This is a genomic window from Oceanidesulfovibrio marinus (assembly GCF_013085545.1).
GTDB lineage: Bacteria > Desulfobacterota > Desulfovibrionia > Desulfovibrionales > Desulfovibrionaceae > Oceanidesulfovibrio > Oceanidesulfovibrio marinus.
This window is the reverse complement of record NZ_CP039543.1, coordinates 173,015-230,685: the sequence shown is the minus strand read 5'-3', so window position 1 is coordinate 230,685 and position 57,671 is coordinate 173,015. Positions and strand designations below refer to the sequence as shown.

Here is a 57,671-nt window from a genome sequence, read left to right as displayed (position 1 = left end):
CTTTTTCTTCCTGTGCTTCCTGCCCCTGGGCAAGCATTTCCACGTGGTGACGTCCTTCTTCAACGTTTTCTTCATGCGGTTGCGCAAGGGGGACGTCAAACCCGTGCGCTACGGCGTGTCCGACGAGGAGCTCACCGAGCTCGATTCCTTCGGCGTCAAGATGCTCGAAGATTTCACCTGGAAGCACATTCTGGACTTCTACAGCTGCGCCGACTGCGGCCGCTGCTCCGACAACTGCCCGGCCAACGCCGTGGGCCGCCCGCTTTCGCCCCGCTTCATCACCATCAAGGCCCGCGACCTGATCTTCAGGCGCTACCCGGTGTTCCAGCACAACAAGGAGCAGCCCGAAGAGGGGCCCCTCATCGGCGGCATCTATTCCGAGGACGAGATTTGGTCCTGCACCACCTGCGGGGCCTGCGAGGAGGAGTGCCCCCTGGGCATCGAGTACATCAACAAGATGGTGGACCTCCGCCGGGGCATGATCGACGAGGGCAACGTGCCCCCGAGCCTGCAAAAGCCGCTGAAGGCGCTGGAGAAACGGGGCAACCCCTGGGGCAAGATGGAGAAGAAGCGCGGCGCCTGGGCCAGGGACAAAGCCTTCGCCGCCGAGCTTGCGGTCAAGTCTGTAGAGGACGGCGACTCCGCCGACACCCTCTACTTCGTGGACAGCATCACCTCCTACGACGACCGCATGCAGCGCATCGCCCAGGCCACGGCCCGGGTGCTCGCGGCAGCCGGCGTGGACTTCGCCATCCTGGGCAAAGAGGAAAAGGACTGCGGGCACGAGGTGCGCCGCTTCGGCGAGGAGCTGCTTTTCCAGGACCTGCGGGACCACAACACCGAGATGATCCGGAAATCCGGGGCCCGGCGCATCATCACGGCCGACCCGCACACCTACAACGCGCTGCTCAAGGACTACGAGGGCCTGCCGCCGGTGGAGCACATCAGCCAGCTCATCGCCCGCAAAGTTCATGAAGGCGACCTGCGGCTGAAGCCCGTCGAGAACCCTGGCAAGGTCTACGTCTACCACGACCCCTGCTACCTGGGACGCCACAACGGGCTGTACGACGATCCGCGGGCCGCGCTGGACGCCGTGCCGGGCCTGCGCCGGGTGGAGATGGCCCGCAACCGCGACCGGAGCTTCTGCTGCGGGGGCGGCGGACTGATGCTGTTCTACGAACCGGAAGAAGAGCAGCGCATGGGCGTGCTGCGGGTGCAGATGGCGGCCGAGGCCGGGGCCAACGTTATCGTGACCGCCTGCCCGTTCTGCCTGGTGAACATCGAGGATGCGATCAAGGTGGCCGGGCTTGAAGACACGATGGAGGCCATGGACCTGGCCGAGCTGATTGACGGACGCCTGGCCGATCGGCCCGGCGCGGCGACCTTCTCCGAGGCGCCCGACACGGGCAAAGACACACAAACGAGCATGGGAGACTGATTATGGACATCCTGGTTTGCGTCAAACGGGTCCCCGACACCTCGACCAACGAGATCGAGGTGAATGACGCGGGAACCGACATCGAACGTGACGATCTGGTCTACTCGATCAATGAATGGGACAACTACGCCGTGGAGGAAGCGCTGCAGATAGTGGACCGGGTCGGCGGCTCCGTCACCGTGGCCGCCGTGGGCGACGACGAGTCAGATGAAGTACTGCGCCGGGCCATGGCCATGGGTGTGGAAAACGCCATGCTCCTTTCCGGCGACGCCTTTGCCGGGCTCGACGGCCGCGGTGTGGCCACGGTCCTCCAGGCCGCCGCCAAAACCAAGGGCATCGACCTGATACTCACCGGCGCCCAGGCCGATGACGGCTGCGCCCAGGTTGGCGGCATGCTGGCAGCCATGCTCGACCAGCCTTTCGCCTCGCTGGTCAACATGATCGAGGTCGAGAGCGACAAGACACTGAAGATCGGCCGCGAGGTCGAAGGCGGCGAGCAGGAGATCAGCCGCATCGAGCTGCCCTGTGTGCTGTCCATTCAGACTGGCATCAACGAGCCCCGTTATGTAGGCGTCCGCGGCATCCGCAAGGTGGCCTCGGTGGAAATTCCCACCATGGACGCGGCCGCTCTGGGGCTCACCGCTGAAGCCCTGGCCCCCCAGGTGGAGCGCCTGGACTACTTTACGCCGGAGGTGGGCGCAGGGGCCGAGATGCTCGAAGGCTCCACCGAAGAAATGGTCGCCAAGCTGATCGAGATGCTCCAGGCCAAAGGAGGGATGAAGTAATGACGCAGATCTTCGCATATATCGCCCACAAGGACGGCGTGGCCGATGACACGGCCCTGGAGCTGCTCACCGCGGCCGCGGCCATCGCCCCCAACGCACCGGTGACGGCCATCGTCGCCGGCAACGCCCCACAACTGGACGCTGTGGCCGAAGCCTTGGCCCAGGGCTTTGCCGAGGTCTGGAAGTTCAGCAGCGACAGCCTGGCCCAGCCCAACGCAGAAATCATCCGGCCTGTCCTGGCGTCCGCCCTGCCCGCCGGCTCCATCGTGCTCATGGGCCACGACACGTTCGCCATGGACATGGCGCCCGGCCTGTCCATCAAGCGGGACGTGCCCTTTGTCTCCGACGTGGTGGGCGTAGACGGCCTGGCCGGGGACGTTCTCACGCTCGTCCGCCAGGAGTATGGCGGCCAGGTGAGCGCGCATGTGCAGACGAACGTGGCCGGCGGCGCCGTGCTGACGCTCAGGGCCGGCAGCTTTGCCCCGGCCGAAGGCGCAGGCTCCGGCCAGATTGTGGACAAGTCCGGCGAGATCGGCGAGCCGGCCATGCGACGGGTCTTCCTGGAGATGGCCGCCGCCGAGGTGGACGACGTGGACATCTCCAAGGAGGACGTCCTGGTGTCCATCGGCCGTGGCATCGGCGACGAGGAGAACATCGAGATCGCGCAAGAGCTGGCCGAGGCCATGGGCGGCGTGGTGGCCTGCTCCCGACCCATCGTCGACGCCAGATGGATGAACAGGTCCCGCCAGGTGGGCACCTCCGGGCAGACCGTCAAGCCCAAGGTCTACCTGGCCTGCGGCATCAGCGGCTCATTCCAGCACCTGGGCGGGATCAAAGGCTCGCCCTTCATCGTGGCGATCAACACGAACCCCAAGGCCCCCATCTTCCAGGCGGCCGACGTGGGAATCGTGGCCGACATCCTGGATTTTCTCCCGGAATTGACCGAGGCGATCAACGGCGAATAGCTGTAGGAATCCCTCTGAATGAACGACGCCGAGCTCCCTGGAGGGGCCCGGCGTCACTTTTTTATATCACGTCACCCGCCGCGTGCACTGATCCGGAGGGCTGGACTTTGCCAAGGCGGAGATCCCTGCCGCCTTCAGCCTGTCAGATATTGTCGAGCATTTCGTTGAGGACGCGGGAGATGTGTTCGGCCAACTGCTTTTTGGCTTCCTCGAACCGCCCTTCCTGCATGCACTCCACGACGATCTTGTGGTCCTCAATGGAGCGTTTGCTCAAGATACTTAAATATATCAGTTGATAACGGCTCAGTGTGGAGGCAATACTCTGGTAACAGTGAGTCAGCCAGCGGTTGCCCGCATCCTTGACCAGATCCCAGTGGAACCCTGCGATCTCGCCGTAATAATCGGCAAGGTCTGTGGTGTCCGAGTTCCTGGGCATGGCGAAATGCTCCAGGTTCTCGACAGACTCGCTCAACTTGGTGAAATCCCGATTGCCGCTTTTGGCGAGCAGATCCACGGCCGCGCATTCCAGCGTACGCCGCGTGAAGTAGACCTCCCTGCAATCGTCAAAGGAAAGCTCGGTCACGAACGTTCCCCTTCTGGGAATGTTGTTGACCAGCTTTTCATACTCCAGCTTCCGAAAGGCCTCGCGGAGAGGCGGCCGACTGACGCCGTATCTGTTGGCCAGCTCCACCTCGTTGAGTTTCGATCCGGGAGGTATTTTGCCTGTAATGATTTCGTGCCGCAAAAAACACGCTGTACTGTCAGCAACGCCCAATATTTTCATCAACACAGTCACCTTTTATTCCGGTTGTACAACCTTTCGCGCCGCCAGTTCGACGGCGTGTCTATCATGATCACTCTCTGTAAGCGCCATGCCGTACGCAGGGCTCCTGCGCCCGCCAGGCTGCTCAAAAGGCAAAGCCCTTTACGATCGATTCTTCTCCTCGCATCATCGGCCAAAGAATATACTTTTACACCTTGATGCACAACACCATAACACAGCCATTGCCGGTCCGAGCGGCGCCAGGCTCAAAACGCAATTCATCACGAGGGCGCCTGCTCCACGGCCCGGGGCGCTCGAAACATTGGTCGCTCAAGCTACTGAAATTGCTTGCATAGGTCCGTAATAAAGCTGAGCCGTCGCGGCGGGCGTCCGAGCCCGAAGAGGCTTTGTCCGCTGCTTTAGGGAAAAGACGGGAATCTTATCGGCCTTTGGGCAATGCGTGTCTAAACACGTCCTCGGTGTGCAGGCGCCTGCCCGGAAAATGGGGGACTGCCTCCCCCAAAGCGCCACCAAAAGGCCGCTCCACTCTCCCTCCGCAATGTACAATTAGGCAGCTTCCGGATTTTTTCAATATAAAAATAGACAAAAAAATTGTATACTTTTCAACAAAATCTTATGAGCCCATTTCGCACAAACCATGCATGTGCATGAATAGTCAAACAGTTAGCGACCGCAGACAAGTTTTCGAGAACGAGGCGGACTGCTGAGCCCGGCCACGGCCACTGCGGCGTCAGCTCCGCCGCTCAACGGCCGCTGCCTGGAGCTGCAGGCATGTATGGACGAGCAGCGCTGCTCCCCATCCCCGCTGTTGCCCGCCGTACACGTCCTGTAGTCCGACGAAATCAACCTGTTCGAAGACGTTTACAACCGGATACGCATCCTTACCTGATTTCGTTCCACAAGCGGTCCATGATCGTGCGTTTGAGCAAGGAAAACTCGGGGCTCGTTGTGGTGGTATGGTCGCGGGGGCGCGGAATGTCCACTTCGATGCGTTCGATGATGCGGCCCGGGCGCTTGGACATGATGCGGATCGTGTCGCCCAGGAGGATCGCCTCATCGATATCGTGGGTAATGAACAGGATGGTCGTGCGTTCACTGGCCCAGATTTCGAGCAACAGATCCTGGAGCAGAAGCCGCGTCTGGGCGTCCAGCGCGCCGAACGGTTCGTCCATGAGCAGCATGCGCGGCGAGTTGGCCAGCACCCGCGCAATGGCCACGCGCTGCTTCATCCCCCCCGAGAGCTCCTTGGGCAGAGCCTTGGAGAAGCCCGCAAGCCCGACCAGCTCCAGGTAGTGCATGGCGCGGTCCGCGCGCTCTGCAGCCGGCATGCCCTTGATGCGCAGTCCGAATTCCACATTCTTTTGCACGTTCAGCCAGGGGAAGAGCGTATACCCCTGGAAGACCATGCCGCGTTCTGCGCCAGGGGCGGTGATCTCGCTGCCGTCCATGACCACACGGCCCGACGTCGGCGCTTCGAGCCCGGCCACGATGTTCAAAAGCGTGGACTTGCCGCAGCCCGACGGCCCGGCCACCACGGCGAGCTCGCCCTCCTCGACCATCATTTCCACATCCTGCATGGCCACAACGTCGCCGGCCTTTGACGGAAACACCTTTGAAAGCTGTGAGACTTCGAGCATAGCCATCTAGCCGCCCACCTTATCGCTCCAGGGAACGACGATTTTCGTCAGCCACTTGAAGAGCGCATCGGTGGCGAGCCCGAGAAGTCCGATAATGATGAGCCCGGCAAAGATACGGTCGATGGCGAGGAATCGCTGGGCGCGCAGGATCAGGTAGCCCAGGCCCGAGTTGGCGGCCACCAGCTCGGCCACCACGAGATAGGTCCAGGCCCAGCCGATGGTGATCCGCAGGTCGTCCATGATCCCAGGCAGCGAGCCCGGCAGAAGCACCAGCGTGTATGCCTGGCGACGGCCTGCGCCCAGGGTTCGTGCGGCCCGCAAAAGATCGCGATCGACCCTGGAGACCGTGTCGGCCACCATGAGTACGAGCTGAAAGAATGTCCCCAGGAAGATGACCGCGAACTTCTGCACGTCGCCGATGCCGAAATACAAGAGCGTGAGCGGCACCATGGCCACCACGGGCAGATAGCGCGCAAAATCCACGATGGGCTCGCAGAGGGCCTCGAAGCGCTTCGACGTGGCGATGATCATGCCGAACGGCAGCGACACCACCACGGCCAGCGCCCAGCCCACCAGGACGCGGTAGGTGGAATCCCAGGTGTAGGACAGCAGAATGCCCTCCTCCCACATCTCCTTGAAGGCCATGAGAACGGCGTGGGGCTTGGGCAGAAAGAGATCCTTGACGAAGCCGCCGTACGCAGCCACGCACCAGATCGCGATGATCGCGGCAAAGGAGCCGGCCGACAACACCGAACGCGCCGCCAGCCGGCTTCCTGTTTCCTTGTCTGATGCCATCTTCAGCTATTGGGTGGCTTCTTTCACGTATTGATCGGTAATGAGCGCATCGATATCCGTGCCTGCGTCGATGATGCCCTTCTCCTCCCAGAACTTTGCAGCGCGCGCGGCAACTTCGTAGATGTTGCCGGCCTTGGACTTATCAAAAAAGTCCTGGTTGTCGGAGCCGCCGATGAACCGCACGCCTGAGGCCATATCGGCCATTTCGGAGGCATCCAGCCCCATGGCTTTACCCATGATCTCGTTGCCCTCGTCAGGGTGCTCGTTGTACCAGGCCACGGCCTCGTTCCAGGCTTTGGTCAACGCCAGCGGGGCGCCAGGGTTCTTCTCGATAAAGTCGTTGCGCAGCACAAGCACGTCGACAATGGTCTTGGGGAAGTCCTTGGACGAAACCAGGACGTGGCCGCCTTCACGCTGATTCGCGTTGGTCAGCCAGGGCTCCCAGGTCACGGCGGCGTCGACCCTGCCGGCAACGAATGCAGCGCCGGCGTCGGATGCGCCCATCTCCGTAATATTGATATTCTTCTCGTCCAGGCCCGCGGACTCGATGGCCGTGAGGAAGAAGAAGTAGGATGTGGACGACTTGTCCAGAGCAACGGTCTTGCCCTCGAGGTCGGCGAGGCTCTTGATCTCGGCGGACGCCACGATGCCATCCCCACCGGCGGACTCGTCCATGCCAAGGATGACGGTCTCGGGCGTGCCTTTGGCGTAGTGGATGATCTCGCGGTCGAGGACGTTGCCCAGGCCGTCTATGTTGCCGGAAGCAAGAGCGGCGGCGTATTGCGATTCGTCTTCGATGATTATGAGCTCAACATCCAGGCCGAGCTTCTCGAAGTAGCCGTTTTCGCTGGCGATGTAGAGCGGTCCGTACCCAACCCATGTTGCATGGGCGATTTTCATCGAGGTCTCAGCCTTTGCGGTCGCGGCGAAAGCGGACACCGCGGCGAACACGCAGAACAGAAGTATTGTCAGGCGTTTCACTCTCTCTCCCTCCATGTTGTGATTTTTTTCCCAAGCGCTGCTCAATACCCGGAGTCCGGAGAGTTGGCAAGATCCGTGTCGTTCACCGGGCCCGGGCAACGCTCAATCCACGCAACCCCAGAAGGCATGCCCAAACGTACTGTAGCTCAGGTCAATCGAGACGCCACCCCACTGCGCTGTCGGGAATGGCATGTATGTACGTCATACAAATCAGGAGCGGTCTCTTCAAGAGCTGTCTGATTACGCTCTGCAAGGGCTGCAGCGGGCGTTCAGGAATGTATGCCCCGGCTTCCGCGCCGGTTCCCGGCTCTCCACCAAATAGCCTCACAATACTCCCCCTGTCTGGCGGAAGGTCTTTTCCCATTAGAAAAGCCGGACCTGGATACCATCCAGACCCGGCTTCATTTCCTTTCCTTCTTCGCTCACTCAGTCGTAGTCGCGATCCAGGCGGGTGCCTCGACTGGCCTGGTACAGCTCCTCAAGCTGCTTCAGCGTCTCGTCCACGTCGCCCTGGCCGCGCAGGGTCGCGTTGACCAGGTTGCCGGCCTTGTCCATGAAGCCGAGGAAGCCGTCGTACCGGGGCCGCAGCCAGCAGGTGTCCATGGTTTTGCGGGTATTCCGGAAAAAGTCCAGGCTCAGCCTGTTGGTGCGGTCGCTCTCCCAGGCGTCCAGGTGGCCGGGCTGGCCCTGGGCGTCAAAGTAGAAGCCGCTCTGGGCTTCCCCGCTCATGATGAAAAAGGCGAAGTCCAGGGCCACGTCGCGGCGCTCACAGCTCGATGAGACGGCAATGCCCGCGCCGCCGATCATGGAGCCGCAGGGCCCGTTGTCGCCGAGCGCCGGAATGTCGTTGAACGCGATGCGGGCGTTGGGCACGTCCTCCCGGCTGTAGCTGTTGTAGCCATACAGCAGCGGGCAGTAGGCGAACTGGGTGGTACGGGACATGCGCTCCAGCACCTCGATGGGATTGTTCGAAAAGCACTGCTCTTCCATGTGCCGGGCCACGGCCAGCAGCGCCTCAAAGACCTCGCGGCCGGCGTCCATGTCCAGCAGGCGTCCCTCGTCCCTGGCCACGGGATGGCCAATGTTGGCGGACAGGGTGCAGAAGCTGGCCATTGCGTCGATAGGCTTGAGCGGCATGGTCACCTGCCCTTTCTCGGCCAGGGCCACGACCTCGTCCCAGGTCCGGGGCGGCGCGTCCAGAAGATCCGGCCGCCAGCAGGCCACCTGGGCAGCCGCGTCCACAGGCAGGGCCCACACCGAGCCGTGGTAATCGTAGCTCGCATAGGAGGGGCCCACCGTGCGCCTGGAGAACTCCTCCAGCATGTCGTCGTAGCCCTGGCCGTTGAGCGGCAGCAGTGACTGATCCCGCTCGGCCTCGCCCACATGGGGGTGGTCGATGATGAGCAGGTCGTACTCCTTGGTCATGAGGGACAAAGGCCGGTCCGCAAAGGCCTGCAACGAACGCCTGGTCCAGGAGATCTCCACCTCGGGATGCCGCTCGCGGTACAGCTCGGACGCCTTCTCCAGCGGCGCGTACCCGCGGGGATGGTCCCAGGTCATACCCTTCAACGTGATCATTGTCGCATACTCCATCGTGAAACATCTCAGCCAATAGAATTGGCTGAAATGATTATGTTTGCAGAGACAAACAATGCCTCCGGCGGCCAGGGGGAACACTGTTCCCCCAGACCCCCAGATCGGGGTCAAGGGGCCAGTGGCCCCTTGCGGGGAGTTCGAGGGGCGGAGCCCCTTGAATTCCAGCCAATGCCACGAGCTGTTACTTCTCGCGGCATTCCACGAAGTGGACGTGGTCGCAGACCAGCACGGTTTCGTCGTTCTGGTTCTTGAGCTCCACGCGTTCGGTGACGAGGCCGTAGCCCGGTTTGCGCGGGTGGGGCTTCTTCTCGGTAATGCTGAAGACGCCGTGGACCGTGTCGCCGATGAACACAGGCCGGGGGAAGCGCAGCCGCTCGTAGCCGTAGGTCATGCTTTTGTTGTTGATGTCCCCTGCGCCCAGGCCGGCGGCGATGGCGAAGGTGAGCGTGCCGTGGGCCATGCGCTGGCCAAAGGGCTGGGTCTTGCACCACTCCGCATCCATGTGGTGGGGGTAGAAATCACCGGTCTGGCCCGCGTGGATGACGATGTCGGACTCGGTGATGGTACGGCCGTAGCTCTCGCGGCTCTCGCCGATCTCGTACTCTTCGTAATACTTGTCGATGAACATGGTGTCGCTCCTCGCGCCACTTATGTGAGGTTGTACGTGGTGTTGATCTCGTCCGTGTGCTCGCCGGGCCTGGGAGCGGCCTGGCCGGAGTAGATCTTGTCGCAGTTGATCCGGATGGGGCAGCGGGTCGTGTCCATCTCAGCCCCGCTCTCTCTGGTGAGGGTCTGCACGAACTCCAGCGCCTGGAAGCCGGCTTCGTCGCGCAGCTCGCTCCAGCTCAGGACCGGCGCGCACCAGTAGTCCATGGGTACGAGGCGATCCAGCCAGTACTGGGTGGTCTGGGAGGTGAGGTGTTTGGCGAGCACGGCCTTGATCTCGTCGCGCTTCACGAACCACTGCTTGTTGTCGGTGTATTGGGCCAGCTTGGGACACTCCACGATCTCGCCGAGCTTGGGAATGTCGCCCATGGACAGGGCCAAGTGCCCGTCCGCGGTCTGGTACACGCCGTAGGGAGCGCCCAGATAGGCGTTGGCGTTGTTCACGGCCGAGCGCTGCGGCTGCTTGCCGCCGTCGTTGAGGTGGCAGGTGAGGAGCTCGAACTGCATGTCCAGGGTAGACTCCAGCAGGTTGACCTCCACGCGGCCGCCCTCGCCTGTGACGCCACGGCGGACGAGGCAGGCGAGGATGCCCTGCACCAGGTGGGCGCCGGTGATGATGTCGGAGACGGACAGACCGATGGGCACAGGGCCCTGCTCGGCTTCTCCGCTGAGCCAGGCCAGGCCGGAGCGCGCCTGGATGAGCAGGTCCTGGCCGGGCAGGTTCTTCCAGGGGCCCTCGGTGCCGTAGCCGGTGACCGTGCCGTACACGAGCCCGGGGTTGAGCTCCCTGACCGAGTCGTAGTCCAGACCGAAGCGCTGCATGACGCCGGGCCGGAAGTTTTCGATGAGCACGTCGGCCCTGGTCACCAGCTTCCTGACCCGGGTCAGGTCTTCGGGGTCCTTGAGGTTGGCGGCGTAGCTCTTCTTGTTGCGGTTGATGGTATGGAAGAGCGCACTCTCCCCGTCGAACTCCTGATCGGAAATATACAGACTTCTGCCCAACTCGCCTGTTCCAGGACGCTCGACCTTGACCACCGTGGCGCCAAGGTCGGCCAAGCGCAACGCAGCGGAGGGTCCGGCCAGAAACTGACTGAAATCAAGAACAAGCAGTCCTTGCAAAGGCAATGTGGCCATTATCGTTTCACCTGATGGTTAAGTGTTTACAACCGTGGGGGCGGCTGTCTTGCACCGCTCCGGCAAATTCATCAAGGTGCGCCCCGCATGCGAAGCGCACCTGTCGTATCAACAACCCGTCACTCGCAGTCTGGCGGGATCAGAATCTCTCACAAAACCGGTCGTCGCGCCGAGCACGAGCGGGTCGGATTCGGGCAAGGAAACCGGAACAGACGTAGTGGGCCCTACGTCGATGCAGGTTGACGAAGCCGGAATCCGGGCAAGCCGTGCACACGCAGACAAGGTTTTGTCAGCGGCTCTAGTCCAGATGATAGACCTCTTCCATGGAGGCCCAGAGCTCGCCTTCCTTACGCGTCTCCAGCGGGGTGAGGCAGGGAACGCACTCGGCCCACCACTCCTGGGTCTTGGGGTCGGCGGCCATTTTGGCCATATCGGCCTCGAAGTCGTCGCCCGTGTACTCGAAATAGGAGAAGAGGTAATCGTCCTTGAAATAGATCGAGTAGTTCTGGATGTTGCACTGCTTGATCATGTCGTTGATCTCGGGCCACGGGGCGGCGTGCAGCTGCTTGTAGTAGTCGATCTTATCGGGCTTGGCCTTGATGACTCCACCTATGCGCATGACGTTGGACATATGCGTATCCTCCTGCGTCAGGTTATCGTTGCAGTTGATAGATCCGGGCAGCGTTGCCGGAGAAGAGTTTTTCCTGGAAGGACTCGGACCGCGCCGCCGTGATGGACAGCAGGGCCTCGACCCAGGGCCGGGCTCCGAGAGAGAGCTGGCAGACCGGGTAGTTGGAGGCGAACATGATCCTGTCCTCACCGAACACATCGAAGCAATGCTCCAGAGCCGGGGCCAGGGTTTCGCTGCTCCAGTCGCCGAACACGTTGAGGCCCGAGATCTTGCAGCTCACGTTGGACAGCGCACCCAGGGCCTCGATGTCCCTCTTCCACTGATCGGCATAGGTGGCCTGCCCAGGGGGCGGGTTCTTCGCGGCAATGCTCACGGGGTCCACGTTGCCCATGTGGTCCAGCACAACGGACGTGTCCGGGCACTGCTTTGCCAGCTGGACAAGGTCCGACAGCTCGGAAGTGCGCAGGCAGCCCTCGAAGAGCATGCCCTGCTCTCCCAGTATGCGGACGTTGCGCACAAAGGTCGTGTCCAGGCAGGCTCCCTTGAGACTCGAATCCACGTGCAGCACATGGCGCACGCCGCGGATGCACGGATGGTCGCGATACGCGCCGAGCCGCCGGGCCGCCTCGGGCAAGGCCAGGTCCGCCGAGATAACCGCCGCCTCGAAGGCCGATTCTTGGTCCCGGCAGACCCGGGCGATGTACTCGGCCTCCTGCTCCCGCTGCTCCGGAGCCACATCCACTTCCACATAAACGGCCTTCTCGATTCGCCAGCCAGGTCCCTGCCCCATATCCCGCATGTAGTCATCCTCGCTGATGCTCTTCTTCAGCGCGGGAACGTCGTCCAGCCAGGGCAGAGAGAACCTGGACAGATCCCAGACGTGTACGTGTACGTCGGTGATATGTCTCATCGTATCAAGCTCTTATGGTTACGTGGCAATAGCCGGGCTACGCGGTGTAATCGACCGGCGTCGCGCCGGAGGCCGAAGACTCGTAGCAGGCTTCCACCACGCACATGGTCTTCCAGGCGTCTTCCACGCTATTGGTGTAGTTGAAGGAGGGGTCCTCCAGCTTTTTCTGCAGGCCGCCCATGGGGCCCATGAAGGCCTCGGGGAACCAGGAGCCCTCGATCTCCATGGTGCGCCAGCCCTTGCCGTCGTCCAGCACGTACAGGAACTGGTCCACCGAACCCTTGGGATAGTTGAGGATGACGCCGATCTGGATCTTGACCGCACCCTTGGTCCCCTCGATCTTGAAGAAGCACTCCTGCTGATCCGGGGCATAGTCGTGGCCGTGGTTGGTGGAGATATTCGCCCTGACCACATCCCCGTAGTCCATGATTATGGACGAGCGGGTCTGCGCCAGCTCCATCATCTTGGGGTGCTTCATGGTCTTGCACCACACGCCCGAGGGATCGCCCAGGATGTTGCGCACGGCGTCTATGTAATGGATGCTGTGGTAGTTGATCTCCATGCGCTCCTTCTCGAAGAGGAAGCTCCAGAGGTTCCACGGCGTTTGGCAGACAACGCGCATCTCCACATCATGCACCTCGCCGAGCAGCCCTTTCTCCGCCATCTGTTTGGCCGCCACCATGAACGGGGCCTGGCGGAGCTGGAAGTTGATACCGGCCACGAGCTTGCGTTCCCGGCAGGTCATGAGGATTTCCCGGGCCTCCTCGATGCTCTCCCCCATGGGCTTCTGGATGAGCACGCCGGCGCCCTCGGGCAGGTGTGTCAGGATGCCCATGATCTCCGAGGCGGGCACGGCTATGTCGAACACGGCCCCTTCCTTTTCGCCTGCCTTCACAAGGTCATCGAGGTCCTCATATACGCTGGGGATGCCCCACTTCTCTGCAGTGCTGCGGGCCTTGTCGGCATTGACGTCGTACATGGCCAGGACAGGGAAACCGGCTTTTTTCCAGGCAGGCAGATGCGCATCGTTCACGATTCCACCGCCGCCGATGCTGACCACGGGGCGCGGCTTTTCGGGCATGGGAGGCAAGGTGCTGACGCCTACATCTGCAGGATGAGTATGCATTTCCTTTCTCCTTATATGGCGCTTTTAGGCGAGGCTGTTGGCGTAACCGACTATGATGACGGATATAAGCAGGATGGCGTTGCCGATGTTCATCACCCGCAACGGCTTCTTGAAGCCCTTCCACTCGCCGGTCTTGATGCCCCAGAAGTTGCTGATGACCAGGGCCAGGGACAGGAACACGATCCAGCCGATGACCGTTCCGAGATCGCCGAGCAACGCGGCGGACTTGCCGTAGAGCCCAAGGGCGGCGAACCAGAGGGCACCGGTCAGAATCGCCTTGAAGTAGGCGAACCCGGCGCCCTTTTTGGTGAAATCATCGTACGACTTGTTCTTGAAAAGGATGTAGAGGGCATAGATCACGTTGGCCAGGAAGCCGCCCGAGGCAAAAACGATGACGTAGGCGATGAGGCTGGCGCTCACGGGATTGACCCCGGCGGCCACGGCCAGGTCGCTCGCCGTGTGCGCATAGGAATATCCCACGTTGATGGCAGCCGTTCCAAAGCCCGAGATCAGGGCGAAGAGCAGACCCACCATGAACTTCTCGTTCAGGGTCACGCTGGCGTCGGTCTTGCCCTGCTTGTCCTTGAGCAGACCGGCCTTGGTGATCACGCCCACACCCACGAGCATGACGGCCATGCCGAGCAGGAGGATGACCATCGAGTTCGTTGACGGCAGGTCGTTGAGGATGAACAGGGGGATGAGCGCGCCCAGAGAGCAGCCCACGCCCGTGTTGATGCCCACGGTGAGCGAGAGGCCGATGTAATCGATGGACTTGCCGTACCAGATGGCGCTGACGCCCCACAGGAAACCGCATGCCGCGGCGACCCAGAGCACGCTGGAAGGCGTCGCCCAGATGTATGTGGCGAAGTGGGGCACCTCAAGGGATGTCCACAGGATGGGAAAGCACAAGATACCGATCACGGAAAATACGACCCAGAACGCTTCCCAGGAAAATGGCCTGTAGTTTTTCATGCCCAAGCCAAAGCTTCCCTGGAAGCCACTTGCGACTAAGAGTACGAAGAAACCTGAAATCATCTTGATCGCCTCCTCTTGGAGATTACGATGCCCAATCTCTTGTCTACGTCTGGCCTTTTTTCTTTGCCGGGAACGACGTTCGTTCCCGGCAAAGAAGTCACTCGATATACGCTTTCCACGGGCGCGCATGGCCGTGACAGGTGGTGCACCACCTCACGAGCACGCGCACTGGTTGGCGCACGTATCCTCATCCACGTCGAAGTACTTGTAGGGTAGATCGAACTCGCGATGGCCCAGGGCCTCGGGCTTGGAAGGCTTCCCTCCAGCCACGGCAACCACCCGCTCGAATATCTCGTTTCCCACCTCCTGGAGTGTGCCGCGTCCCTCCAGCACGCGTCCGGCGTCGACATCCATGTCATTCGACAAGTTTCGGTATGTCAGTGGGTTGGCGCAGACCTTGATGGTGGGGATGATGGCGCTGCCGGCTACCGAGCCGCGCCCCGTGGTGTACAGCATCAGGTGGCAGCCGCAGGCGGCCATCTCCAGTATTTCCGTAACGTCGTTGAGGTTCGGGAACCCGAAGCGGGGCTCGCCGTCCGGCACCACGTCCAGCAGGTACAGCCCTTTGCCGGCAGGTATCTGGCCGGGCTTGATGATGCCGCTGATGGCGCAGGAACCACTCTTGGCGTACGCCCCCATGGACTTCTCCTCCTGGGTGGTCAGGCCGCCTTCGGCGTTGCCCGGGGCGAAGCTGCCATGGCCCATGATGGTGTAGTACCGGGCGGCCTTGTGCACCGACTCGACAACCGCCTCGCCCAGCGCCGGAGTTACACTGCGCTGGCGCATGGTCTCCTCACAGCCGATGAGCTCGCCGGTTTCCTCGAAGACGCCCGTGCCGCCTTCGGCGATGAAGCGGTCGAAGAACAGCCCCACAGCCGGGTTGGCCGTGACGCCGCTGGTGGCGTCGGAGCCGCCGCAGACCGTGCCCACCACCAGCTCGTCCAGATGCATGGGCGCCCTGGGAGTCTGCCGGATCTCTTCAAGCATGGCCGAGAGCGCGGCGCGCCCCTTGGCGACGCTGCTGGCAGTGCCGCCGGATTCCTGAACCACGATCATCTCCACCGGCCGGCCGGAGCTCTTGACGGCTGCGTAAAGGGAGTCCCGCGGGAAGCTCTCGCATCCCAGGGAAACGATGATCACCCCACCCACGTTGGGGTGGGTGCAGAGTTGACGCATCATGCGATTGGCGTGCTCGTTCGGGTAGCAGCCGTTGAAGCTGATCTCGTGGACGTCGTCCCCGGCGTCTTTGGCGATCTCATGCGCTATGTGGGACGAGCACTTCACCAGGTTGGCGACAACGACACGATTGCGAATTCCCTTTCTGCCATCCTTGCGGACAAACCCGTTACCTATGATCATGCTCTTCCACCTCGCACGGGGTCGCGTCGAATCCATTCGTGCTTCTGAGATACGTCGGGATATAGCTGCTCTTCATGTTGTGAAGATGCACATGGGCGCCTGGCTCTATGTCCTGGGTGCTTCTGCCGATCGGTACGCCATATCTGATGATCTCTTCGTTCGCGCCAATTCTGCGGAGCGCCATCTTGTGAAACGGTGCGATATCATCGCGCACTTCAATTTCACTCCCGCCCATCTCGACACGCTTTCCAGGGCTCAGATGCTGCGTCGCTATGGCGATGTTGTCGTCCTCATGTATCTTGAGACAAAGCATTGTCGTCTTCCTGTCTTGGTCTTGTTGCATTTGTTTTTCCGGCACTAGTTCATCATGTTCGGCAGCAGCAGCGTTATCTGCGGAAAGAACGACAGCAGCAGAAGGCATACGATGAGTGCGATGTAAAAAGGCAGCGCCGTCTTGAAGAACTCCAGCACACTGGTGCCGCTGAGACCGGTTACAAGAAGCATTACTGTTCCGACTGGGGGTGTAAGCGTGCCGATAGACAGGTTCAGAATGATCACCAGGCCGAAGTGGATCAGGTCGATACCCAGCGCCTCCACCGTGGGCTTCAGCAAGGGCACCAACACGATGAGGATGGCGTTGCCCTCCAGGAACATGCCCATGACCAGGAAGATGGCGTTGATCATCAGCAGGAAGAGGACCGGGCTCGTGGTCACATGGGTAATGGCCGTGGCCATGTTCTGGGCCACCTGCTCCCACGAGAAGATCCAGGCCAGCGCCGAGCAGGCCATGATGATGATCATGACCGACGCCGTGGAGCGGGTCGTCTCCATGAGCGCTTCGAGGATGTGCCGCGGCCGCATCTCCTTGTAGACGAACAGGCCGATGCCGATGACGTAGGCCACGGCCACGGCGCCGGCCTCCGTGGGCGTGAACACGCCGAACCGGATACCGCCGATGATCACCACCACCAGGGTCAGCGCGGGCACGGCGTTCTTCAGGGTCGTGAAGAACTCCTGGGACGTGACGCGCTCGCACCGGGACGGGGCGTATCCTTTCTTTACGGACACGAGGTACGCGGTGAACATCAGAGCAATGGCGCACAGCAGCCCGGGCAGGATGCCGGCCATGAACATCTTGCCGATGGAGACATCCGCGAGAAAGCCGTAAATGATGAGCGCGATGCCCGGAGGAATAATAGGCGTGATGAGCGAGCCCGACGCTGTGACTGCAGCAGCGAACGACCGGCTGTAGCCGCAGCGCTCCATCTCTGGCAGCAGCATCTTGGTGAGCATGGCGCAGTCTGCGAGGTTGGACGCGGAAAGACCGCCCATCATGGTGCTCAGCAGGATGTTGGCCTGGGCAAGACCGCCGCGGTACCGGCCCACCAGCATCTCTGCCAGCCCCAGCAGCCGCCTTGTAATGCCGGTGTGGTTCATCACGGTGCCGAGCATGATGAAGAACGGCACGGCGAGCAGGGACAGGTTTTGCGACGAGCCGACGAGACGTTGCACGGCGATCGTTGGCGGCGCGCCGTTGTTCGTCAGGAAGTACAGAAATACGGCGCCGATGACGGCGACAAAGATGGGGAGGTCGATGGCGAAGCCCAACAGCATGGCTGCGCAGATGATACCAATCGTCATTGGGCCAGCTCCTTGTTCTCTATGTCACCGTGCTTCATGATGCTGTAGATGTTCATGATGGAGAAAAGCGCCACGCCTGCGGCTCCCACGGGAATGGCGTAGTCGTAGTACGCGAAGGAAAAGCCGAGAACGTTGGTGATCTTGAACTTCACCTGGAGGGCGAGCTGCGCGCCGTACCAGCTCAGCAGGGCCATGACGGCGATGGTCATTAGCTCCAGGAAGATCTGCAGAATGCTTCTGGCTCGGCCCGAAAGATGCGAAGAGAGTATGTTGATGGTCAGATGGGAGTTCGTCCGCTTTGCCGATGCGCAGCCCAGCATGATCGACCAGAGGAAGAGTATGCCGTTTACTTCCTCCGCCCATTGTATGGGGCTGGACATGATGTAGCGCTGAAACACGGCAGCCACGGTCAAGATCATTATGGCTCCCAACAGCGTGGCCGAGACGACATCGAATATCTTGAGAAGATCAGTACGCCGCATGCGTCTTTTCCTCGTGCGCCAAAAGGTTATGTGGGGCCGGCCCGAAGGCCGGCCCTGTCAAGCCTCACGCTGACTATTGTTCCAGGAGTTTCTGAACCTTGTCGTACAGACCAGGCGTCCATTCAGGGAACTCGTCGTAGACGGACTTGGTGGCTTCCCGGAACGGTGTGGTGTCAACCTCGACCACGGTGACGCCCTCGTTTTTCATCTTCTCGATGATCGCCATGTCCTCCTTACCGTCAGCAGCCAGCAGCTGCTTGCTGATGTCGCCGGCCTCGTCGCCGGTCTCGTGCAGGAGCTGCACCGTCTCAGGAGGAAGGGTGTCGAAGAAGGCCTGGCCGCCGACCCACTGCGCCGTCATGGTCATGTACCCGACGAGATCGAGATAACGGGCAGGCTCGAAGAACTTCTGCCCGTAGATGACAGGCAATGTATTCTCCGCGCCGTCGATGACGCCCTGCGTCAGGCCCGGGTAGACCTCGCTCAGGGGCATGGGAGTCGGCGTTGCGCCCATGGCCTTGAGGGTGGCGATCTGCATCCTGTTGTTGGGCACGCGAATCTTCAAGCCGTGCAGATCTTCAGGCTTTTCCACGGGTTTCGTGGTCAGCAGATGGCGAACGCCGAACATCCAGTTGGGCGTGACGATGTGCAGGCCCTTCTGCTGCAGTTGTTCGTCGAGGCCCTTGAACCAATCTGTCTTGAAGAGCTTGAAGATGTCCTTCGCGTCCTTGGCCAGGTAGGGGCCGACGAGGATGCCGAAGTCCGGGACGTAATCCGCGAGAAAGCCGGCGTCGGTGATGGTGATGACGTTGACCCCCATCATGGCCATCTCCAGCACGTCCTTTTTGCTGCCGAGCTGGGAGCTGGGGTAGAGTTCGAGCTCGACCTCGCCGTTGCTGCGCTCCTTCACCAGGTCCGCCCATTTGTGGGCGACAACGTCGAAGGGCTCGCCCGGGTTGTTTTCGTATGCCAGCTTGACCACGGTTTTCGCCATGGCGGCGCCGCTGAAGCAGAGACAACAGACGGCCAGTGAGAGGAGAGAGACGACGGCAGACTTCCGAAGAGACATTGCAAACCTCCATTGCAAGAATGTTTGGACAACCCTCTAATCGCGCACACCCGAAGCCATCCGCTCACGCGTGCCTTGTTCCGTGGCTGGAAAGGCGCGCTCCGCGCGGAGGGGGTATTATCCGGCCGCCAGACGGGACGAACCTGACGAGGCCACGGGAAATACGGGCATGTGCGCGACGGCTTCTAGCTCCATACGTCCTCCGAGGTGCCCAGGGCCCTCGAAATGTTTCGCGCAGTTTCCACCACGCGTTGGCGCAGCAGTTCGACGCGGTCGTCACCGATTTTCTGGACCACGCTCGAAACGCTCAGCGAGTAGCGAACCGAGCCGTCCGGGACAAAAATGGGCGCGGCCAGACAGCGAATCCCGATGATGTCTTCCTCATCATCCATGGCCCATTGCTGATGCTTGACGTCGGCCAGGTGGTTCCGGAACTGGTCCTTGTCCACAAAGGACTTGGGCGTGATCGGCAGGAATTCGAGGGACTCGATGAGCTCGTCCTGACGCTCCCGTGGCAGCCAGGCCAGGAGAACCTTGCCCATGGCCGAACGGTTCAGGGTCAGGCGCTTGCCTTCCCAGGAGTTGATAAGGATGTCGTCATGCGGATCGACCTTGAGCAGATACACGGCCTCGTTGCCGTCCAGGGCGCCGAGATGGCAGGTTACCTTTTCCTGCTGCGAGAGCTGCTGCAGACGTGAGATCGCCTGATCGCGAATGGAGACCTTGGACACGGTGATGGTGCCCAGCTCGAAAAGCCGGAACCCAAGCGTGAACTTCTGCCCGCCGGGCAGGCGCCTTACAAAGCCGATCTCTTCAAGTGTCAGCAGCAGCGAGTACACCGTACTCTTGGGCAGACCCAACGCGGACATGATCTCGGCCATATCCGCTTCGTGCTTGCTGAGATAGTCCAGTATCTTGTTGGCGCGAATGAGCGCCGGCACCTGGTATTTGTTTTCTGCCATGACGAGCCCCCCGAATTTGCGGTTTAAGCCGAAACGCCCTCGAAGCGTTTCAGGGCCTTCTCCATCAGCGGCTTGAGCTCCTGCTTCACAGACTCAAGCTTTTCCTCGTCCGTTGTGCCCAGAGGCAGCAGCGGCGGGCCCATCTCGAAGCCGCGAAGTTCGAGCGCAAGCTTGAATCCCACGGGGAAAGGAGCTGCAAACATGGTGCGCACGAGGATGAGAATCTCCCGCTGCAGCGCCTTGGCTTCCTCGACGTTTCCGTCCATCCAGGCGTCGTAGGCGCCGACCATGATCTCGGGGAAAATGCCCGACGATGCGGTGATGCAGCCCTTGGCTCCCATGAGAAGGCTTGGGATGAGGTTTTCTTCCCGGCCCGTGAGCATCTGCACTTCGCCGCCGGCGCGCTGGATGGCGTCCGTGAAGTGCAGGAAGTCAACCATGCTACCGCTGGAGTCCTTCATCCCCACCACGTAGTCCTTGGTGCTCAGGCTGGCGGCGGTTGCGTAGTCCAGCGGCTGGGTGAACAGCGGAATGTTGTAGAGAATCAAAGGAATACCGCTCTCCTCGCCAATGGTTTCGAAGAACCGCTGAACCATGGAAGGCGAGGGCTTGAAGTAATATGGCGGCGTGACCACCACAGCTGCGCAGCCGAGGGATGCGGCGTGCTTGGCAAGACGAATGCACTCCTGCGGGTACGAGCCCACCACACCGGGCGTTACCGGAATGCGCCCTGCGACCTGGTCGACCACGATGTCCATGCAGCGGCATTTTTCATCGTGATCCATATGCAGCCCTTCGCCCACGGAACTGACCGGAAAAATTCCGTGCACGCCCTTCCCGATGCAGAACTCCACGAGTTTTCGCAGCTCGGCCTCGTTCACGCGAAGGTCGGCGGAAAACGGCGTCAACAGAGCCGGATAAACGCCTTCTGGTCGAAACATAACGATATTTTCTCCTTGATGATGTGTTCACATCCAAGCGCCCATGGCAGGCACGTTTTGAAGTGATTTATGGCGAAGATACTCTGATCCGCCCCTTGGTCAATATACAGAATCAAAGTTTATTATACTGAACAGTGGCTAGGCGCGACAACCAATCCTCGCAAATAATTCTTTAATTACAGGATACTATCAAGACAGAAGAAGAACTCCTCTCCTCCGGATGCAGCCGCTAGCGTGGCTTCGTTCACAACCGCAGGAGGCAAGACGCAGGGCCAGGAAGTGCATCCAGAACGTCGAAGGGGGCAAAATACGAAGCCCCGGAAAAGACATCCGGGACATCGCTTGATGGTCAACTGAGGGTGCTAAAATTGAGGCAGGAGCGTGGAGCGAAAATGCAGCCAGGCTACTGGGATGGGAGCGAATACTGAGGCAAAAAGAAAAGGCATTCCTAAGGAATTACCTTAGCGAATGCCTGTCAGACTCTCCTCTGACCCAAGAAGAGCGCGCTACCTGGGAACAATACCGCGCCGTACTGCGGGTATAACGGCGCTTGATAGCTTCCCAAGAGAAGGACCGGAGCCCTGTGGCTTGCGCGGCCCGTGTGAGTATTCAGGGCCGTTGTCGCAACGAATCACTTGCGGTGCAGCACACAATCTGCTGTCTGCGGTGAAAAAAAATCACACGCGGGCACCTCCTGGGAAAAGACGCCCGCGTGGCGGCAATATTCCGTATTACAAGACGCTTTTACCATGTTGTTCGCGCATTTCGGCAACGGCAGCAGTAAGAGCGTCACCATCCAGAACCATTTCCATCATGCTGATCTGATCTTCCCAGATCTGCGGATCGGCTTCAGCTTTCAGAAGCGGGTCCAGAATGTGGTACACTGGGAGTCCCAACGAGACTCCAGCCAAGGGACCTGCAAACGTAGGGTCACCAGCGGTGACGGTTTCCGCATAAATGCTTGCACCTTCCGCATCGGATGCGCCAATGATGACAATCAGATTGTCAACGCCGAACTTTTCGGCGGCGTCCTTGATGCGTTGCTGGTTTTGCAGATCCATGGCGCCTGCCGCCGTTCAGACGAAGCATTCGGTGGCGGAAAAGGCCACCTCGGCTCCACTGCCGGCGAAAACGCTCTCCATGGCTGGGCTGGGAACTCCATCCCGTTCGCCCATAAGGATCAGTTTCTTACCGGTCAATTTACTCACAATTCTTACCTCGCGATGTTATTGGTTATCGTCGGACCCACCATGATCTTTCATCATCCTGTTCCGTCAGGTCCGCAAAAAGCAGGGGATTGCATGCGGACATCTTGCCAAAGCGACCACAGCGTTTCTTGCATATGGACAACAATCATCAACGGGCGTGCACACCTCCTGTACAATTTCTGATTGTCCTGCTTTTGTGTCTCTATGATCCAGCACTTTGGGCGTAACGTTCTATGACAGCCTCCTAGAGCATCGTATCTGCATTTTCCTTGATGGATTCAATAGAGACGTCGTCGCCAACAAGACGTTGCACGCACTCTCCGCCCTTGTAGAAAAGAAAGGTGGGAACGCTTATGACCTTAAGTGAAATGCACAGACGCCGGTTGCCCGCCACGTTCACCTTGCAGAACTTGATCTTGCCATCATACCCTTCCGCCAGCTTTTCCACGTCCGGCATAAGCGCCAGGCAGGGTCCACACTGCGGGCCCCAGAAATCAAGCACTGTTGGACGATCACTTTGCGTCACTTCCGCCTCAAAATTGTCCTTATCTAGCTCCAGCATTTGTACTCTCCTTGACTATAAGAGGATTACCCGACTCAATGCTTGCCGCCGGAATGGAACAACGTCTGCGTCCTACAGATACCCAGCCTTCTTCAGAACGCCGATGGCAGCATCCTTGACCGCGCGTTGAATGCGAACCACAGGGCCAGTGCAGCCCATGGCCGTTTCCGCATAGATTTTTTCCTTCCATAACGAGTACATGGCGGCTTCCATGTCCAGGACATCAACGCCGGCGATTTCCTCATCGACTGGGACCACTGGTGGTTTTTCCGGAATCTGCTCCGCAGCGGCGGCCTTTGGCTTCAAGGCTTCCTGCTCTTCATCAAATCCAGCGGCTCGCGCAGCCTTGAGCTCCGCAGCCACGACATCCGGAAGCCCGCCCTTGGCGGCTCTGGCGGTGAGGGCGAGCGCGCCGGCGATGACAGGCGCACCAGAAGCACGGGAGACAATGGAAACGATCTTGTTCCAGCCCTCTCCAACGGAGGGGCCATACCCCCACCCTGTGGTCTCGTATTGGCCGGCAGTGGTGAAGGTGGAAAAGACCTTGGACAGCACGTTTCCGGTAAGCGTGTCGCAAACCAGCACATCCACGCTCCCTGCAACCAGGTCGTTACCGCGCAGCAGCGATCCCCCGTCACCGCGTCCGCTCGTCCCGAAGGACACGGCATAGCCCCTGTCCTTCATGCGGGAAAACGCACGCAGCACCGGTCCCGCGCCGTCTATGTTCAGAAAGGCCAGCGAGGGTTCCGCAACGCCGCAGGCCTTGGCAACGGCTATGCCGTACACCGCGTTGCGCAGCAGGCTCTCTCCCCGCGAGTGCGCAGTGGTGCCGGTGCAAGAGGCGATAAACATGGGCTTGCCTCTGCCGGGCGTCATTGAGCGTCCGATGGTAGCGACACCAATGGGAAAGGGAAAATGCATGGCGACCAGGCCGGAGACTGCGCCATCGCTCAATGCTTTTTCCACACCGGCATTGAGCTCCGCCTCGCTGTCCGGGGTTTCAATCCATTCGAGATCGTCGAACCCGGGCATGCGTGGACCGATAGCCACGACGCGCAGACCGGCGTTGTCTTCTTGCGCCATGCGGCCGCCGCGCAGGATTTCCTCCTGCCCAAGCTCGCTCCCCGTCGCCATAAGACCGATTTTGACAACCGGACCGCCATGCCGCGCCTTATCCACGACGGAGGCAAGCGCCTCGGCTATGAGATGTCTTTGGGATGCATTCATGGCCTTACTCCTTGAGTTTGACCGCGAGTTCGCCCAAGACGTCGAGGAGAACGCTTTCAACCTCTTCTCGAGAAACAGAAGCCACGCCTGCCTTCTTGCCCGTAGGCTTTTCCACCATAAAGGAAGCGCCATCCGCCAGATTGGTCATGCGGCCGAGAAACAGGCTTCCCTTGCCAATGATCATGGCCCGGTTCAACGTACCGGCCTTAATCGCATCAACGGCGTGGCCCAGAAAAGGCACCCCGGATGGTATATGCCCCTGCGTGGGTGCAAATCCGATCAGCCCGTGCTTTTTCACAAAGGTCGGGATTTCGGCCTTTTCGTACTGGCCTTTCATCACCGCCAGCGCCGCGATCATCTTGTAGTTGGCCTCCGGGACATTGCCCGCCCCGGCGGGAACCGTTACTTCCGGGTCGTGCAGTTCCGGGGCGTACTTATCCACATCCGTAAACGTCAGACCTGCGGCCTGCAGCGGATTCCACACCAGGGCCATGGTTACGGCCTGCGGGGAAGCGCCGGCTCCCACCGTGTGCTTGCCGAGCGCATCCAGCCGGATAACAGGGGTCTGACCGTCATCCTCGGTAAGCAGCAACGCGAAACACCCCATGACGTTTTCCATGGGAGGGACTTTCTTTTTCACGTGCTCGCGCGCGTTCATGTAGAGCTTCGGGATGGAACCGCCGCTGACAACGGCCACATTCTTACGGGCGCCTGCCGCGACCATGCTCCCGGCGGCGATAATGGCGGCCACCGGAGCCGCACAGAACGCGCGCAGGTCGAATCCGCTGGCATTCACGCATCCGGCGCTTTCCGCAATGGCCTTGGCAATGTTGCCGCCGCCGCGCTGATTGATGTCGCCGGCGGCCTCTTCGGAACAATCCACCACAAAATCTATATCCGAAGGCTGCAGGCCCGCGTTTCGGATCAGGTGCATGAGCGAAAGCGTGGCGCCGGCCTTGGATGCGATGTTTTCGAGCAGCACATGTGCGGTAAGATTCTCGTCGACATCATGCCCCTTGCGACAGCAGCCGATGACATTCCCGTTGAAATACAACGGCAGCGCCCCATTCTCCGATACTTCCTTTTCGACTTCCGCCGGATCATGGCCTTGCTCCAGTCGCTTCAGCTGGACCTCGTTCATCAGGGGATGGGCTTCCAGCTTCGCGCGTACGGACGCGGCAAAGCTCTGCTCCAGCCAGATCAAATCGAAGACGTCGCAGATATCCAGGAGACCGAGAAATTCGTCTTCCGGCATGATCTCGCCGTACTTGCCGAAACGGACGGGTTCTGTTTCCAGATTCTCAAGACACGGCTTGGCGTGGACCGCCAACTCCTCCGTGCTCAACACCCCGATATACGTCAGGTTCGGCGCGTAGCTGCAGACCATGTCGTACGGCACGATTGCTTCTTCCAGACCAGCGAGAAAGGGAGAATCCGGGGTCGCATGCCGTTCCTGGTACGGCGTGGACCCATAACGCAGTCCGATCTCCTGGGCGTAATTAAGGCAATAGGCAGTAGCTTTGACGGCCACAGTTGCCATGGTGTTCTCCTTGATTAATAGGCCGTTGGCAGGCGAATTCATGGTCTCCCCCGGAGGGAACGGGATCTGCGTTCATGTCTATAACCTCGCGAGCCCACACCCTTCCGGGCATCCTCAATGCAAAACCAGAGCTCGCCCTTGCCTGACAAAGGGTAGAGTCAATGCAACAGGTCAACATTGACCGGCAGTTATCCAATGGTATGCGGACATGGCGGCTATGGCTCCATCGGACACGGCGGTGATCACCTGGCGCAATGGTGTTACGCGCACATCCCCGGCAGCGAAGAGACCGGGAATGGATGTCTGCATTTTTGCATCCGTTTTGACCCATCCGCCCTCCTCCCGTTCGCACAGCTCTCCCAGGCATTTGGTGATGGGAAGAACCCCGACAAACACGAAGACACCTTCGACTTCGATATCTTTCAGCTCGCCGCTTTTTACGTTTTTCACGGTGATGCTTTCCACGAGCTCGGAGCCATTGATGCTTTCCAGCACGGAGTTCCAGACCGGCTCGACCTTGTCGTTGCAGGCCGCACGCTCACAGGCCATCTTGTCTGCGCGGAACTCGTCGCGGCGATGCACGATGTAGACCTTTGACGCGAACTGAGTCAGGTAGCAGGCCTCTTCAACCGCCGTGTTGCCGCCCCCGATAACCGCTATGACGCTGTCCTGGTAAAACGCGCCATCGCAGACCGCGCAGTAGCTTACGCCAGCGCCTGTAAACTCCTTTTCACCCTTCACGCCGAGACGGCGAAAGGCCGCGCCAGTGGCCACGATAACGGCCTTGGCCGCGATTTCACCTTCGGACGAGACAACCGTGAATGCGCCGTCCCGGGGAACAATCGCCTTCACCGTGCTCTTACGGAATTCCGCGTTGAAATACTCTGCATGCTCGCGAAATGACTTTGCCAACTCCGGTCCGCTGATGTGTTTCTGGCCGATATAGTTTTCGATCTCACTGGTAATCAGGATTTGCCCTCCGCAAATTCCCTTTTCCAGGACCACGAGATCCAATCCGGCGCGCTTGCCATACACAGCAGCAGCCATTCCAGCTGGCCCTCCGCCGATTATTACAAGTTCACGTTCTTCCATAACATTTCTCAGAGTGTTTATTGCCTATAGTTAAAAACAATTTTTCAACGAACGCAGCACACCCAACAGTTCCGGACGTCGCGTCAGCCAGCAATCCTCAGCATAAATTCGCCACTATATCTCCATGCAATAGCGCTATACAGATCACTACAATGCGGAACACACATTTTGCGCACATGCTTCCAGAGTTACGCATCACGCTGTATGCCAGCCGGCTGATCATCTACAGTGGCGTAAAACAAGAACATGTGAAATTTAGAGCAAATGCCATGCCATTGAGGAGCTCCCTCTAAACGCCCCAAAAACCTATCTCTACAAGGAAATGTATCGATATACATAATGGCTTCGATCGACAAACGGCATACTTCATATTGGAAAAAACAAATATTTTGACGAATTTCATAATTTTTTTATAAATACAAAAAAGACAAGTGGGGGGCCCTGCGCCATGGATATTTCTCGACGCAAACACCCCACGCAAAACCATCTGGAGCTCCTGGTGCTTGGGAAAATATTAGATAACTGCAGTGATCTGTCCCAGTTGCTGGATGTTTTCCACATGCTTTTCGACGCCAACCAGGTGGGTATCACCATCATTCGGACCGATGGGACGATCATCTACTATAATGATGCCCAGGCACGTCTCGACGGGCTCTCGCCCAAGGACACCCTGGGCAAGGCCATTTGCGATGTTTACAATTTTACGCCCGGACACAGCCCCACCATGCGGGCGACGACTACCGGAGAACCCGTCTTTGACAGCGTTCATTACTACCGCACCAGACACGGCAGGCTGGTAAACTCAGCCAACTCCATCTACCCGCTGTGGTCGAACGGCGTTCTTCTGGGCGCCATCTGCTTTATTCAAAGCTACAGCGTCATTGGGAGGCACGTAGGGTTCCTGCAGGAGTCGGACGAATCCACCCCTCCGGAGACCTCGCTCCTCCAGCAGCAGACCTCCGAGAGATCGCATTACATGTTTTCTTCGCTGATCGGAGAGAGCCCCCTGCTGCTGGAGGCTGCAAAGCTGGCCCAAAAAGTCTGCCAGTCGTCGTCTTCTGTCATGCTGGTAGGCGAGACAGGCGTGGGCAAGGAGATATTCGCCCAGGCCATTCATTACGAAGGGTACCGGCGTTCCAAGCCCTATACGGCGATAAACTGCTCCGCCTTGCCGGAAACACTGCTGGAGGGCATTTTATTCGGTACGACCAAAGGGGCATTCACCGGAGCCGTGAACAGGCAGGGTCTTTTCGAGGCCACCAATGGAGGCACACTCTATTTGGACGAAATAGACTCCATGCCTATTTCCCTGCAGAACAAACTGCTTCGGGTCCTCCAGGAAAGGAAGGTACGACGGGTCGGAGAGGGAAAGGAGCGCTCCATAGATGTGCGTATCATCAGCTCCGTGGGCACAAACCCTGTGACCCTTGTAGAGGACGGGTTGCTGCGCCGGGATTTTTATTACCGGCTTGGTGTGGTTAAAATCCAGATTCCTCCGCTTCGTTCCAGACCGGAGGACATCCACTTACTAGTGCAGCATTTTGTCAAACTGCACAGTGAAAGGCTCGGCATCCCCATCCCCCTCATCACTCCGGAAGCCATGGCGATTTTCTACTCCCACACCTGGCCTGGAAATGTGCGCGAGCTGGAACATGCCATCGAGGCCAGCCTGTCTATTGTTGAAGCGGGCGATCACCTGGAACCTTCTCATCTCTACCGTGCCGTCCCGGACTTCAACCCCATCAACCATCCGGATGAAGCCACAACACCTTGGCTCGCGTTTCAAGACTCTCACATGGTGAATCAATCGCCCGATGCTTCGGAAAGCCAGGCGCAGGAGGCGCCGTATCCGCCCCTGGCGACCTTTGACGAGGCTGCGCCCCTGGCTGCTGCCGAGACCAATGTCCCCGCGCCCGCTCAGGCCACGAATGAAACAGGGGGCATCTTCACTCTTTCCGAACAAACGCGAGCCGTTGAAGCCTCTTCCATTGAAAAAGCGCTTCGAACTTCGGCGGGCAATGTGGCCATGGCAGCCAGGCTGCTCGGCATCTCACCCCAACTCATGCATTATAAAATGAAAAAGTACGGCATTGCCAAAAACGCATTCATACCCGGCAGCCTTTAGCCGGCACCCCTTCTACAGCGGGTGAAAAGAAGCGGACACGAGCTGCACACCACGCCGCTTCTGCCAGTTCTCGACCTCTCTCACGCCTCTGTCCTCTATTCGTAGATTAAAAAATTTTTTCCTTTCGTATATATTTTTTGTATTTCTACAAAAAATTGTGCCGCGGACGCTTGCCCGGTTACCATCTGTTCTGAGGACAACTCTCTAAGCTACTCAGATAACGCATCAAAAATAAACCAGCCGCACAATAGAAGGCAAAGATTCTTCATGGCATGTGCCTTGCTATTTTATTCACAAATAGCAACTGCCAAGGAAAGCCATGAAGACCTATTCCCATCCATACAGTCTGCCACTTCTGCGGGCAGCTTCTGCAAGGGCCGCAGAAAACAGGCTGCTCGCTCTATATTACAGGGAATGGGCTACTTTTCTGGAAGGCCTATTTTCTTGACTCAATGATCACGAGCACCTGTCAGGTGCACTCCATACCGAAATAGACGACATCCAGCGTAAACTCGCCATTGCAAGAGACTCCGGTGACGTTTGTGGGAAGCTTTCCCGCAACACCGGAGTCTCTTTGCGTTTGGCGACGACATACGAGGAGGGAAAGACACCATTTAGAACATTGTAAGTGACTATTCGTAATTCCAATCACTATTATTGGAGGTGTTATATGAAACTCGAATTGCACAAAGCTGCAGTCAAGGATGCACAATGGGGAGACAGAACCCATGTCGACGGCGGAGTGCTCTACATCAACAAGGAAGAGGCTGTCGCCATTATCATGAATGACAGCCGCTTCAAAACGGCGGATCTGGTGATCGCGAGACCTGGAGAAAGCATCCGCATCATTCCTGTGAAGGATGCGATTGAACCGCGCATCAAGATGGACGGCAGCGGCTATTTCCCGGGTTTTTGCGCCCCCATGTCCAGAGCCGGGGAAGGTGCGACGTTCGTACTGGACGGCGCGGCCGTCGTTACATGCGGCCCGATCGTCGCGTTCCAGGAAGGCTTCATCGACATGAAGGGTCCGGCGGCGGACTATACGCCCTTCTCCAAGACCGTGAACATTGTCATGGTGGTCGATCCCGTTGATAAGCTCGATCCACATGAATACGAAGCGGCATTGCGAGAGACAGGGCTCCGTCTGAGCGTGTATCTCGCCAAGGAGTGCATGGACGCCAAGCCCGATGTCGTCGAGGTGTACGAAAAGGACACCATTGATCGGGAAAGCGCCAAGTATCCGGACTTGCCCAAGGTCTTATACCTCTGCATGTCCATCACCCAGGGCCTGCTGCACGACACCTATGTCTACGCGGCGGATCTGCGTCCGGCTTTGCCGACTCTGCTGCACCCCTGTGAAGTGTTGGACGGCGCAGTTGTCTCCGGCAATTGCGTTTCCGCCTGTGACAAGAACACAACCTATCACCACGTGCACAACCCCGTGGTGACCGAGCTCTTTGCCCGTCACGGAAAAGACATCAACTTCCTCGGCATGGTCCCCACCTTGGAGAGCACCATCCTCGCAGGTAAACAGCGCTCGGCCCTGATGAACCTCACCTTGTCCAAGGAGCTGGGAGCCAACGCCGTCATCATCACGGAGGAAGGCTACGGCAACCCCGACACTGATTTTTGCCTGAACGCAAAACTGCACGAGGACGCGGGCATTGTCGCCGTTGTCATCTCAGACGAGGCAGCGGGCATCGATGGCAAAAGCCAAGGCATTGCAGACTCCACGCCTGAGCTCGTGTCCTTTGTTTCAACCGGAAACGTCAATGAAATGATTGAAGTTCCGGCCATGGACCAGGTCATTGGCGACGACAGAGCCATTGCCAACCTCTCCGGTGGCGCGGAGGAAAGTTTGCGCCAGGACGGATCCATGTTCATCGAGCTGCAGGCCATTATCGCCTCTACGTGTGAAATCGGCTTCAGCAACGTTGGCTGCGAAGACATTTAGCGAGGCAAGCATGAAATACCGTATAGTGCATTATATCAACCAGTTCTATGCAGGCAAGGGCGGCGAGGACAAAGCTGATTACAAGCCTGAATCCGTCCCCAACCCTGTGGGACCGGGCAATGAAATCAGCCGCCTGCTTCGGGAACTTGGCGACGAGGCCGAACTGGTGGGCACCGTCATTTGCGGCGACACCTACTATGGTGAACACATCGAAGAAGCCCGTGCCACATGTCTTGGCATGGCAGAAGCACTCAAACCGGACCTGCTCATTGCCGGACCAGCGTTCAATGCTGGTCGCTACGGCGTGGCCAGCGGAGACATAGCCGTATCGGTGGGCGAAGAACTCGGTATTCCCACTGTCGCGGGCATGTTCGAGGAAAACCCGGGCGTGGAGCTCTATCGGAAGGGGTGCTACATCGTGCCCAACTCGGAAAGCGCCCGTTCGATGAAGAAGGATCTTGCGGCCATGACAGCACTTGGCCTCAAGCTTCTGAAAAAGGAGCCCATGGGGCCGGCCAGGGAAGAAGGCTACTTCTCCCGAAACATCCGCAAATGTTTTTTCAAGGATGCAAGCGGCGCGGCCCGCGCCGTGAACATGATGCTGGCCCGTTTGAAGGGCGAGCAGTTCCTTACGGAATACGAGATGCCGGTTTTCAAGAAAATCACGCCGGCCGCTCCCATAAAGGACATGAAAAACGCAACCATCGCCATCATCAGTTCCGGCGGTGTGGTGCCCACTGGCAACCCGGACCACATCCGGGTGTCTTCCGCAGATAGTTTCGGCAAGTATGACATCTCACAACTGGATGATCTTACTCCGGAAAACTTTGAGTCCATCCACGGCGGGTATGACCGCGCCATGGCCAATCTCGATCCGGACTGCATTGTGCCCGTTGATGAATTGCGCAAACTGGAGAAGGAAGGCGTTTTCAAGAAGCTCCACCCCTTCTTTTACACCACCACGGGTACCGGCACGAGCGTCAACAACGCCGAACAGTTCGGGCAAGACATTGGCGCGCTTCTGCGCAACGCGGAGGTGGATGCCGCCATCCTCACATCCACTTGAGGAACCTGTACTCGATGCGGTGCATCGATGACGCGGGAAATCGAACGTGTTGCCGACATTCCTGTTGTGCAGATTGCCACCATCGTCCCCATCATGCTCACTGTTGGGGCAAACAGGATCGTCCCTGGGGTCGCCATCCCTCATCCGGTGGGAGATCCTCTGAAAGGTCCGGAAAGAGACCATTCCATTCGGCGTAGCCTCCTGCTCAAGGCGTTTGAAGCCATGCAGACTGAAATTACGGAGCAGACCGTTTTCTAATAGTCCCGAGCCCCCGGAACGGCAGTGCTGTTCCGGGGGTTTTGCGTAAAAGGTGCAGTTTCATGAAAAGACATCCCACATCAGGTCCGCCATCTTTCGCATGTTTTCATGCGTGGAAACATCGGGCTTGCAGTGGCTATGAAGGACAACTCATGGAGTACGTCATTCTCACCAACAATGGCAGCATCATCGGGACAGACCTGCAAGACTTCGCAGTAATCCACGTGCCTGGTGGCATTGAAGCAATATACGAGGCCATCAGCGATCACCTGCAAAATGGTTATGCCCTGGTATCATCCCCGCTGCCAGCCAATGTGCCCTTGATCCGTTCGCCGATCCGCAGTGTCATTCTGGAAAAAAACTCGCGCAAGTACGACGCGCAAGGCTTGATCACCTTGGAGAAAGCCAAGGCACGGACAGCCATCGTTGGCGTTCATGACACTGGACGCACACGATTCGATCTCGAATGCATCAACAAGGATCAATTGTTGTTGGCCATCAGGCAATTGAAGGAATTCGACCTGTGTTCCCGACTTGAATACAGCATTGAACAAGATGGAGTTACGCCTTCATAAAAGCAAGTTGCACCTTTGAACCTCCAACAGAGAGGAATGCGTAATGAACAAAGGTTTGGTCTTGACCATAGCAGGGGCAATACTTGCATTTCTGATAGGCTCTGGGTTCGCTTCAGGCCAGGAAATTCTGCAGTATTTCGCTGCGTATCAATATCAAAGCATTCTTGTGGGCATTACTATTATTCTGGTGCTCGCTTTTGCCAACTACTGTTTTGTCTACGCCGGCAACCGTGAGAAATTCACCAAGGGAAGCGAAGTGTTCAACTATTTTTGCGGCCCGTTTTTCGGGCGGCTCTTTGACTATTTCGCTGCCATCTTCTGTTACATGTCTTTCGTGGTCATGCTCGGCGGCATTAGCGCCACGGTAGAACAGCAGTTCGGCATTCCCGGCGCGATCGGCGCGGTCGGACTTGCCATCTGCGCCGGATTGACGGTTATTTTCGGCCTGAATACCATCGTCAACATTATCAGTAAGATCGGCCCCGCCCTGATGATTCTGGCCATTCTGATCGGCATATGTGCCCTTGCCCGTTCATGGGGTTCGCTCGCCGAAGGAGTCATGCTGATCAAAACCAAGCAGGTCACAGTCATGCAGGCCTCCACACACTGGCTCTTTGCGGGGTGTTCGTATGGCGGGTTCTGCCTGGTATGGCTCGCAGGCTTCATGGCCCAGCTTGGCTCTGAATACGAGCATAACGGCAAGGAGCTGCAACTCGGGCAGATCCTCGGCGTGTCCCTGCTCGTTTTCGCCTGCATCATCGTGAGCTTGGCGCAAGTTGCCGACATCCGGGACGTTGCCGGAACCCAGGTGCCCAATCTGATTCTGGCGCAAAAGCTGGCGCCTGTGCTCGCCCATGTATTTGCCGCCATCATCGTGCTGAGTATTTACACGACGTCTTGCCCGCTTCTCTGGACCGTATGCGCACGGTTTACGGAACAAGGCAGCAAGGAATACAAGGGATTGACCGTTATACTCGCTATCGCGGGCTGCTTTGTGGCACTTAAAATTCCCTTCAACACCTTGGTTAACTACATCTATGTGCTTAACGGCTACGTGGGCGCACTCCTTATCATCTTTATGGCCATCAAAATGGTCCGCTTACGCTTCGGCGCGAGCCCTGCGCCCGTCGGAAAAAGCCTCTCTGAACCATAGCCTGCCGCCGGGGCCATAGGAGTCTGAAAGAACGCGCTGTCTCATACAGCCCGGCAATTATCACTCGGAGCGGGATGCGAACAGCATTCCGCTCCGACGTGTTTGTTCTCATACAGAGGCGGCCCCGGTTCTTCGGACCACTCGCGGTGATTCTAAAGAGGACAGGTCATCAGACTACGCCGCCTTTTCAGTCCGGCCAGAGGAGTCTCCTCTTTGGCCTTCGGCCTCGATAAATATTTATCGTCTTGCCACCACAAGCGAAAACCGTCGCCTTGTCTTATAGAAATCAAACACCCCCTTCCCGTCGAACCATCCCGAAAAACAACGGCGTCCCCCATGTGGTTGTCGTCAAATTCCTTGCGCAGCAGGTCATAGTAGGCCTTGTCCTGGGCTGGGATTCCTGACCTGTGGGCTGCTCTGCTTGCCCGGGCGGCTTTTGATGCGCCGCCCGCTCTTCCGCGACGGCTTGTTCCACCTCTTGCCTAACGTCCATGGCCGGCCTCTCGCGCATCTCGCGCCGGCCGCTGCAAGAATTGTAAAGTTGTAAAATTATTAAACGTCAGACTTCGCGCAAGAATCGCGCTCGATAGTACCCGTGAGCCGGAAGGCCCTGGGAGGACCCAAGCGTCCAGCCTCGAACCGGCTGTCGACGTTAGACCTTTTCTCAGCTTTTTCTTAGGAGGGGGTGTGGGGGGAAAGACGAGGGGCGAACCCGATTGCGGATGCAGCCGCGGGCGCGGCTGCGGTCAGGACCGTAGGCCGACAAAGCAGGAAGGCCCGGAAGCGCAGCCAGGGACGTCGCACCGGGGGCAAGTGAGGGGCAAAAACTTGAGGCGGAGATGATGCAGCCCTGCTCCCTGTCTTCAATGTCGTAGAAGTTTGACAGGATGGGGGCAAATAGGGGGCAAAAAGAAAAAAGGACTTACGGCAACTATGGCCGTAAGCCCTTGTATTCTTTGGTAGCGGGGCAAGGATTTGAACCTTGGACCTTCGGGTTATGAGCCCGACGAGCTACCGAACTGCTCCACCCCGCGTCACGTGAGCTGAGATATATAGACCTCTCGCCCCAGGTCGTCAAGCGTTCGGCTCATTTTTTCTCAAACTTTTTTAGATCACCCTGGCAAGGCCCGTGGTTACTTGATTTCTCCATAAAAATCCTGCTGCATCCACATCGGAAAGCGCCATTTTCAGCTTGGCGTTGCTCAATTCCGGCCGGTGTTCACCGGCTTCAGGGCCTGGTTGCTGCTTGCTTCGCCCCTATATGGCCTCGCGTCCTCCCGAGGGCCATGCGCGTGCTCCATGGGATTGCCCGCTTCCTGCGCCGGTTGCCGCTTTATTCCGCGTGTGTCCGCATCCTGCCAGAGACAGCTCCCTTCTGCGCGCCTGGAAGCTGTTTTCCGGCATCCTGCCGCCGTGTGCTTGGCACCTCTGCCGTTGTGTCGATCAGGAAACCCTGCTGCCGTCAGGCGCGCTGTCCGTGGGGGTGAGCAGCCGCATGCCCTGGTCCGTGCGCACGGCCAGGATCATGCCCTGCGACTCCAGACCGCGCAGCTTACGCGGCTTGAGGTTAGACACCACCACGACCTGCTTGCCGGCCAGATCCTCAGGCGTAAAGAACTCGGCCAGACCGGCGATAATCTGCCGTTTCCCCATCTCGCCCAGGTTCACATCCAGCCGCAGCAGCTTGTCCGCGTCCGGGTGCTTCTCGCCGCTAGTCACGGTGCCCACGCGCAGGTCCAGCTTCTGGAAGTCGCCGAACTCGATGAAGCCTTCGTCCCCGGCGCTCTTTTCGTCCACTTTTTTGGACTCTTTCCTGTCCTTCGCCTTCTTCTGCTTGGGCTCGGACTTGGGCGCCTCGTCCTGCTTCTTCTCCCAGTCCACGCGCGGGAAGAGGTTGGAGACCTTGGCCAGCTCGCCCCCCGGCGCCAAGCCTTTCCAGTGGGTAGCCTCCTGGACAAGGTCCAACGTCATGGGGTCGAACGCGCCCTGCAGCTGCACAAGCATCTGCTCGCACGCCTCGGGCATGACCGGCCAGAGGAACGCCGCCGCTTTGCGCATGCCTTCCAGAAGCACGTACATCACGGTGCCGAGTCGTTCTGTCTCGCCGCCCTTGTTCAGCGCCCACGGCTTCATGTCGTCCACGTACTTGTTCATGGCGCGCACGAACTCCCAGAGCGATTCCAGGGCACGGGAGAACTCCACGTGTTCAAAAAGCTGGACAAAATTCTGCATGGACTCGCGGCCCAGCTCCATCAGCGCCTCGTCCTCCTCCGTAAACGCTCCGGGCGTTGGCACCGTGCCGCCCTGGTACTTGTGCACCATGGAAAGCACGCGGCTGAAGAGGTTGCCCAGGTCGTTGGCGAGGTCGGCGTTGAGCCGCGCCACCAGCCCCTCCTCGGAGAAGCTCGCGTCGTTGCCAAAGTGCATCTCGCGCATCAGGTAGTAGCGGAAGGCGCTGGTGCCATAGCGCTCCACCATGTCCAGCGGCGAGATCACGTTGCCCAGACTTTTGGACATCTTGGTGTGATCCACGAGCCAGTAGCCGTGCACGTTGAGGCTGTTGTAGAGGTCGATACCGGCCGCCTTGAGCATGGTGGGCCAGAACACGGCGTGGGGCTTGAGGATGTCTTTGGCAACGAAATGCTGTACGCCGGGCCAGAACTTGGGGAAGTTCTCGCCGTCCGGCCAGTCCACGCCGGTCAGATAGTTGATGAGCGCGTCGAACCAGACGTAGCAGACGTAGTCCTTGTCAAAGGGCAGCTCGATGCCCCAGTCCAGGCGGTGCTTGGGCCGGGAGATGCAGAGGTCCTCCAGCTCGCCGGACTCCAGCAGCGCGAGCACCTCCTTGGCGTAGCGTGTGGGCCGGATAAACTGGGGATTGGCGCGGATGTACTCGGCCAGCCAGTCTTTATATTTGGACATCCGGAAGAAGTAGTTGGACTCCTTGATCTCCTCCGGGGCCTTCTGATGCTGCGGGCAGAGCCCGTCCTCCAGCTCCTTCTCGGTGTAGAAACGCTCGCAGCCGTAGCAGTACAGGCCGGTGTACTCGGCGAAGTATATGTCGCCGGAATCGTACACCTTCTGCAGAATTGTCTGCACGGTTTCCACGTGCTGGGGCTCGGTGGTGCGCACGAAGCGGTCATACTCCACGCCCAGGCTGGGGTAGAGATCGCGGAACATTCCGGAGATGCGGTCCACGTAGGCCTTGGGCGATTCGCCATTGGCCTCCGCGGCCTGCACGATCTTGTCGCCGTGCTCGTCCGTGCCGGTGAGGAAAAATGTCTCCTGACCCAACGCCTTGTGGAAGCGGTTCAGGCAGTCGGCAACAATAGTGGTGTATGCATGGCCAAGATGGGGCTTGGCATTCACGTAGTAAATGGGCGTGGTTACGTAAAAGCGTTCCACGAGAACACTCCGTTTTTTGTCCAGAATCCTGGACGTGACGAGGGCGCGGCGCGCCTATTCCTTGGGTTTGTCCTGCTTGGGCTTGCGGCGTCTGCGGCGCGGCCTGGACTTGCGCTGGCCGCCTTCCGAACCGCCGGACTCCTTCTGCTGCTGCCCGGCTTCTCCGCTTTTCTGCTCGCCTCCACCGCCGCCTCCACGGCCACGGCCGGAACGGCGTGAGGGACGCCGCCGGGAGGAGCGGGACCGCCCCTTGCCCTTGGGCTTCTGACCATCTTCCTTGGCCTGGGCGTCGCCTTCCTGCGCGGGCTGGCCTTCCGGAGCAGGTGCTGCGGCTTCCTGCGCGGGTTTGGCCTCGGCCGAATGCTCAGCCTCGCTCTCCGCCGGCGGGAGCTTGGCGCCAATGCCCGAAATGCCGAACGTGCTCTTGGACTGTACAGCCGGCAGGTTCTGAGTCTTCTGCTGCTTGGGCTCCTTGGCCTCTTTGGGCTCCGCGCCCTTGCCCTCGGGCTTCTGCTCTTCGCCGCGCTGGTCCCTGGGGGCGGGCTTTCTTGAAGAATCCCGGCCACCCTTGCCCGAAGCGTCGGAATCCTCGGCCGCGCCGCCCTGCTTCTCGGCGTCGGCATCGCGCTTGCGGCCGCGGGAGCCGCGACGGCCGCGCTTCTGGTCCTTGCGCTTCCGGTCCGGCTTGCCGCCGGATGCGGCCTGCTGTGTATCCTCCGCCGGCTCCTCCGTCTCCACAGCCTCAGGCTCGACAGGCTGCGGCGCCTCTGCGGCTTCGTCCCTGGGGGGAGTCTCGCCCTCGCCCTTGCCGCGCGGCTTGCGCGGCGGCTTCTCACGTTTGGGCCTGTTGTTGGCCTCACTCCGTTGCTGCGGCTGCTGGTTGGGGTCCGGCCGTTGCGGGTTGAGGTCTCCCCACTCGTCGATGAAAATTTCCTCTTCCTCGCCGCCGTCTGGCAATACAGAGAGAGAGTCGCGGAAGAAGTTGGCACGCAGCACCTTCATGCCGCCGCGCTCGGTCATGTAGCGCTTGCCCACGCGCGGACACTTGGCGTGGAACTTCTCGTAGTTCTCCTGCTCGTAGGCCAGGCAGCAGAGCAATCGGCCACAGATGCCCGAAATCTTGGTGGGATTGAGGAACAGGTTCTGCTCCTTGGCCATTTTGATGGTCACGGGAGCGAACTTGCGCAGGAACCGCCGGCAGCAGCAGAGCTGGCCGCAGTTGCCCACGGCGCCGGTCATCTGCGTCTCGTGGCGCACGCCTATCTGCCGCAGCTCGATGCGCGTGCGGTAGTTGCGCACCAAGTCCTTGACCAACTCGCGGAAGTCGATGCGGTTGGGCGCGGTAAAGTAGAAAACGATCTTGCCGCGGTCGAAGAAGACGTCCACATCGACGAGCTTCATCTCCAAACCGTGCTCGACAATGCTCTTGCGGCAGTACTCGAATGCCTCTTGGGCGAGCGCCTCGTTCTCCTGCTCCTGAACGAGGTCCTCCTCGGAGGCGAGCCGGTAGATGGGCTTGATCTCCCCGCCCTCGAAATCATCGGGCGGCTCGCTGAGCACCAGCACGACCTTGGCCAAGGCCATGCCCTGATCGGTGTTCACGATGACGCGATCGAACGGCTTGACCACGAACGCCCCGGAGTCAAAGTAGTATATCGACCCGGAATCGCGAAATTTCAGTCCAAGTATCTGACTCATGTATCCATTGTGCGGCGCGAGCGCCGTCTGGAATAGCTTTCTTGCGAAAAGATTGGTGATAATGCGTCCAGAGGGGCCGTGCTGTCAACAAAGCGGATGGCCGCGTCGTTAAAAAGCTCCAGCCGCCGGCGCAGCCCTTTCCTCACAATAAACACTCCCGGGCGCGATGGAAGCGGCCGTGGCCGCGCCCCCGCATTTGTTTTCCGACCATCCCGGTCCGCAGCAGCCCCTTTTCCGGGAGATCGGCCTGTTCCCTCAGGCTCCGCCCTGCCCCCTGTGCGGACGCATTCCGGCGAGCCCATTCGCACGTCTTGAATATCAAGTACCAGAAATCACGGAAGATGGCGAACAAGCCAAAAGAGCTGCGGCGCCAAGTGCCATTGGAGGGGACGAGACGGCCGGAACACGCGGATGGCGGCCTGCGCAAGAGGCACCGCTCCTGCGGAGATTCGCAGATCGGAGGAAGCAACCGACGTCAGTTGTAGAGGGCTCGGAGCGTTGTGCCCGGATAGTAGGTGCTCAGGATGTCCTTGTAGTCCTTGCCGGCGTAGGCCATGGCCTGCGCGCCCCACTGGGACATGCCCACCCCGTGGCCGTAGCCGCGGCCATTGAAGACGAACTGCCCGTCCTCGTCGCGGCTCACGTCGCAGAGCAGACTGCGCATGCGCGCCGGCCCCACCAGCAGGCGGAAGCTGTTGCCGCGGATGTGCAGCACGCCGTCGTCCGTGGTGACGGCCACCTCCGCAATGCGGCCGGAGGTGCTGCGGCCGTCCACGCGCAGGCCTTCCACGCGGCTCAAAGAAAAACCGTTGCGTTTCAGCAGCCGGGCCAGCTCGGACGGAGCGATGCGATACTCCCAGTCCAGTGATTTGTAGTCCTCGCTGCGCTCGTCGTCAGCCACCTTGAGGTACGGCATGTTCGCGCTCCACACCGCAGCGTCGTCCTCCAGCACGCCGCCGGAGTGGGCGTGGAACGCCGTGAACGCCGGCGCGTCGTGGTACAGCAGCACCTGGCCGCGCGTAAGGCGCACCGCGTCCTGCGTGGCCACGTTGGCCACGCCCATGCCCAGGTAGGCCTGATCCATCATGCCGGCCGAGAGATCGTACGGCTTGCCCGCCTCACGGGTGCGCGTGACGATCCGCCAGGCAAAGGTCCGCGCCGCCACGGCCTGGGCCCGCAACGCGGCCGGGGCGAACGACGGCGGCATCTCCGAGGGCACCACCCCTTCCAGATACTGCTCCATGGGCAGCCGGTTGATCAGGGTCATGGAGCCGCCCTGCACGCTGACCACGGCCTCGCCGGCGTAGCTCCTGCCTGCATGGGCGAAGCCGTGCGGCCCGGCGTCGAAGGAAACCTCCTCGCCCAGGCCACGGCCTTCCATGCTCACGCCGCCGTCCAGAACGCGAAGCCTGTAGGTGCCTGGGGCCAGCTTGTCCCGCCGGCCGGACGCGGCGTGCATGACCACGCTATGGGGAAACTCCAGTTGCAGGCTGTCCGCGGTGATGAGCAGCACGCGAACCATGGGCTCCGCCTCCGGCATGGGCGTCTTGTCCACGCCGGGAACAGGCGCCGGTCCGGGCGTCTCCTTCTGCATGCGCTCGATCATGTACCGCGCCGTGGCCGTCTTCCTGGCCTCGGGAAAGAGCTCCAGGTAGCGCTGGAAACGCTTGGTCGCATCCTCGTAGCGGTGCTCGGCAAAAAGGAGCATGGCGGAGTTGAAGTAGGCGTTGGCCAGATTCCAGTTGCCGGGGTACTCGCGGATTACTTTGTCGTAATAGGTGAGCGCCAGCTCCCGCTGGTCCAGGAACAGGGCGAGCACGTCGGCCACGCGCACGTAGCAGTACACGGTGTAGTCCGGGTCGGCGCTCATGCGGGCGATGTCCTCGTACAGCGCGATGCTTTCGAGCATCTGGCCGCTGTCAAAGAGCATGTGCGCCCGCCGGAGCATGGGGTCCGGATCGAATTTCCCGGCCGAGTCCTGCGCGATGCACGGCGAGGCGCAAAGGAGCCCGCCCACGATGAGGGCGCAGAGGCAACCGGTGAATCGCGCGTGGGCCGGGTCGTGGTTCATACAGTCTCCAGAAATCGCGACGCCAACGCCACGATGCGGTTCACGTCCTGCGCCGGCACGGCCGTCATGTCCGATTCCTTGCGGAACCAGGTCATCTGCCGCTTGGCGTAGGCCTTGGTGTTGCGCAGCCACAGCGCCCTGGCCTCCGGCAGGGGACAGCCGCCGCTCAGATAGGCGTGCAACTCGGCACAGCCGATGCCGGACCAGCCCGGCGCGTCCGGGTCGGGACAGGAGTCCATGGCCTTGCGCGCCTCATCCACGGCCCCGGCCTCCAGCATCTGGCTGATGCGCTCGTCCAGGCGGCGATGCAGCGCTTTCTGCTCCACCTCCAGGAAGAGCTTGAGCGGCCGCACCTGCGGCGTGGGCGTGGGTTGCGCATGCCACCAGCTCAGGGGCTTGCCCGTGGAGTCGTAGACCTCCAGGGCGCGCAGGGTGCGTTGCGTATCGTTGGGATGGATGGCCGCGGCGTACTCCGGGTCCGCCTCCTCCAGCCGCTTTCGCAGCGGGGCCAGGCCCGAGCGGTCCAGGGCCTGCTCCAGGGATTCGCGGACAGCTTCGTCCACCGGCGGGATGGGCGCAAGGCCTTCCAGAAACGCCCGCAGATAGAGCCCGGCCCCGCCCACCAGCAACGGATACCGGCCCGAGGCGCGGACCTCGGCGCATGCCTCGTGCGCGCGTTCCGCGAACACGCCGGCCGAGATGCGCTCCGTGCAGGGCAGGAAACCATACAGATAGTGCGGCGCCACGGCCTGCTCCTCCGGGGAGGGCTGCGCCGTGATGACGGGAAACTCCCGGTACACCTGGCGGGAATCGAGATTGACCACCGAGCCGGGCAGGGCCTCGGCCAGGGCCAGGGAAGCGGCTGTTTTGCCCGCGCCGGTGACGCCGAGCAGACAGATAACCGGCATGGCATCCATTCGCAGAATTCCTGTAACCGGTCCTAATGTGCTGTTCCGCAAATGCATGGTTGTTTCCAACCCCCGCATTCGCGAAAGGATCGCTTCACCGAAAAACGCGGCTTCCGGCTCGCTACGCCACCCCTGGCGGCGACCCGCCTGTAGAGGGTTCGTGTCGCAGTGGCGTGCGTATTTATGGAACGCGACACTAGATCATGCCTTCCGTGGAATCCACCTGCCGACCCAGCCGTTCCATCAGCCGGAAGTAGACCGGGTCCGGCACCAGGCCGCGCACATCGCCGCCGGCCCGGGCCGCTTCCTTGATGATCGTGGAGCTGATGTACAGCCAGCGGTAGTCTGTCATCAGAAAGACGGTCTGCACCTGCCGGTTGAGATGGCGGTTCATGAGCGCAAGCTGGAACTCGTACTCGAAGTCCGAGACGGCGCGCAGCCCGCGGAGAATGGCCTTGGCCCCGCGCTCTATGGCGTACTCCACCAGCAGGCCGTCAAAGCTTTCCACGGTAATGCGGTCCTCCCCGGCAAAGCTCTCCTTGGCCAGGGCGATACGCTCTTTGAGGTTGAAAAGCGGCGACTTGGCAGTCTTCACCGCCACGGCAACAATTATCTTGTCGAACACATTGAGGCCGCGCTTGACGATGCCCACATGACCGAAGGTCAGCGGGTCGAAGGTGCCGGGGTAGATGGCTAGGTGCGGGCCGTATTCCATATGACTATCCTTGTTTGACCGTACGTCCTGTCCACATCGAGATCAAACGGCGCGGCCAGCTGCGGCACGACGGCGTTCTTCTCTATCTCCGCCGCAACGACGGCTCCGGGTGCGAGCCAGCCTTTGCGGCCAAGGGCGTTCAGCGCCCTGCCCGCCAGGTTCTCTCCATACGGCGGGTCTACGAAGACCAGGTTGAACGGTTCCTTTTTGCCGGGCCCCTTGCCCAGCCAGGGAAAAATGTCTGTGCAGGCCACCACGGCCACGCCCGGCTCTATGCCCAGGTCGGCCATGGTCTTTTCTATGGTCCGCGCCGCAGACCGGTTCATCTCCACCATGGTGGCGTGCTGCGCCCCGCGGGAGAGGGACTCCAGCGCCAGGGAGCCGGACCCGGCGAAGAGGTCCAGCACCCGCGTATCACTCCAGGCCACGCCGCGCGCCTCCAGCATGGAGAAAAGCGCCTCGCGCACCTTGGCCGTGGCCGGACGGTAGCCCGGCCCTTCCACCGTGCGGACGGTGCGACCTTTGTATATACCGGCTGTTATGCGCATGGTCTAGAGGTCGGAGACGATTTTCGACAGCTCATTGGTGGTGTCCAGCACACGGTCGCGCAGCTCGGACTGATCGATCCACGGCTTGGCCTCCACCTCGGTGAGGCGCGAGCGCAGCTCCGTCAGCTTGGCCTCGGCCTCGCCCAGCACGTAGTTCCAGTCCACGGAGGGGTACGCGACCTCGGGGTGGCCGATGACGTCCATGGCTCGGCCCGGCTTGAGAATGACGTCTTCCAGGTAGGCCGGAATGCGCACTTTGAGCTGGAACCGCTCGCGCATCAGCTTGGCCAGGATCTCCTGCTTCTCCAGCTCGCCGTGCACCAGGAAGACCTCCATGCCCTTCTGGTCGAAGCTGTCCACCCAGTCGAGAATCTGGCTCTGGCCGGCATGGGCCGAGAAACCGCCGATGGTGAAGATCTTGGCCGCCACGGCAATGTCCTCGCCGAAGATGCGGATGGACTTGGCGCCGTCCACTATCTTGCGGCCGGGCGTGCCCCGCGCCTGGTATCCCACAAAGACAACACTCGCCCCCGGACGCCACAGGTTGTGGCGCAGATGGTGCTTGATGCGGCCGGCGTTGCACATGCCGGAAGCCGAGATGATCACGGCCGGCCCCTTCATGGTGTTCAGCGCCTGGGACTCCTGCGTCTTCAGCGTATACTGGAACTGCGGCAGGGTCAGCGGGTCGTGCCCCTGCTCCATAATCTTCTTGGCGTCCTCATCGAAGAAGCTGGGATGCTTGCGGAAGACCTCCGTGGCGCGGATGGCCATGGGGCTGTCCAGGAACACGGGCATGTCCCTGGGCAGCTTGCCCTCCTGATCGAGCAGGTACAGGCTGTAGATCATCTCCTGGCTGCGCTCCACGGCGAATGCCGGGATGATGACCTTCTCGCCGCGCTTGTAGCTGTACTCGATGGCCTCGGCCAGCTCCTGCCGGCTCTTGCGCTGATCCTTGTGGTCGCGGTCGCCGTAGGTGGACTCGATGAACAGGTAGTCCACGGGCCGGTCCTCGGAGGGCTGCTCCGGATCGCGGATGATGAGCTGGTTGGGGCGGCCCAGGTCGCCGGAAAAGAGCAGGTGGTAGTGGGTGTCCTCGCCGTTGTCGCCGCCGTTTTTCTCGATGACGGTCATTTCCACAAAGGCCGAGCCCAGGATGTGGCCGGCGTCGCAGTAGACCACCTTCACGCCTTCGACCGGCTCGAACAGCGTGTTGTACTCCACCACCTCGAAGAGCTCCATGGCCTTCATGGCGTCGTCCTGGGTGTAGAGCGGCTCCACCGGCGTGTTGCCCCGGCGGCGCTTCTTGCGGCTCTCCCACTCGGCCTCCATCTCCTGGATGTGGGCGGAGTCCAGCAGCATGATCTCCAGGAGGTCGCGCGTGGGCTCGGTGGCGTATATCTTGCCGGTAAACCCTTCCTTCACCATCTTGGGCAGCAGGCCGGAGTGGTCTATGTGCGCATGGGTGATCAGGAAAAAATCTATATTTTTGGGATCGTAGAGATCAACGGCTTCATTTCGCTCGTCAATCTCCTTGTTGCCTTGATGCATGCCGCAGTCCACGGCAAAGCGCCGGCCCATGGTCTCGATGAGGTGGCACGAACCGGAGACGGTCTGCGCGGCGCCCAGAAACTTTATCTTCATCGTTGCTCCTCGAAAGGTGGTGTTGAACGCCGCCGGCGAGGTACCCGGCGGCCATTGTCGCGAACGCAAAGTATGCGATATATCTCTGGTGAGCGCAAACGTACACACACTTTTGCCCGGGCCGCGCAGGAGGAACCACCCTTCAACCGACCAACACGCCAAGGAGCGATAATGGTTCAGCAACACAAGCAATTCGTCATCGACGACCTTTCCATGCAAGAGTCCTGGCGGCTCTTCAAGATAATGGCCGAGCTGGTGGACGGGTTCGACACCCTGGGCGACTACGGCCACGGCGTCTCCATCTTCGGCTCCGCCCGCGTGCGCGAAGGCGACCCTGTCTACGACGAGTGCGTGGAGATAGCCCAGAAGCTGGCCGAGGCCGGCTACACCGTCATCACCGGCGGCGGCCCCGGCATCATGGAGGCCGGCAACAAGGGCGCGGCCCAGGTGGAGGACGGCGTTTCCGTGGGCCTGAACATCAGGCTGCCCATGGAGCAAAAGCCCAATGAATTTCAGAACGTAGCCCTCGATTTCAAGTACTTCTTCGTGCGCAAGGTCATGTTCGTGAAGTACGCCACGGCGTACATCGTCATGCCCGGCGGCCTGGGCACCCTGGACGAGCTCTTCGAAGCCACCGTGCTGGTGCAGACCAAGCGCATCAAGCCCTTCCCCATCATCCTCTACAAGAGCGAGTACTGGGCCGGGCTCATGGACTGGATACGCGACCACATGGTGCAGGCCGGCTACCTGAACGAGGACGAGCTGGACCTCTTCGCCATGATGGACTCGCCCGACGAGGTGGTCCATTTCATCAAACGCTACGTCATCGTCTAGGCAGGCGATTGAAAATCTCCCGCTGGCTGCGTTGCTGTAAAAATTTCAAACCCTCGCGTATATTTTATACGCGTCAGCCTTGAACTTTTTTTGCGCCTTGCCAGCGTGATTTTTGAACAGCCTGCCGTAAGAGGATCTTTCAATAGTTTCCTGAACGGCGATTCAACGTGCACCTGACACACGGCCGGGAATCCTGCGCATGGCGGGGTTTCCGGTCGTGTTCGTATTGTCTGGAATGAAGGGATGATCGCGAAGAATCGTCAGCCCAGGACGCGCCCATAGAGCGTGCGGTAGTCCTCGGCCATGCGGCGTGCGTTGAAGCGCTTTGCGCCCTGCTCAAAGGCTGTGCGGGAGAGCTCCCGGCAGCGCGGCGGACGGGCCAGCAGCTCCGCGGTGTGCGTTGCCAGCGTCTCCCACTCCTCGGGCGGGGCCAGCAGCCCGTTCACACCGTCGGCCACCTGCTCCTTCACGCCGCCCACGGCGCTTGCCGCCACGGCCGCGCCATGGGCCATGGCCTCCAGCACGGCCAGCGGATGGTTGTCCGCCAGGGTGGGATAGCAGAGCACGTCCGCCGCCGTGAGTACGCGGGCCAGGTGCTCCGGCTCCAGATACGGCAGCCGCAGCAGGTCGCCGTCGCGCTCCATGCTCTTGCCGCCCGCCATGATGCCCACGGCGCCGGGGGTCTGCTCTTTGATCAGCCGCCAGATAAAGTCCCACTCGTGGCCAGCCTTGTACGCTGCCCGGCGACCGCCGTGCGCCACGAAGAGCACGGTACGCGCCGCCTGCGCAATGCCCAGGGCCTTCTTGGCCGCGTTTTTCGCCGCCGCGTCGGGCATGGTCTGCGGCCAGGGCACACCGTTGGGAACCAGCACCACCTCCCGCTCCAGGCTGGACGCGGCCTGCCGCCGGAGCCACTCCGAGGGGCTGGCGATAACCGGATCGAGGTTGCCCACCAGCCGCTTGCGCAGCTTGCGCTCGCCCTCCGGGTCCGGATAGCCGCGGGGGCACGGGTCCGGGCACCTGCCGGCCGAGATGTCGCACTCCACCGGCGCCACACAGCCCCCGGCCACGAGCTGGAAATCGTGCAGGGTGATCACAGTGCGCGCCTGCCGCGCCGCAAGAAACGCCAGCAGCTCGTGCCACTGCGACGTGGAATGAACGTGCACCACGCTCCCGGCCGCGATGGCTTCCTCCAGCCGCGCCGGCCACGGCCGGCTCAAAAGCTCTGCCTCCCCGTCCCGGCTCTCGGCCACCTCAAAAGAGTGGGACGACTCCACGCCCATGGCCGCGAGCTCGTCGTTCAGAATCGAGGCCACGCGCGATGCGCCGCCGCGAAGCTCCAGCAGGGTGTGGTGGATGACGGATACGCTCATGCGTATCTGCATTACAGCAACCATTGCCCCGCCGCAATGCGACCGGGCGACGCTTGGTTAAGAACTTGTTACTGCGAGAGGGACACCTTTTAAAAAAGGTTCTCCCTCTCGGGCTCTCCCTTCCCAAACTTTTTACTTGGGATTCTTTTTCCTGGCCCCATTTGAGGGTTCCAAGGGGAATCATTCCCCTTGGCAGGGGGCATGGGGAATTGGTCCCCCATATACCTAGTCGTCGGTGTGCTGGGTCGTTCATATAGCGCAGCCGAGCGCTTCCTGCTACACCGGTGCAAGCATGCACAGGTCTACCCGAAACATTCTCCGCCGGATCGCCCCGGCTCTGGACATCCTGCTCGCCCCGCTGAGCTGGGCCGGCGGCTGGTGGCTGTCTATGGCGCGGCAGATCGGCCTCACGCGGCTGCCTGTGACCCGCGCCATCCTCGCGCGGTGCGGTGTGCACCCGCTACGCAATCACTTTTACGAGCCGTATCCGGTCGAGGCCATGGCGGACGGCCCGCGCGATCTGCCCGGCGTGGACCTGGGCGAGCCGGACCAGCTCGCCTTGCTCGACGAGCTCGCGCCATTCGCCGGCGAGCTGCTGGCCATGGCCGACCGCGCCCCGGCCAAACGCGCCTTCACATTCGCCAACGACTCCTTTGGCCCGGGCGACGCCGAGATCCTCTACGCGCTCCTCCGCGCCCGCACACCGCACACCGTGCTGGAGCTGGGCAGCGGCATGTCCACGCTCATGGCCCTGGAGGCGCGCGCCGCCACCGAGGCCCTGTCACCGGGCCGTGGCCACACGCACATCGTGGTGGACCCGTTCCCCAAGCCATGGCTCGCCTCGCTGGGCGTGGAGGTCCGCGCGCGCAAGGCCGAGGACGAGGACCCAGCCAGCCTGGCCGCCCTGCTCGGCCCTGGCGACATACTCTTCATCGACTCGTCCCACGTGGTCCGTCCCGGCGGGGACGTGCTTGTCGCCTATCTCGACATCATCCCCCGGCTGCCGGCCGGCGTGCTCGTCCACGCCCACGACATCTTCACCCCGCGCGACTACCCGGCGAAATGGGCCGTACATCAGCGCCGGCTCTGGACCGAGCAGTACCTGCTCGAAGCCCTGCTCTCCGGCGGCACCCGCCTCCGCACCCTCGCCGCCGTGAACCACCTGCGCCACGCACACCCGGCAGCGCTGGCGCGGGTCTGCCCGGTGCTGGGTCGATTCTTGAAGGAAGGAAACGCCGTGGAACCCGGCTCCTTCTGGATGATTACGGCGTAAAGAAACAAGAATGCGAGAGGGACACCTTTTGAAAAAGGCTTTCCCTCTCGCGCTCTCCCTTCCCAAACTTTTTATCTAATTTGTTTTTCTGGACCCAGAATAGGGTCCAGGGAGCAATGCTCCCTGGCGGGGAGCCTGAGGGGCAGCGCCCCTCAGACAGCCTTCCCACTACTCGGAAATATCAGGCTTGGCGCGTTGGGCTTTCTTGTCGCCGTGGCGGCGTTTGGACTCCACACGGCGGCGTTTGGCCGCGCGGGAGATGCGGGTGGGTCGGCGTTGTTTGGGCTCGGTAAGGGCGGAGCGCAGGAGCTCCAGGAGGCGATTCTGGGCGATGTCGCGGTTGGCTTTCTGGCTGCGGCTGGTGCGGCTGACCACGCGCAGCTCGCCGTCCTTGGTCAGCCGGGAGGCGAGCCGGCGGAAAATGGTGGATTTGGCCTCGTCGTTGAGGCTTCTGGACTGGGCCACGGGCAGGGTGAGGGCCACGGCCGTATCAGCCGTGTTCTGGTGCTGGCCGCCAGGACCGCCGGCGCGCATGGTCTCCATACGCAGCTCCTGGAGATCGAGCAGCAGGCCGCCGGACAAGGGCGCGTAGCGTTCATCGGACATGGTGGAGGGGCCGGCTGCGGACCGGTTACGGCGCCGGTGGCATCTGCTGCCGGAGCGCTTCTTTTTGATTCTGCAGAGTTTGTTTCTTGGTGTAGAGCAGGTCGAGCTGCTTGCGGAGGTTGAGGATATCCTGCCACAGGCGGATGCTTGTGCCCTCGCGGTTGACGATGCCGGCGCGGCGGTTGCCCTTGTACTTGAGCTGCTGCTCGGTCTCCGCGATCTGCTTGTCCACGTCGGCGATCTGGCTGTCGATGGAGTTGATCTCCCGGATGATGCGCTGGCGATCCTGGCGCTGCTGCTCCCGCGCCTTGATGGCCTCGTACTGCTGCTCCAGCTTTTCGGACTTCGCCGGCGCTTCCTGGCTCACGGCGCCATCGTCCACCTGCGGCGTCTGGTTGCCCTCGCCTTGCAGCTTGTCCTGGATCTCCTGCTCGTACGGGCCGAGGTCGGAGAGCTCGATGGTGTGCAGGTTGCCCTGGTCGTCGTACCAGCGGATGGTGTTGCGCGCCTGCGCATTGGAGACGAACGCGCACCACAGAAGCACGGCCAGCACGGCGCACGCTGAACGGGCACTCAATTTCGAAACGTGTTCATGGCGCATCGCTCACCCCTCCGCGTCTCCGTGTTCCACTCCAAGAGAAGAGTAATCCGTGTCAGTTACCATAAACCATTACACGGACGGAGGAAATTCTGTCAATGGAGTCCCGCGCGAGATAGAAGGTCAATGCAAGCGTCCGGGCGACTCCGACCTACGCCGGCTTGAAGGCCATGGCCGCCAGCGGCGGCAGCGTCAGGTTAAGGCCCCAGCCCTGGCTGGTTTCGTTGTAGCGGGCGTCCACCAGCCCGGCGTTGCCCGTGTTGGAGCCGCCGTAGGCCGAGCTGTCGGAGTTGAATATCTCCCGCCACAAGCCGCCATGGGGCGCGGGAATCACGTACTCCTTGCGCACCACCGGCGTGAAGTTGAAGACCCAGATAACGGACGGCGCCGGCTCGAACACGGTTTCGCCGCTGTCCGGATTGGTCAGCTCCGGGGCAAGACGCATGAAGCTGAGCACGGAGTTGGCGTAGTCCGAGAAATCGAGCCACTGGAAGCCCTGCCAGTCGTGGTCGAAGCGGTGCATGGCCGGCTCGTCCACCAAAATCCTGTTCAGGTCCGTGAGGCAGCGGGCAATGCCCTGGTGCGTGGGGAACTCCATGAGCACCCAGTCCAGCTGGCCGGACTCCTTCCACTCGTTCCACTGGCCGAACTCGCCGCCCATGAAAAGCAGCTTCTTGCCCGGATGCGCCCACTGGTAGGAGTAGAGCAGCCTGAGGTTGGCCTGTTGCTGCCACATGTCGCCGGGCATCTTGGAGAGCAGCGCGCCCTTGCCGTGCACGACCTCGTCGTGGGAGAGCGGCAGCACGAAGTTCTCCGTGAAGGCGTAGAGCATGGAGAAGGTGAGCGTGTTCTGGTGGTGGGCGCGGTGGATCGGGTCCTTGGAGAAGTACTCCAGGGTGTCGTGCATCCAGCCCATGTTCCACTTGAAGGTAAAGCCGAGGCCGCCGACATAGAGGGGCCGGGACACGCCGGCCCAGGCCGTGGACTCCTCCGCCACCATGATGGCGCCGGGGTAGTGCTCGTGCACCACGCGGTTGAGCTCCTTGAGGAAGTCGATGGCCTCCAGGTTCTCGCGGCCGCCGAACATGTTGGGCACCCACTCCCCTTCCTCGCGGGAGTAGTCCAGGTAGAGCATGGAGGCCACGGCGTCTATGCGGATGCCGTCGATGTGGAACTCCTTGAGCCAGTACAGGGCATTGGCGAAGAGGAAGTTGCGCACCTCGCTACGGCCGTAGTTGAAGATGTAGGTGCCCCAGTCCGGGTGCTCGCCCTGCCTGGGGTCGGAGTGCTCATAAACCGCCGTGCCGTCGAAGCGTCCCAGGCACCACTCGTCCTTGGGAAAGTGGCCCGGCACCCAGTCCAGCAGCACGCCGAGGCCGGCGCCGTGGCAGCGGTCCACAAAAGTGCGGAAATCGTCCGGCGCGCCGAAGCGCGAGGTGGGCGCGAAGTAGTGGCTGGTCTGGTAGCCCCAGGACTCGTCCAGCGGGTGCTCGGCCACAGGCATGAGCTGGATGTGGGTGAACCCGAGCTGCTTGACGTAGGGAATGAGCTGGTCAGCCAGATTGTTGTAGGAGAGGAAGCCGCCGTCGTCCTTGCGCCGCCAGGAGCCGGGATGGACCTCGTAGATGGAGACCGCGCGGTTCAGGGGCAGGCCCTTTTCACGGCGCTCGCGCATCCACTGCTCGTCGTTCCACTCATAGCCGTCCAGGGTCCATGTCCTGGCTGCGTTGCCGGGCCGCATCTCCGTGTGCAGGGCGTAAGGGTCGGTCTTGTAGACGATGCGCCCGTTCTGATCCTTGATCCCGATCTTGTAGAGCACGCCCTGCTCCATGCCGGGCAGGAAGCCGGCCCAGATGCCAGAGCTGGCCACAGGATAGAGCGGAAACTCGCCCCAGCGCCATTCGTTGAAGTCGCCGGCTATATTGACCTCCTGCGCATTGGGCGCCCACACGGCAAAGCGGTAGCCGTGCTCGCCGTCCTGCTCGTGCGGATGCGCGCCCAGGATGCGGTAGATGTCCCAATGCTCGCCCCGGCCGAACAGATATACATCGAACTCCGGTATGGTCACCGGCTTTGTCGCTGCCATGGTACTACTCCTTGGACACACGTCCGTGTCCCGGATTCAGGGTGCTACACCGCGGCGCCCAGGGCGTGGTACACGTCCAGGTACTTGTGCGCCGCCTTGTCCCAGGTAAACTCCTGGCGCATGGCGCGTTCGCGTAACGCGCTCCAGGCCGCGTGGTCCTGCCACACGGTCACGGCCTGGCGGATGGCTTCGAGGAACTGCTCGGGCTCGGACTCGCGGAAGGTGAAGCCCGTGGCCTCCGGGTCCGGATAGGGCACGATGGTGTCGCTCAGACCGCCCACGGCCGTGGCCACCGGCGGCGTGCCGTAGCGCAGGGCGTAGATCTGGGTCAGGCCACAGGGCTCGTAGCGCGAGGGCATGAGAAAGATGTCGCAGCCGGCCTGGATGCGGTGGGCCAGGTCCTCGGTATAGCTCACCCGCGCGGAGAAACGGCCCAGGTAGTCCTCCATGGCCGCCAGGCACTGTTCCTCGTAGACGATGTCGCCTTCGCCCAGGACGACCATGCCCACGTCGAGCTTCATCAACTCCGGCAGGATGTCCAGCAGGAGGTCGATGCCCTTCTGCTCCCGCAGCCGGCCGATGAAGCCAAGCACCGGCTTGTCCATGAGCTCATCGCTCAGGCCCAGCTCCTTCAGCAGCTCGCTCTTGCAGGATTCCTTGCCTTCGGCGTCCTTGGCCCCGTAGCAGCACGGCAGGTACCTGTCGTCCCGCGGGTCCCAGACATCGTAGTCCGCGCCGTTGAGGATGCCTCGGACGTGGTCGGAGCGCTTGGTGAGGATGCCTTCCAGACCGCAGCCGCACTCGGCGGAGACGCGTATCTCCCTGGCGTAGCTGGGGCTCACCGTGGTCACCATGTCCGAGTAGGCAATGCCCGCTTTGAGCAGGTTGAAGTCCCCGTGGTACTCGGCTCCGTCCATGGACCAGGCGTGCGGCGGCAGCCCGGAGGTCCAGAACAACCGCGAGGAGAAGCGGCCCTGGAAGGCGAGGTTGTGGATGGTGAGCACGGTGCGGGTGTCGCGCCAGGCAGGGTCGGACATGCGCGCGAAGTACAGATACGCCGGCACCAGCGCGGTCTGCCAGTCGCTGGCGTGGATGACCGCCGGCGGCGTCTCCAGCAGGCGGGAAAGCTCCAGAACCGCGCGCGAAAAGAAGATGAACCGCTCGCAGTTGTCGAAGTAGTCGCCCCTGTACGTGTTGTAGTAGAAGCGGCGGTCGAAGTACTCGTCCCGGTGGATGAAGTACACGGGCATGCCGTGGAAATCCGCCAGGTAGATATCTGTCGTGATGGGCGCCCATGGGTAGCCCACCGGGCAATCGGAATAAAGCAGATGCAGCGGGTACTCGCTGGTGTTCAACCGACCGTAGAGCGGCGTGACCACGGCGGTGTTGCAGCCCTGCCGGTGCAAGGCCAATGGAAGGGCCCCCAGGACGTCCCCCAGGCCGCCTGTTTTAGAAAACGGGTACATCTCCGAGGATGCAAACAGGATCAACGGTTTCGGCGGCATGCTCCCCCCTGCCGGCTTCGTACATCCGCTTCGGCTATTCTATGTGCGACTTCGCACAGACCGGTCGTCACCTGATTCTCCTTCCGGGAAGGAAGACATAACATAAAGTATCCGTACAGTTTGTGTCACGGCTTCCGGGGAATGGCAAGCATTCCCCCGGCAATACGCCTTGTCTGTAACACGATCGTCGTCTGGGTCATGGCGCGAGTCGCGCAAGACGGTCCTCGAAATCCTTGAGAATCCTGGCGTGGTCAAAGGCCAGCGGCGCAGGCAGCCCATCCAGCGGGAAAAACTTTGCGTTGCCGGCGTCGTCCCCGGCGGTCAGGGCGTCCGGGTCGGACGTCTGCGCGGTGAAGACCACGGACATGGTGTGCTGGCGCGGGTCCCGCTCCGGGTCGGAGTACACGCCCAGCAACGAGGTGATCACCACGTCCAGGCCGGTCTCCTCCCTGGCTTCACGCACGGCCGCCGCCTCCACGCGCTCGCCCGTGTCCACGAAGCCGCCGGGCAGGGCCCAGCCCGGAGGGAAGTTCTTGCGCTCCACCAGCACCACGCCGCGCGCCGGGTCATAGATCACCACATCAACAGTCGGAGTCGGATTGTCGTACTTTCCTGTGGGCTTGCCGCAATGCGGGCATGGTATCTGGCCGGACACGCGCATCTCCTTGGCAGGGGTCGAATGTGAACTTGCAATCGCCAGAGTATGATCTTACTTCCTGCGCATGCATGATGACAAGATTATCTTGGTCCACAACGGCGCCTTGGGCGATTTTCTTATCGCCTGGCCGGCGCTTCTGGCCGTGGCCCGGCAGTATGGCAACGAGGCTGCCCTGCTCTACGCCGGCCGGGAGCCGTACGCGCCGTGGGCTGCTGCAGCCGGGTTCCAGCCCGCTCCGGGAGAGACACGCGCCGCCGTGGAGCGGCTCTACGGTGCAAGCAGCTGGGACACCCCCGCCCTCGCGCCCCTTGCAGGATCGCGCATCATCTGGATCGGCCTGCGCACACCGCCCTTCGATGCCGCGCTTCTGCACGCAACAGATGGTGGAGCGCGGCTCACCTTCCTGCCCATGGTTCCGGAAAATGGCGGGGGCGAGTCGGTCCGCGCACATCTGGCGCGCATGATGGACGAACGGCTCGCGCTGCCCTGGCCCGAGGACGCAGCCACGGTATGGCAGGAGCGCGTGGCGCGCTGGCATGGTCTGAATGGTCGAAGCGGAGATGAAAAGAACGGGGAGATTGGTGGGGATGTACTGCTTTTCCCCGGCGCCGGACACCGCGCCAAGGAGTGGCCTGCGCAGCGTTGGCTCGACCTCGCCCGGCGGCTCCTCGATCGCGGCCTCTCCTGCCGCCTTGTGCTGGGTCCGGTCGAGCTGGAGCGCGGGTTCGACGCGCAGGGCGTCCCGGCCATCGCGCCCCCTTCCCTGGCAGAGCTGATCGAGCGCATCGCCGAAGCCGCCGCCGTGGCCGGCGCGGACACCGGCCCCATGCACGCGGCCGCGCTCACAGGCACACCGGCCCTGGCCCTGTTCGGCCCCACCGGCGCGCGGCTGTGGGCGCCTGCGGAGGCTTGCATCCTGCGCGCAGACGTGGACTGCCGGCCGTGCTCCACCACCACGCACGGCATCGCCTGCGCGGAGCGGGACTGCATGGAGTCGATCGCGGTCGATGCTGTGGAGAAAAGCGTTCTGGAAATTCTGGATGTCAAAAAAGAGAAACCGGCTTGTCTGTCCTCTCAAACAAGCCGGCTTCTGCAAAAGCAATAGGAAGGTATCTGGAATCTAGCAAGGGTAGTGCCAAACTTGGCCACCCTCGCGATATTTCTTATATAATGTATAATTCCAGATAGTTATCCAGAAACATTTCCACCAGACGATGCTCCGAGAGTCTTCTTCCCCGTAAAAAATCTTGAACTACCAGACTCGGCCCCCCTACCTGTACGCGTTTGCGGTTCAACTTTTTCAACCGCGGGCAGCAGGATACCCGGCGCCCTGCCCGACCGAAGCGCAAAAGCAATGGCGGCCAGCGTCATCTCGCTGTTTTAGCTGCCCTTTCGGTGGGTTAGCTGACGATGCAGAACCCGGCCTGCTCCAGCACGAGGGTTGGGACAATGCCCTCGCGGACCACGCGCAGGGAGCCGTCCGGCTCGATGGACACGATGGTGGACGGCCGGCCGCCTGCAGGTTGTGGCTCGGCGGCGATGTATCCGCCGACGGCGCGCACCAGCTCCGGGTCCAGCTCGTCCAGGCGCGCTGCCGGAGGCTCGCCGGACTGGTTGGCGCTGGTGGCGGTCAGGGGCTCGCCAGCTTCCAGACAGAGACGCCGCGCCAGGGGATGGCCGCATATCCGCGCCGCCACATGGCCGGTGGCGCCGTGCAGAGGCCGCGGCAGCTCCTGCCGCGCAGGCAGCAGCACGGCCACCGGTCCGGGCCAGAACGCCGCCGCTATCGCCTCGAAAGCATTCTCCTGCGGCCGCTCCGCAAAGCCGGGCGTGAGCAGCGCCAGCTGCTCCACCGAGCCGGCAATGACAGGCACGGGCTTATACACGGGCCTCGTCTTGCACTGCGCAATCAGGGCCACAGCCTCGTGATCCGTGGCTTTGCAGCCCAGGCCGAAGAAGGTTTCCGTGGGGTAGACCAGCCCCTTGCCGGCGTGCAGCCGGGCCACGGCGTCCTCAAAGGAGAGCGCGAGAGAAGCGCTGAGATATCGTAGGTTCAAATTCTTGTATCCTGTGTGGGACCGCAGGTACGGTCCATTCTGTCCGTATATATGTCCGGCTTGCCCATGCCCGCCCGGCAGTCTACCATGACGTTGGCCGCCGCGTGAACATCCACGGCGCGCCGCAATCCCGCATTCACATACGCATCACAGTACGGAACCGATCATGCGAACCATCCGCCTCATTGCCGTGGGCAAGCTCAAGCAGCCGTTCTTTCGCGACGCCGCTGCGCACTACGCAGACGCCGTGTCCAGGCAGTACAAGCTGGAGGAAACCACGGTCAAGGACGGCCCGTCCAAGCTGGGGCCGGAGGACAAGTCCGCCTGGGAGGGGGAGAAGATCCTCGCCGCCCTGGACGACCGCGACATCCCCATCTGCATGGACGAACGCGGCAAGGCGCGCGGGTCCGAGGACTTTGCCGCGTGGCTGGGGGGCATGCTGGAGGACCAGAACCGCCGGCCGTGCTTCATTGTGGGGGGAGCGTTCGGGTTCTCGCCGGCCGTGCGCCGCGCCGGAGTCCACACCATAAGCCTTGGCCCAATGACCCTGCCCCACGAGCTGGCGCGGGTGGTGCTCCTGGAGCAGCTCTACCGCGCCTCCACCATCATCGCCGGAATCCCCTACCACCACCGCTGATCCGGTCCGGAGCCCAGAGCACGCGCAATCGGCGGGGCATCCCTCCCCAAGCACCAACGGCCTGTTTACTGCGTGGTGTTGGCCGGCTGGGTCGTGTTTTCGCCAGACTCGGTCCCATTGGTCGGCTGGGTGGCGTTGGCCGCCGTGCCGTTAGCTTCGGGTGATTCCACGGCCGGGGTCTGCGGCTTTGCCGGCGCGTCCTTGGGCACCTCGCGCACCTTGTAGACTCGCACCCAGGGGAAGTCGTCGTAGACCAGCTCGAAGTAGCGATCCAGCCGCTCGAACTCCTTGGGCGCTATCAGAAGCTGCGTGAGCATGGACTGGAAGGCGAGGTCGTCCAGGGCGTAGTAGCGCCGGCTCTCGGAGTTCAGAATCAGGTTCGGCCCGGTGTTCTTGTCGTAATGGCGGTCCTTCCTGCCCTGGGAGCTCAGCACGTGGATGGACTTCACCTCGATGGGCTCCTTCTCGTCCTGGAAGGTCATGGTGCCCTTTTCCCAGTCCAGGTTGAAGGACTCCCGAATAGAGGCCACGCGGGCGTGCACGCCCTGCTCCTTCTCGAAGTCCCAGGTCCCGTAGTAGCAGATCCACGGCGACAGGCGGATGTTCTCGAAGGTGGCCACCACATAGAGCGGCATGGGCGGCTTCAGGTGCAGGTCCTCGGTGCCCAGGCTGCGCAGAAAGTCCCTGGTCTTGTCCAGGCCCATCTTCTCCCACTCTGTCCAGGGCTCCTCGTTGTGCTCGGCCGAGTACTGGATGAGCTGGGCCGACTGCATGGGGCTCGGCGTGGTCAGCGCCAGGCCGAGGGTAAAGACATGCTCGCCGTAGTGGCGGCCGCCGTCGGCGAAGGACTGCAACCCGGCGTAGTAATGGGTGGCGTAGCCCCAGTCCCACCAGGTCCAGACCTCGCTGGACTTGTCCGCCTCCTTGCCCAGGTCGATGAGCGCCTGGGCGTGGTGCCGCGAGAGCACGGGCGTGGGCGGCAGGGTCAGGAAGAGCGAAACGCCCGGTAAGGCCACACCCAGGGCGAGCGCTCCCAGAATGAAGGTGAGCACGTAACGGCTCCAGCTCTGCCCGCCCAGCACGGCCCGGCCGATCCACAAAAAGAGAAAGCCCAGGCCCAGGCCCACGGCAGGCGCGCCGAACATGGCCATGCGCGTGCCCAGCTTGACCGCGGAAAGGGCGATGGCCAGGAACGGCAGCAGAAACAGGGCCGAGGGCCGCAGCACCAGCAGCATGAAGAATCCGCCGATGCCGGCCAGAGAGAGCCAGCCCCACGGGTGGAAGCGGTCGAAAACCTCGGCAAGGGGCAGGTTCTGCGCCTCGATGACGGATTGGCCGATGCCGGGGAAGACGAGCTCGCC

At 61.2% G+C, this 57,671-nt stretch carries 50 protein-coding genes, 1 tRNA gene and 1 pseudogene (2 of these 52 running past the window's edge); 12 read left to right on the top strand and 40 right to left on the bottom strand.

Annotated elements, in window-relative coordinates; all coding sequences use genetic code 11:
• The 3 genes in view from E8L03_RS01005 to E8L03_RS00995 are tightly spaced (at most 2 nt apart) and all read left to right on the top strand, a layout consistent with a single transcriptional unit that may run on beyond the window.
• Positions 1 to 1,438, top strand: the 3' portion of a protein-coding gene (locus E8L03_RS01005; protein WP_144304826.1) for a (Fe-S)-binding protein. Its footprint begins 710 nt before the window's first position; only the last 1,438 of its 2,148 coding nucleotides appear in the window; its start codon lies beyond the left edge, outside the window; it ends in the stop codon at positions 1,436 to 1,438.
• Positions 1,439 to 1,440: 2 nt separating this feature from the next.
• The gene (locus E8L03_RS01000) at positions 1,441 to 2,223 is read left to right on the top strand and encodes an electron transfer flavoprotein subunit beta/FixA family protein (protein ID WP_144304827.1); all 783 of its coding nucleotides are present in this window, start codon (positions 1,441 to 1,443) and stop codon (positions 2,221 to 2,223) included.
• Positions 2,223 to 3,188 carry an electron transfer flavoprotein subunit alpha/FixB family protein gene (locus tag E8L03_RS00995; RefSeq protein ID WP_144304828.1) on the top strand — a complete coding sequence of 322 codons (966 nt, stop codon included), beginning with the start codon at positions 2,223 to 2,225 and terminating at the stop codon, positions 3,186 to 3,188. Before E8L03_RS01000 ends, E8L03_RS00995 begins: the two co-directional genes overlap by 1 nt.
• Positions 3,189 to 3,330: 142 nt before the next feature.
• Here the strand turns inward: E8L03_RS00995 and E8L03_RS00990 are convergent, their stop codons facing one another.
• The 24 genes and pseudogenes from E8L03_RS00990 to trxB all read right to left on the bottom strand — a co-directional run bounded on the left by E8L03_RS00990 (position 3,331) and on the right by trxB (position 26,566).
• The gene (locus E8L03_RS00990) at positions 3,331 to 3,771 is read right to left on the bottom strand and encodes an FCD domain-containing protein (protein ID WP_235896556.1); all 441 of its coding nucleotides are present in this window, start codon (positions 3,769 to 3,771) and stop codon (positions 3,331 to 3,333) included.
• A gap of 9 nt (positions 3,772 to 3,780) precedes the next feature.
• Positions 3,781 to 3,972, bottom strand: a pseudogene (locus tag E8L03_RS21170) (GntR family transcriptional regulator); the annotation flags it as partial.
• An 881-nt stretch (positions 3,973 to 4,853) separates the two neighbouring features.
• Positions 4,854 to 5,615: an ABC transporter ATP-binding protein gene (locus E8L03_RS00985; RefSeq protein ID WP_144304830.1), complete on the bottom strand. Its 762-nt coding sequence runs from the start codon at positions 5,613 to 5,615 to the stop codon at positions 4,854 to 4,856.
• Positions 5,616 to 6,404: an ABC transporter permease gene (locus E8L03_RS00980; RefSeq protein ID WP_144304831.1), complete on the bottom strand. Its 789-nt coding sequence runs from the start codon at positions 6,402 to 6,404 to the stop codon at positions 5,616 to 5,618.
• 6 nt (positions 6,405 to 6,410) lie between these two features.
• On the bottom strand, positions 6,411 to 7,385 hold the full coding sequence (locus E8L03_RS00975; protein ID WP_244963618.1) for an ABC transporter substrate-binding protein: 975 nt from the start codon (positions 7,383 to 7,385) through the stop codon (positions 6,411 to 6,413).
• 426 nt (positions 7,386 to 7,811) lie between these two features.
• Positions 7,812 to 8,963 (bottom strand): ABC transporter substrate-binding protein, encoded by a 1,152-nt coding sequence (locus E8L03_RS00970; protein ID WP_171266312.1) that lies wholly within the window; start codon positions 8,961 to 8,963, stop codon positions 7,812 to 7,814.
• Between the two features lie 199 nt (positions 8,964 to 9,162).
• Positions 9,163 to 9,609, bottom strand: coding sequence for a MaoC family dehydratase (locus E8L03_RS00965; RefSeq protein ID WP_144304834.1), 447 nt, complete (start codon positions 9,607 to 9,609; stop codon positions 9,163 to 9,165).
• Between the two features lie 20 nt (positions 9,610 to 9,629).
• Positions 9,630 to 10,781 carry a CaiB/BaiF CoA transferase family protein gene (locus E8L03_RS00960; RefSeq protein WP_144304835.1) on the bottom strand — a complete coding sequence of 384 codons (1,152 nt, stop codon included), beginning with the start codon at positions 10,779 to 10,781 and terminating at the stop codon, positions 9,630 to 9,632.
• 298 nt (positions 10,782 to 11,079) lie between these two features.
• Positions 11,080 to 11,412 (bottom strand): L-rhamnose mutarotase, encoded by a 333-nt coding sequence (locus E8L03_RS00955; protein WP_144304836.1) that lies wholly within the window; start codon positions 11,410 to 11,412, stop codon positions 11,080 to 11,082.
• Between the two features lie 22 nt (positions 11,413 to 11,434).
• Positions 11,435 to 12,322: an amidohydrolase family protein gene (locus E8L03_RS00950; protein ID WP_171266311.1), complete on the bottom strand. Its 888-nt coding sequence runs from the start codon at positions 12,320 to 12,322 to the stop codon at positions 11,435 to 11,437.
• 37 nt (positions 12,323 to 12,359) lie between these two features.
• A complete protein-coding gene (locus E8L03_RS00945) occupies positions 12,360 to 13,448 on the bottom strand; it encodes a Gfo/Idh/MocA family protein (RefSeq protein WP_216367926.1) in 1,089 nt (362 codons plus the stop codon).
• Between the two features lie 24 nt (positions 13,449 to 13,472).
• Complete coding sequence (locus tag E8L03_RS00940) at positions 13,473 to 14,483, bottom strand: L-rhamnose/proton symporter RhaT (RefSeq protein ID WP_144304838.1); 1,011 nt, start codon at positions 14,481 to 14,483, stop codon at positions 13,473 to 13,475.
• A gap of 153 nt (positions 14,484 to 14,636) precedes the next feature.
• On the bottom strand, positions 14,637 to 15,842 hold the full coding sequence (locus E8L03_RS00935) for a UxaA family hydrolase (protein ID WP_216367925.1): 1,206 nt from the start codon (positions 15,840 to 15,842) through the stop codon (positions 14,637 to 14,639).
• Positions 15,829 to 16,155: a UxaA family hydrolase gene (locus tag E8L03_RS00930; protein WP_171266309.1), complete on the bottom strand. Its 327-nt coding sequence runs from the start codon at positions 16,153 to 16,155 to the stop codon at positions 15,829 to 15,831. The genes E8L03_RS00935 and E8L03_RS00930 overlap by 14 nt, the downstream gene beginning before the upstream one ends.
• A gap of 44 nt (positions 16,156 to 16,199) precedes the next feature.
• On the bottom strand, positions 16,200 to 17,483 hold the full coding sequence (locus E8L03_RS00925) for a TRAP transporter large permease (protein WP_144304840.1): 1,284 nt from the start codon (positions 17,481 to 17,483) through the stop codon (positions 16,200 to 16,202).
• Complete coding sequence (locus tag E8L03_RS00920) at positions 17,480 to 17,965, bottom strand: TRAP transporter small permease (protein WP_144304841.1); 486 nt, start codon at positions 17,963 to 17,965, stop codon at positions 17,480 to 17,482. Before E8L03_RS00920 ends, E8L03_RS00925 begins: the two co-directional genes overlap by 4 nt.
• Positions 17,966 to 18,038: 73 nt before the next feature.
• Positions 18,039 to 19,034: a C4-dicarboxylate TRAP transporter substrate-binding protein gene (locus E8L03_RS00915; protein ID WP_171266308.1), complete on the bottom strand. Its 996-nt coding sequence runs from the start codon at positions 19,032 to 19,034 to the stop codon at positions 18,039 to 18,041.
• A gap of 185 nt (positions 19,035 to 19,219) precedes the next feature.
• Positions 19,220 to 19,996 carry an IclR family transcriptional regulator gene (locus E8L03_RS00910; RefSeq protein ID WP_171266307.1) on the bottom strand — a complete coding sequence of 259 codons (777 nt, stop codon included), beginning with the start codon at positions 19,994 to 19,996 and terminating at the stop codon, positions 19,220 to 19,222.
• A gap of 23 nt (positions 19,997 to 20,019) precedes the next feature.
• Complete coding sequence (locus E8L03_RS00905; protein ID WP_171266306.1) at positions 20,020 to 20,937, bottom strand: dihydrodipicolinate synthase family protein; 918 nt, start codon at positions 20,935 to 20,937, stop codon at positions 20,020 to 20,022.
• A gap of 731 nt (positions 20,938 to 21,668) precedes the next feature.
• Positions 21,669 to 22,145, bottom strand: a complete 477-nt coding sequence (gene grdA, locus E8L03_RS00900) for a glycine/sarcosine/betaine reductase complex selenoprotein A (protein ID WP_144304845.1) — start codon at positions 22,143 to 22,145, stop codon at positions 21,669 to 21,671.
• 244 nt (positions 22,146 to 22,389) lie between these two features.
• Positions 22,390 to 22,707, bottom strand: a complete 318-nt coding sequence (locus E8L03_RS00895; protein ID WP_144304846.1) for a thioredoxin family protein — start codon at positions 22,705 to 22,707, stop codon at positions 22,390 to 22,392.
• A gap of 72 nt (positions 22,708 to 22,779) precedes the next feature.
• Complete coding sequence (grdD, locus tag E8L03_RS00890; protein WP_171266305.1) at positions 22,780 to 23,934, bottom strand: glycine/sarcosine/betaine reductase complex component C subunit alpha; 1,155 nt, start codon at positions 23,932 to 23,934, stop codon at positions 22,780 to 22,782.
• A 4-nt stretch (positions 23,935 to 23,938) separates the two neighbouring features.
• Entirely contained in the window at positions 23,939 to 25,474 is a 1,536-nt protein-coding gene (gene grdC / locus E8L03_RS00885; protein ID WP_171266304.1) for a glycine/sarcosine/betaine reductase complex component C subunit beta, read from the bottom strand.
• A gap of 171 nt (positions 25,475 to 25,645) precedes the next feature.
• A complete protein-coding gene (gene trxB, locus E8L03_RS00880) occupies positions 25,646 to 26,566 on the bottom strand; it encodes a thioredoxin-disulfide reductase (RefSeq protein WP_144304848.1) in 921 nt (306 codons plus the stop codon).
• Positions 26,567 to 27,014: 448 nt separating this feature from the next.
• Between trxB and E8L03_RS00875 the strand changes: the two genes are divergently transcribed.
• The 5 genes from E8L03_RS00875 to E8L03_RS00855 all read left to right on the top strand — a co-directional run bounded on the left by E8L03_RS00875 (position 27,015) and on the right by E8L03_RS00855 (position 33,697).
• Complete coding sequence (locus E8L03_RS00875; RefSeq protein ID WP_171266303.1) at positions 27,015 to 28,691, top strand: sigma-54 interaction domain-containing protein; 1,677 nt, start codon at positions 27,015 to 27,017, stop codon at positions 28,689 to 28,691.
• A gap of 670 nt (positions 28,692 to 29,361) precedes the next feature.
• Positions 29,362 to 30,645: a glycine/sarcosine/betaine reductase component B subunit gene (locus tag E8L03_RS00870; RefSeq protein WP_144304850.1), complete on the top strand. Its 1,284-nt coding sequence runs from the start codon at positions 29,362 to 29,364 to the stop codon at positions 30,643 to 30,645.
• A 10-nt stretch (positions 30,646 to 30,655) separates the two neighbouring features.
• Positions 30,656 to 31,969 carry a glycine/betaine/sarcosine/D-proline family reductase selenoprotein B gene (locus E8L03_RS00865; RefSeq protein ID WP_171266302.1) on the top strand — a complete coding sequence of 438 codons (1,314 nt, stop codon included), beginning with the start codon at positions 30,656 to 30,658 and terminating at the stop codon, positions 31,967 to 31,969.
• 152 nt (positions 31,970 to 32,121) lie between these two features.
• Positions 32,122 to 32,544 (top strand): GrdX family protein, encoded by a 423-nt coding sequence (locus E8L03_RS00860; protein WP_171266301.1) that lies wholly within the window; start codon positions 32,122 to 32,124, stop codon positions 32,542 to 32,544.
• Positions 32,545 to 32,587: 43 nt separating this feature from the next.
• A complete protein-coding gene (locus E8L03_RS00855; protein WP_144304853.1) occupies positions 32,588 to 33,697 on the top strand; it encodes a YkvI family membrane protein in 1,110 nt (369 codons plus the stop codon).
• Positions 33,698 to 34,654: 957 nt separating this feature from the next.
• On the opposite strand, the gene E8L03_RS00850 is transcribed toward E8L03_RS00855, so the two are convergent.
• The 8 genes from E8L03_RS00850 to E8L03_RS00815 all read right to left on the bottom strand — a co-directional run bounded on the left by E8L03_RS00850 (position 34,655) and on the right by E8L03_RS00815 (position 44,683).
• Positions 34,655 to 34,731, bottom strand: a tRNA-Met gene (locus E8L03_RS00850).
• Positions 34,732 to 35,140: 409 nt separating this feature from the next.
• Positions 35,141 to 37,102 carry a methionine--tRNA ligase gene (gene metG, locus E8L03_RS00845; RefSeq protein WP_171266300.1) on the bottom strand — a complete coding sequence of 654 codons (1,962 nt, stop codon included), beginning with the start codon at positions 37,100 to 37,102 and terminating at the stop codon, positions 35,141 to 35,143.
• Positions 37,103 to 37,156: 54 nt separating this feature from the next.
• Positions 37,157 to 38,800: a regulatory iron-sulfur-containing complex subunit RicT gene (locus E8L03_RS00840; protein ID WP_171266299.1), complete on the bottom strand. Its 1,644-nt coding sequence runs from the start codon at positions 38,798 to 38,800 to the stop codon at positions 37,157 to 37,159.
• A gap of 475 nt (positions 38,801 to 39,275) precedes the next feature.
• Positions 39,276 to 40,871 (bottom strand): SpoIID/LytB domain-containing protein, encoded by a 1,596-nt coding sequence (locus E8L03_RS00835; protein WP_171266298.1) that lies wholly within the window; start codon positions 40,869 to 40,871, stop codon positions 39,276 to 39,278.
• A complete protein-coding gene (gene miaA / locus E8L03_RS00830; protein WP_171266297.1) occupies positions 40,868 to 41,788 on the bottom strand; it encodes a tRNA (adenosine(37)-N6)-dimethylallyltransferase MiaA in 921 nt (306 codons plus the stop codon). Before miaA ends, E8L03_RS00835 begins: the two co-directional genes overlap by 4 nt.
• A gap of 187 nt (positions 41,789 to 41,975) precedes the next feature.
• Positions 41,976 to 42,494 (bottom strand): pantetheine-phosphate adenylyltransferase, encoded by a 519-nt coding sequence (coaD, locus tag E8L03_RS00825; protein WP_144304859.1) that lies wholly within the window; start codon positions 42,492 to 42,494, stop codon positions 41,976 to 41,978.
• Positions 42,473 to 43,042, bottom strand: coding sequence for a 16S rRNA (guanine(966)-N(2))-methyltransferase RsmD (gene rsmD / locus E8L03_RS00820; RefSeq protein WP_171266296.1), 570 nt, complete (start codon positions 43,040 to 43,042; stop codon positions 42,473 to 42,475). Before rsmD ends, coaD begins: the two co-directional genes overlap by 22 nt.
• 3 nt (positions 43,043 to 43,045) lie before the next feature.
• A complete protein-coding gene (locus E8L03_RS00815) occupies positions 43,046 to 44,683 on the bottom strand; it encodes an MBL fold metallo-hydrolase RNA specificity domain-containing protein (protein WP_144304861.1) in 1,638 nt (545 codons plus the stop codon).
• A 171-nt stretch (positions 44,684 to 44,854) separates the two neighbouring features.
• Here E8L03_RS00815 and E8L03_RS00810 point away from each other — a divergent pair, with 171 nt between their 5' ends.
• Positions 44,855 to 45,517, top strand: coding sequence for an LOG family protein (locus E8L03_RS00810; RefSeq protein ID WP_171266295.1), 663 nt, complete (start codon positions 44,855 to 44,857; stop codon positions 45,515 to 45,517).
• Positions 45,518 to 45,777: 260 nt separating this feature from the next.
• Here the strand turns inward: E8L03_RS00810 and E8L03_RS00805 are convergent, their stop codons facing one another.
• Positions 45,778 to 46,890 carry a glycosyltransferase gene (locus tag E8L03_RS00805; RefSeq protein ID WP_171266294.1) on the bottom strand — a complete coding sequence of 371 codons (1,113 nt, stop codon included), beginning with the start codon at positions 46,888 to 46,890 and terminating at the stop codon, positions 45,778 to 45,780.
• 292 nt (positions 46,891 to 47,182) lie between these two features.
• Here E8L03_RS00805 and E8L03_RS00800 point away from each other — a divergent pair, with 292 nt between their 5' ends.
• On the top strand, positions 47,183 to 48,163 hold the full coding sequence (locus tag E8L03_RS00800) for a class I SAM-dependent methyltransferase (protein WP_171266293.1): 981 nt from the start codon (positions 47,183 to 47,185) through the stop codon (positions 48,161 to 48,163).
• A 168-nt stretch (positions 48,164 to 48,331) separates the two neighbouring features.
• On the opposite strand, the gene arfB is transcribed toward E8L03_RS00800, so the two are convergent.
• The 5 genes from arfB to E8L03_RS00775 form a co-directional block, all read right to left on the bottom strand.
• The gene (arfB, locus tag E8L03_RS00795; RefSeq protein ID WP_171266292.1) at positions 48,332 to 48,769 is read right to left on the bottom strand and encodes an alternative ribosome rescue aminoacyl-tRNA hydrolase ArfB; all 438 of its coding nucleotides are present in this window, start codon (positions 48,767 to 48,769) and stop codon (positions 48,332 to 48,334) included.
• A 25-nt stretch (positions 48,770 to 48,794) separates the two neighbouring features.
• Entirely contained in the window at positions 48,795 to 49,370 is a 576-nt protein-coding gene (locus tag E8L03_RS00790) for a hypothetical protein (protein WP_144304866.1), read from the bottom strand.
• Between the two features lie 148 nt (positions 49,371 to 49,518).
• A complete protein-coding gene (glgB, locus tag E8L03_RS00785; RefSeq protein ID WP_171266290.1) occupies positions 49,519 to 51,453 on the bottom strand; it encodes a 1,4-alpha-glucan branching protein GlgB in 1,935 nt (644 codons plus the stop codon).
• Between the two features lie 44 nt (positions 51,454 to 51,497).
• The gene (gene glgA, locus E8L03_RS00780; protein ID WP_171266289.1) at positions 51,498 to 52,958 is read right to left on the bottom strand and encodes a glycogen synthase GlgA; all 1,461 of its coding nucleotides are present in this window, start codon (positions 52,956 to 52,958) and stop codon (positions 51,498 to 51,500) included.
• Between the two features lie 196 nt (positions 52,959 to 53,154).
• On the bottom strand, positions 53,155 to 53,613 hold the full coding sequence (locus E8L03_RS00775; protein ID WP_425325949.1) for an NUDIX domain-containing protein: 459 nt from the start codon (positions 53,611 to 53,613) through the stop codon (positions 53,155 to 53,157).
• A 67-nt stretch (positions 53,614 to 53,680) separates the two neighbouring features.
• Between E8L03_RS00775 and E8L03_RS00770 the strand changes: the two genes are divergently transcribed.
• Entirely contained in the window at positions 53,681 to 54,721 is a 1,041-nt protein-coding gene (locus E8L03_RS00770) for a glycosyltransferase family 9 protein (protein WP_171266287.1), read from the top strand.
• Positions 54,722 to 55,016: 295 nt separating this feature from the next.
• Here the strand turns inward: E8L03_RS00770 and E8L03_RS00765 are convergent, their stop codons facing one another.
• On the bottom strand, positions 55,017 to 55,673 hold the full coding sequence (locus E8L03_RS00765) for an L-threonylcarbamoyladenylate synthase (RefSeq protein ID WP_171266286.1): 657 nt from the start codon (positions 55,671 to 55,673) through the stop codon (positions 55,017 to 55,019).
• Positions 55,674 to 55,839: 166 nt separating this feature from the next.
• Between E8L03_RS00765 and E8L03_RS00760 the strand changes: the two genes are divergently transcribed.
• Entirely contained in the window at positions 55,840 to 56,310 is a 471-nt protein-coding gene (locus E8L03_RS00760; RefSeq protein WP_171266285.1) for a 23S rRNA (pseudouridine(1915)-N(3))-methyltransferase RlmH, read from the top strand.
• 65 nt (positions 56,311 to 56,375) lie between these two features.
• On the opposite strand, the gene E8L03_RS00755 is transcribed toward E8L03_RS00760, so the two are convergent.
• Positions 56,376 to 57,671, bottom strand: the 3' portion of a protein-coding gene (locus E8L03_RS00755) for an STT3 domain-containing protein (protein ID WP_171266284.1). 1,047 nt of this gene lie beyond the right edge of the window; only the last 1,296 of its 2,343 coding nucleotides appear in the window; its start codon lies beyond the right edge, outside the window; its stop codon occupies positions 56,376 to 56,378.

Coding starts and splice junctions, on each gene's coding strand:
- E8L03_RS01000 (WP_144304827.1), top strand. CDS start 1,441: ATGGACATCCTGGTTTGCGTCAAACGGGTCCCCGACACCTCGACCAAC.
- E8L03_RS00995 (WP_144304828.1), top strand. CDS start 2,223: ATGACGCAGATCTTCGCATATATCGCCCACAAGGACGGCGTGGCCGAT.
- E8L03_RS00985 (WP_144304830.1), bottom strand. CDS start 5,615: ATGGCTATGCTCGAAGTCTCACAGCTTTCAAAGGTGTTTCCGTCAAAG.
- E8L03_RS00980 (WP_144304831.1), bottom strand. CDS start 6,404: ATGGCATCAGACAAGGAAACAGGAAGCCGGCTGGCGGCGCGTTCGGTG.
- E8L03_RS00970 (WP_171266312.1), bottom strand. CDS start 8,963: ATGATCACGTTGAAGGGTATGACCTGGGACCATCCCCGCGGGTACGCG.
- E8L03_RS00965 (WP_144304834.1), bottom strand. CDS start 9,609: ATGTTCATCGACAAGTATTACGAAGAGTACGAGATCGGCGAGAGCCGC.
- E8L03_RS00960 (WP_144304835.1), bottom strand. CDS start 10,781: ATGGCCACATTGCCTTTGCAAGGACTGCTTGTTCTTGATTTCAGTCAG.
- E8L03_RS00955 (WP_144304836.1), bottom strand. CDS start 11,412: ATGTCCAACGTCATGCGCATAGGTGGAGTCATCAAGGCCAAGCCCGAT.
- E8L03_RS00950 (WP_171266311.1), bottom strand. CDS start 12,322: ATGAGACATATCACCGACGTACACGTACACGTCTGGGATCTGTCCAGG.
- E8L03_RS00945 (WP_216367926.1), bottom strand. CDS start 13,448: ATGCATACTCATCCTGCAGATGTAGGCGTCAGCACCTTGCCTCCCATG.
- E8L03_RS00940 (WP_144304838.1), bottom strand. CDS start 14,483: ATGATTTCAGGTTTCTTCGTACTCTTAGTCGCAAGTGGCTTCCAGGGA.
- E8L03_RS00935 (WP_216367925.1), bottom strand. CDS start 15,842: ATGATCATAGGTAACGGGTTTGTCCGCAAGGATGGCAGAAAGGGAATT.
- E8L03_RS00930 (WP_171266309.1), bottom strand. CDS start 16,155: ATGCTTTGTCTCAAGATACATGAGGACGACAACATCGCCATAGCGACG.
- E8L03_RS00925 (WP_144304840.1), bottom strand. CDS start 17,483: ATGACGATTGGTATCATCTGCGCAGCCATGCTGTTGGGCTTCGCCATC.
- E8L03_RS00920 (WP_144304841.1), bottom strand. CDS start 17,965: ATGCGGCGTACTGATCTTCTCAAGATATTCGATGTCGTCTCGGCCACG.
- E8L03_RS00915 (WP_171266308.1), bottom strand. CDS start 19,034: ATGTCTCTTCGGAAGTCTGCCGTCGTCTCTCTCCTCTCACTGGCCGTC.
- E8L03_RS00910 (WP_171266307.1), bottom strand. CDS start 19,996: ATGGCAGAAAACAAATACCAGGTGCCGGCGCTCATTCGCGCCAACAAG.
- E8L03_RS00905 (WP_171266306.1), bottom strand. CDS start 20,937: ATGTTTCGACCAGAAGGCGTTTATCCGGCTCTGTTGACGCCGTTTTCC.
- E8L03_RS00895 (WP_144304846.1), bottom strand. CDS start 22,707: ATGCTGGAGCTAGATAAGGACAATTTTGAGGCGGAAGTGACGCAAAGT.
- grdD (WP_171266305.1), bottom strand. CDS start 23,934: ATGAATGCATCCCAAAGACATCTCATAGCCGAGGCGCTTGCCTCCGTC.
- grdC (WP_171266304.1), bottom strand. CDS start 25,474: ATGGCAACTGTGGCCGTCAAAGCTACTGCCTATTGCCTTAATTACGCC.
- trxB (WP_144304848.1), bottom strand. CDS start 26,566: ATGGAAGAACGTGAACTTGTAATAATCGGCGGAGGGCCAGCTGGAATG.
- E8L03_RS00875 (WP_171266303.1), top strand. CDS start 27,015: ATGGATATTTCTCGACGCAAACACCCCACGCAAAACCATCTGGAGCTC.
- E8L03_RS00870 (WP_144304850.1), top strand. CDS start 29,362: ATGAAACTCGAATTGCACAAAGCTGCAGTCAAGGATGCACAATGGGGA.
- E8L03_RS00860 (WP_171266301.1), top strand. CDS start 32,122: ATGGAGTACGTCATTCTCACCAACAATGGCAGCATCATCGGGACAGAC.
- E8L03_RS00855 (WP_144304853.1), top strand. CDS start 32,588: ATGAACAAAGGTTTGGTCTTGACCATAGCAGGGGCAATACTTGCATTT.
- E8L03_RS00840 (WP_171266299.1), bottom strand. CDS start 38,800: ATGAGTCAGATACTTGGACTGAAATTTCGCGATTCCGGGTCGATATAC.
- E8L03_RS00835 (WP_171266298.1), bottom strand. CDS start 40,871: ATGAACCACGACCCGGCCCACGCGCGATTCACCGGTTGCCTCTGCGCC.
- miaA (WP_171266297.1), bottom strand. CDS start 41,788: ATGGATGCCATGCCGGTTATCTGTCTGCTCGGCGTCACCGGCGCGGGC.
- coaD (WP_144304859.1), bottom strand. CDS start 42,494: ATGGAATACGGCCCGCACCTAGCCATCTACCCCGGCACCTTCGACCCG.
- rsmD (WP_171266296.1), bottom strand. CDS start 43,042: ATGCGCATAACAGCCGGTATATACAAAGGTCGCACCGTCCGCACGGTG.
- E8L03_RS00815 (WP_144304861.1), bottom strand. CDS start 44,683: ATGAAGATAAAGTTTCTGGGCGCCGCGCAGACCGTCTCCGGTTCGTGC.
- E8L03_RS00810 (WP_171266295.1), top strand. CDS start 44,855: ATGGTTCAGCAACACAAGCAATTCGTCATCGACGACCTTTCCATGCAA.
- E8L03_RS00805 (WP_171266294.1), bottom strand. CDS start 46,890: ATGAGCGTATCCGTCATCCACCACACCCTGCTGGAGCTTCGCGGCGGC.
- E8L03_RS00800 (WP_171266293.1), top strand. CDS start 47,183: ATGCACAGGTCTACCCGAAACATTCTCCGCCGGATCGCCCCGGCTCTG.
- arfB (WP_171266292.1), bottom strand. CDS start 48,769: ATGTCCGATGAACGCTACGCGCCCTTGTCCGGCGGCCTGCTGCTCGAT.
- E8L03_RS00790 (WP_144304866.1), bottom strand. CDS start 49,370: ATGCGCCATGAACACGTTTCGAAATTGAGTGCCCGTTCAGCGTGCGCC.
- glgB (WP_171266290.1), bottom strand. CDS start 51,453: ATGGCAGCGACAAAGCCGGTGACCATACCGGAGTTCGATGTATATCTG.
- glgA (WP_171266289.1), bottom strand. CDS start 52,958: ATGCCGCCGAAACCGTTGATCCTGTTTGCATCCTCGGAGATGTACCCG.
- E8L03_RS00770 (WP_171266287.1), top strand. CDS start 53,681: ATGCATGATGACAAGATTATCTTGGTCCACAACGGCGCCTTGGGCGAT.
- E8L03_RS00760 (WP_171266285.1), top strand. CDS start 55,840: ATGCGAACCATCCGCCTCATTGCCGTGGGCAAGCTCAAGCAGCCGTTC.